Below are 57,671 nucleotides of genomic sequence, written 5' to 3'. Positions count from 1 at the left end.
TCTTTTCGGTGGCCTGTTGGTGCTGAGCCAGGGGTCGGTGGTCGCGCCCTTCATCTACACCCTGTTCTGACATGAGTGCGGACACGCGCGCGCATCTGCGCAAATTCGGCCTGGTGGTCGGCGGGGTCTTCATGCTGCTCGCCACCTGGTCATGGTGGCGTGGCCATACGCTGGCGCCGATGCTGCTGGCCGCCATCGGCGCGCCGCTGATGCTGGGCGGCGCCTTGGCGCCGCAATGGCTGGCGCCGGTGGAGAAGGCATGGATGGCGATGGCCCACGTGCTTGGCCGCATCAACACCACCCTCATCCTGGCGCTACTCTATTACCTCGTCTTCACCCCGATCGGCTGGCTGCGCCGGCTGGGCAGTGATCCCCTGTCGCGCCGCATGGGCGAGGCGACGGACTCCCACTGGGTGCGGCGCGAGTCGCAGGAGCGTTCGGCGGACAGTTACCGACACCAATTCTGATGGCTACCGTACTCGGCATTTCGGCCTACTATCACGACTCGGCCGCCTGCCTGGTGCGTGACGGCGACATCGTCGCGGCCGCCCAGGAAGAGCGCTTCACGCGCAAGAAGCACGACGCGGAGTTTCCGCGCCATGCCATTGACTACGTGCTGGCCGAGGCCGGCATCGGTCTCGCGGCGGTCGACAATGTCGGCTTCTACGACAAGCCGCTGCTCAAGTTCGAGCGCCTGCTCGAGCAATATCTTGGTGTAGCGCCGCGCGGCCTGAAATCCTTCCTCGCGGCGATGCCGGTGTGGCTGAAGGAAAAACTCTTCACGCGCACCATGATCGCGCGCGAGCTGCCGGACTTCGAAGGCGAGATCCTGTTCGCCGAACATCATGAATCCCATGCCGCCAGCGCCTTCTACCCGTCGCCCTTCGCCGAGGCCGCGGTGTTGACGGTCGATGGCGTCGGCGAATGGGCGACCTCGTCCTACGGCGTCGGGCGCGGCGCCGATCTCAAGCTGCTGGCGGAACTCCACTACCCGCATTCGCTCGGCCTTTTGTATTCCGCCTTCACCTATTACACCGGCTTCAAGGTCAATTCCGGCGAATACAAACTCATGGGCCTGGCACCCTACGGCGAGCCGCGTTACGTCGACCGCATTCTTTCCGAATTGGTCGAGTTGAAGGACGACGGCTCGCTCAAGCTCGACATGCGCCACTTCGGCTATCTCGACGGAATGACCATGACCTCGCCGTCCTTCAACGACGTGTTCGGCGGGCCGCCACGCGGCGCCGAGGCGCCGTTGACGCAAAGGGAAATGGACATCGCCGCATCGATCCAGGTCGTCACCGAGGAAGCGGTGCTGCGCATGGCGCGGCACGTGCAGCGCGAGACCGGCATGGAAAACCTGTGCCTGGCCGGTGGCGTGGCGCTCAACTGCGTGGCCAATGGCCGTTTGCTGCGCGAAGGCCCGTTCAAGCGCCTGTGGATCCAGCCGGCGGCGGGCGATGCCGGCGGCGCGCTGGGCGTGGCGCTGACCATCCATCACAAGGTGCTGGGCCAGCCGCGCGTGGCCGACGGCGTGCATGACCGCATGCGCGGTTCCTATCTCGGCCCGTGCAACAGCGATGACGAGATTGCGCGCGCGCTCGACGAAGTGGGCGCGGTCTACCAGCGGCATGTGGATGAACAAAGCTTCATCGACAGTGCCGCGCGCCTGTTGGCGGACGAGAAAGTCGTGGGCTGGCACCAGGGCCGCATGGAATTCGGGCCGCGCGCACTCGGTGGCCGCAGCATCCTCGGCGACCCGCGTTCGCCGCGCATGCAGTCGGTGATGAATCTCAAGATCAAGTATCGCGAGAGCTTCCGGCCGTTCGCGCCGTCGGTGCTGCGCGAACACGTGGCCGAGTGGTTCGAGCTCGACGGCGATTCGCCCTACATGCTGCTGGTGGCCGGCGTGCGCGCCGAGCAACGGATCGCGCCCAGCGCCGAGCAGGCGGCGCTGTTCGGCATCGAGCGTCTCAACGTGCCGCGCTCGACCATTCCGGCGGTGACCCACGTCGATTACTCGGCGCGTATCCAGACCGTTTATGCCGACACCAATCCGCGCTACCACGCCCTGATCAGTCGCTTTCACGCCTTGACCGGCTGCCCGGTGGTGGTCAACACCAGCTTCAACGTGCGCGGCGAACCGGTGGTGTGTTCGCCGCTGGACAGCTGGCGCTGCTTCATGCGCACCGAGATGGATGCGCTGGTGATCGGTTCCTTCGTGCTGCTGAAAGAGCAGCAGACGCCGCTCGTCGACGATGAGGACTGGCGCTCGAAATTCGAGCTCGACTGAGGCGCGCGCGATGTTCAGCAAACGCCTCGCCGATTGCGCGCCGCTGCTGGCCAACGATGGCTGTCGCATCTTCGAGCTGCTGCATCCCGCCCAGGACGAGGTGGACTTGCCCTATTCGTTCGCCATCGCCGAAGTCGAAGTGGGCGAGAGCAGTTACCGCCATCGCCTGCGCCAGACCGAGATCTATTTCATCCTGAACGGTCGCGGCCGCATGCATATCGATGCCGACACGCGCGAACTCGGCGTCGGCGATGCCTGCGTGATCCCGGCCGAGGCCGAGCAGTGGATAGACAACATCGGTGACGAACGCCTGCGTTTCGTGGCGGTCGTCAGCCCACCGTGGCGCGCGGAAGACGACGAGCGCCTGTAGCGGCGCGGGTCTCGACGCGCGTGCTTCATGCGAACATTCCCGAATCATAGAAAAGAGGCCGTGCCATGCGCCGTGCAGCGATAGTGAGTCCCTTGCGTACCGGCGTCGGCGGTTTTGGCGGATCCTTACGACCGCTCACCGCCGACCTGCTGGCCAGCGCGGTGTTGAAAGCCGTGGTCGAGCGCAGCGGCATCGAGCCCGCGCGCATCGACGAAGTCGTGATCGCGCAGTCCTATGCCTCGAGCGAGGCGCCGTGCATCGCGCGCTACGCGGCGCTGGCCGCCGGTCTGCCCATCGAAGTGCCCGGCTATACCGTCGACCGGCGCTGCGGCTCGGGCCTGCAGGCGGTGATCGACGCCGCCATGATCGTCGCCACCGGCGCCGCCGACGTGGTGGTGGCGGCCGGCGTCGAGAGCATGAGCAACATCGAGTACTACACCACCGACCTGCGCTGGGGCTCGCGCGCCGGCTCGGTGACCATGCACGACCGCCTGCAGCGCGGCCGCGAACGCTCGCAGCCCGAGGCGCGTTTCGGTTACATCTCGGGCATGCCCGAGACCGCGGAAAACGTCGGCCGCCAGTACGGCATCACGCGTGAACAGGCCGACGCCTTCGCCGTCGACAGCCATCGCAAGGCCGCCGCGGCGTGGGCCGAGGGACGCTTCGCCGCGGAAGTCATCGCCCTCGAAGTGCCGCAGGCCAAGGGCGCGCCGCTGGTGTTCCAGAAGGACGAAGGCATCCGCGCCGAGACCAGCATGGAGAGCCTCGCCAAGCTGCGCCCGGTGCTGAAGGACGGCACCGTCACCGCCGGCAATTCCAGCCAGCAGAACGATGCCGCCGCCGCCTGCCTGGTGGTGGCGGAAGACAAGCTCGCCGAACTCGGCTTGGAGCCGATGGCCTGGCTGCACAGCTGGGCCTCGAGCGGCTGCGAGCCGGCCTGCATGGGCATCGGCCCGGTGCCGGCGGTCAACAAGCTGTTTGCGCGCAATGGCCTCACATTCGACAAGCTCGACCTGGTCGAACTCAACGAAGCCTTTGCCATGCAGGCGCTGGCGGTGTTGAAGGGCTGGGACTGGCACGACCCGAGCCGCCTGAACGTCAATGGCTCGGGCATTTCGCTCGGCCATCCGATCGGCGCCACCGGCGTGCGCATCCTCACCACGCTCCTGCATGAACTCAAACGCCGCAACGGCCGCTATGGTCTGGAGACCATGTGCGTCGGCGGCGGCCAAGGGCTGGCGGCGGTGTTCGAGCGGGTGTGAGGGCCCATCGGGAATTGCCCTTCATCGTGGGTCCGACTTCCGTCGGACAGCCACTGGCGTACCTCTGCGTATGGTGACGGCACGGTGTCAGACTGAAGTCTGACCCACAGAGCCGGGCAACCGTCGCACCGCCGCTTGTCAGCTTCAGCGCCGCGTACTTGGTGCTATCATCATTTGTAGGATCGAGGGGCGGTCTGCGGCACGTCATGACATGGGTCATGGCCGTCACGCCTGCTCGACGTTCACCGACATGAACTGAATCCGTCGGACGGCGCGGGCGTCGATGGGGTTCGTTGGAGTAAGCATGACCGTTTCTCACTCGGAACGGCAGCAAGCCACGACCCGCGCGCTCGCCGAACACGGTGCCGCGCCAGGCGCCCTGCTGCCGGTATTGCACGCCATCCAGGATGCGCTGGGCTACATCCCCGACGACGCCCTCGACAGCATCGCCGCCCATCTCAACCTGTCCCGTGCCGACGTGCACGGGGTCATCAGTTTCTATCACGACTTCAAGCATGCGCCGCCGGCACGCCGCGTGCTGCGCCTGTGTCGCGCCGAAGCCTGCCAGTCCATGGGCGGCGCGGCGCTGGAAGCGGCCTTGCGCCAGCGCCTCGGCCTCGGCCCCGATGAGAATGTGAGCGGCGACGGCATCGCCCTCGAGGCCGCCTACTGCTTCGGCGCCTGCGCCTGCGCGCCCAATGCCATGCTCGACGGCGAACTTCACGGCCGGCTCGATCTCGAAACACTGGAAGCCCTGGCGCGCGGCGTGGCGGAGGTCGAGCCATGAGTGTCATCACGGTCTATGTGCCCGGCGATGCCGGGGCGTTGGCGGTTGGCGCCGAGGCGGTGGCCAAGGCCATCATCCGCGAGGCGCAGGCGCGCGGCGTCGCCATCAAGCTCGTGCGTAACGGCTCGCGCGGCATGTACTGGCTCGAACCCCTGGTGGAAGTCGAGGTCGCGGGGCGCCGTCATGCCTATGGCCCGGTCAGGGCGCGCGACGTCGCGAGTCTCTTCGAGGCGAATTTCCACAATGCCGCCAAGCATCCCCTGGCGCTCGGAGCAACCGACGCCCTGGACTGGTTGCGCAACCAGGAGCGTCTGACATTCCAGCGGGTTGGCGTGACCGATCCGCTGTCGCTGGACGACTATCTCGCCCACGATGGTTTCGCCGGCCTGCGCGCGGCGCTGGCCATGGCGCCGACCGACATCATCAAGGCCGTCACCGACAGCGGCCTGCGCGGGCGCGGCGGCGCGGCCTTCCCGGCCGGCATCAAGTGGAAGACCGTCGCCGAGGCGGCGGGCACGCACAAGTACATCGTGTGCAATGCCGACGAAGGCGACTCCGGTACCTTCGCCGATCGCATGCTCATGGAAGGTGATCCGCTCATGCTCATCGAAGGCATGAGCATCGCCGCTCTCGCCGTTGGCGCCAGCCACGGCTACGTCTACATTCGCAGTGAATATCCGCACGCCGAGCGTGCCATGCGCACCGCCATCGAGGTCGCCACGGCGGGCGGATACCTCGGCGCCGACATCCTCGGCAGCGGCCGCGCCTTCACGCTCGAAGTGCGACGCGGCGCCGGCGCCTATATCTGTGGCGAAGAAACCTCGCTGCTGGAAAGCATCGAAGGCAAGCGCGGCCAAATTCGCTTCAAGCCGCCGCTGCCGGCGCACAAGGGGCTGTTCGGTCAACCGACCGTGGTCAACAACGTGCTGACGCTCGCTACCGTGCCGGTCATCCTCGCCAAGGGCGCGCAGTTCTACGGTGAATACGGACGCGGCCGTTCGCGCGGCACACAGCCGTTTCAACTGGCCGGCAACGTCAAGCACGGCGGTCTCATCGAGAAAGCCTTCGGCCTGACGCTGGCCGAACTCATCTTCGACTGGGGCGGCGGCAGCGCCAGCGGACGGGCGGTGCGCACCGCGCAGGTCGGCGGGCCGCTGGGCGCTTACCTGCCGCCCGCGCATTTCGACACGCCGCTCGATTACGAATCCTTCACCGCGCGCAAGGCCATGCTCGGCCATGGCGGCGTGGTGGTGTTCGACGACAGTGTCGACATGGCGGTGATGGCGCGCTTCGCGATGGAATTCTGCGCGGTGGAATCCTGCGGCAAGTGCACGCCCTGTCGTATCGGCTCGGTGCGCGGCCGCGAACTCATCGAGCACATCATGGCCGGCCGCGAGGTGGCGCGTAATCTCGCCACGCTGCGTGAACTGTGCGACACCATGATCAGCGCCTCGCTGTGCGCACTGGGCGGCATGGCGCCGTTCCCGGTGTTGTCGGCGCTGGAACATTTTCCCGACGATTTCGTACGCGCCGGCCGCGACGCGGCCTGACGCGAAGACGGAGCAAGCACCATGCGATGCATAGACGAACACGATCTCGGTACCCCGGCGGTGGCATCCGCCGAACTGGTCACCCTCACCATCGACGGCCACAGCGTGACGGTGCCGAAAGGCACGTCGCTGATGCGCGCGGCGGCCATCGCCGGCATCGGCGTGCCCAAGCTGTGCGCGACCGACAGCCTGGAGGCCTTCGGCTCGTGCCGGCTGTGCCTGGTCGAGATCGAAGGCCGGCGCGGCACGCCGGCCTCGTGCACCACGCCGGCCGCGGCGGGCATGAAGGTCACCACCCAGAACGATCGCCTGGGCACCCTCCGGCGCAACGTCATGGAGCTCTACATCTCCGACCATCCGCTCGATTGCCTGACCTGCCCGGCCAATGGCCATTGCGAACTGCAGGACATGGCGGGCGCGGTGGGCCTGCGCGAAGTGCGTTATGGCTACGCCGGCGAGAACCATTGCAGTCTGCCCAAGGACGAGAGCAATCCCTATTTCACTTTCGATGCCAGCAAATGCATCGTGTGCTCGCGCTGCGTGCGCGCCTGCGCCGACGTGCAGGGCACGTTCGCGCTGACCATCGCCGGGCGCGGCTTCGATTCCCATGTCAGTGCCGGCGTCGAGCAGAGCTTCCTGGCCTCGGACTGCGTGTCCTGCGGCGCCTGTGTGCAGGCCTGTCCGACCGCCACCCTCAGCGAGAAATCCATCATCGCGCGTGGCCAGCCCGAGCACAGCGTGGTCACGACCTGCGCCTATTGCGGTGTCGGCTGTTCGTTCCGCGCCGAGATGAAGGGCGCGGAAGTCATTCGCATGGTGCCCAGCCAGGACGGTCAGGCCAACCGCGGCCATTCCTGTGTCAAGGGCCGTTTTGCTTTCGGCTACGCCACTCATCCCGATCGCATCACCTCGCCGATGATCCGCGCTTCCATACACGAGCCATGGCGGGAAGTGTCGTGGGAAGAAGCCATCTCCCACGCCGCCAGCGAGATCAAGCGCATCCAGGCCAAGTACGGCAAGGACGCGGTCGGCGGCATCACCTCTTCACGCTGCACCAACGAAGAAACCTATCTCGTGCAGAAACTGGTGCGCGCGGCCTTCGGCAACAACAACGTCGATACCTGCGCGCGCGTGTGCCATTCGCCGACCGGCTATGGTCTGAAGCAGACCCTGGGTGAATCGGCCGGTACCCAGGCTTTCGATTCGGTCGAGCATGCCGACGTCATCATGGTGATCGGCGCCAATCCCACCGACGGCCACCCGGTGTTCGCTTCGCGCATGATTCAGCGCCTGCGCGAAGGCGCCAAGCTCATCGTCGTCGACCCGCGCAGTATCGACCTGGTGCGCATGCCGCACGTGGCGGCGGCCCATCATTTGAAACTGAAACCCGGCACCAATGTCGCGCTGGTCAACGCCATCGCGCACGTGATCGTGACCGAAAACCTGGTGGATGAAGATTTCGTCGCCAGGCGCTGCGAAGGGCCGGCCTTCGAGAAATGGAAGCGCTTCATCGGCGGCGAAGAACATGCGCCGGAGCAGACCGAATCCATCACCGGCGTAGCGGCGGCCGAATTGCGCGCGGTCGCGCGCCTGTATGCGACGGGCGGCAACGCCGCCATCTATTACGGCCTCGGCGTGACCGAACACAGCCAGGGCTCGACCACCGTGATGGGCATCGCCAACCTCGCGCTCGCCACCGGCAACCTCGGTCGCGAGGGCGTGGGCGTCAATCCGCTGCGCGGTCAGAACAACGTGCAGGGCTCGTGCGACATGGGTTCGTTCCCCCACGAGTTCCCGGGCTACCGGCATGTTGCCGACAGCGCCACGCGCATCCTGTTCGAAGCGGCGTGGGGCGTGCACCTCGATGCCGAGCCGGGCCTGCGCATTCCCAACATGTTCGAAGCGGCGCTGGATGGCAGTTTCCGCGCGCTGTACGTGCAGGGCGAGGACATCGCGCAGTCCGATCCCGACACCCAGCACGTGACGGCGGCGCTGGAAGCGATGGAATGCATCATCGTGCAGGACTTGTTCCTGAATGAAACGGCGAAGTTCGCCCACGTGTTCCTGCCCGGATCGTCCTTCCTCGAGAAGGACGGCACCTTCACCAATGCCGAGCGTCGCATCTCGCGCGTGCGCAAGGTCATGCCGCCGCTGGGAGGCAAGGCCGACTGGGAAGCGACGCTGGCCTTGTCGGCGGCGCTCGGTTACGAGATGCACTACCGGCACCCGTCGGAAATCATGGACGAGATCGCACGCCTGACACCGAGCTTCGCCGGCGTCAGCTTCGCGCGCATCGACGAACTCGGCAGCATCCAGTGGCCGTGCAACGACGAGACGCCGGCCGGCACGCCGACCATGCACGAACAGACGTTCACGCGCGGGCTCGGCCGCTTCATGTTGACGCCCTACGTGCCGACCCACGAGCGCAGCAACGACAAGTACCCCTTGATCCTCACCACCGGCCGCATCCTCTCGCAGTACAACGTCGGCGCGCAGACGCGGCGCACCAGCAATTCCTTGTGGCACCAGGAAGACCGTCTCGAGATCCATCCCCATGATGCCGAGACGCGCGGCGTGGTGGACGGCGATTGGGTCGGCATCAAGAGTCGCGCCGGTGAAACGGTGCTGCGCGCGCGGGTCAGCGAGGCGGTGCAGCCGGGCGTGGTCTACACCACTTTCCATTTCCCGGAATCGGGCGCCAATGTCATCACCACCGAGCATTCCGACTGGGCGACCAACTGCCCGGAATACAAGGTGACGGCGGTGCAGGTGGTGAAAGTCACCCATCCCTCCGCCTGGCAGGAACGCTATCGCCGCTTCAGCGACGAGCAGAAGAAATTCCTCGATGAGCGCGCAACCCTCAGTCGCTGACGCCTTGAGCGCGCCGCTCACGCCCGCGCCCGTCACGCCCATGACGGTCACGCGCTGGCGTGATGGCGCGGCCGCGACCGTGGTCGACCAGCTCGCCGAGGAAACGCCGGTGGCGGTGTTGTGCAATGGCGAGCCGCACGCGGTGATGCTGATGTCACCGGCCGATCTCGACGACTTCGCGCTGGGCTTTGCCTTGACCGAGGGCTTGGTAGCCCAGCCGCGTGAGCTGCTGCTCGTCGAGCAGCGCGCGCTCGATAACGGTATCGAGCTCGACCTGACCATCCCGTCGCGCGTCGACGCCGCAGGTGCGGCGCAGCGCGCCATCGCCGGCCGTTCGGGCTGTGGCCTGTGCGGCAAGCGCATGGTGGAAGACGCGCTGCATACGCCGCCGCCGGTGCACGGCGCCACGCGCGTGACGCGGGCCGCGATCGCGCGCGCCAGCCTGGCCCTGGCCGCACGCCAACCCATGAATCGCGTGACCGGTGCGGTGCATGCCGCGGCCTGGGTCAGCGTCGACGGCGAAGTGCTGGCGGTGCGCGAGGACATCGGCCGCCATAATGCCCTCGACAAGCTCATAGGCGCGCGCATCAAGGGTGGATTCGGGCCGGGCTTCGCGCTCGTCACCTGTCGCGCCAGCTATGAAATCGTCATGAAGGCTGCCGTCGCCGGCATCGATGTGCTGGCCGCCGTGTCGGCGCCGACCGCGCGCGCCGTGCGCCTGGCCGAAGACACGCAACTCACGCTCGCCGCCTTCGTGCGCGGACCCGACCTCGTCATCTACTCCCATGCCGCGCGCATCGTCGACGGCCAAAGCGAATAATCCATGCACATCGAACGCCTGGTTGAAATGCTCAACGACATCGCCGCCAACCAGGTGGCCGATCCCGACAACGCGGTGGACGTCATCACCGCCCATCTCACGCGCTTCTGGGACCCGCGCATGCGTGCGCAGATCATCGCGCACGCCGAGCAGGGCGGAGTGGGATTGGTGCCGGAAGCGAAGGCGGCGGTGGCGAAATTGACGGATACGCTGCACCGTGGGGTGTCGCGGCGCTGACCCACAAGAGGCCGCGTTGCTGGCGGGATGCAGCCTGAGGCGAATTCATTCGCCAGATTTGATCGAGGCGGGCTTCAGCCTGCGCAGCGCGGGGATCCGAATGCGACCCGGCAGGATAAAAATTGTTCTGCCGCGTCCGTCAGGAGCATCCGTGACCCCGAGGTCGTCTTGCCGTCGATTAGGCGATCCGTCGCCCTTCTCCCCCGCCGGGCCCCGCCCCGCGGCGTGCCCTGGGGCGCCCGCCCGCGCGCCCGCCCGCCCGCACCGGCGGGCTACTTGTTCTGCGGAAAGCCCAGGTTGATGCCGCCCTGGCTGGGGTCGGGCCAGCGGCTCGTCACCACCTTGCCACGGGTGAAGAAATGCACACCCTCGGTGCCATGGGCATGGCTGTCGCCGAACAGCGAGGCCTTCCAGCCGCCGAAAGAGTAATAGGCGACCGGCACCGGTATCGGCACGTTGATGCCGACCATGCCGACTTCCACTTCGTGCTGGAAGCGTCGCGCGGCGCCGCCGTCGCGGGTGAAGATGGCGGTGCCGTTGCCGTAGACGTGTTCGTTCACGAGGCGCAGCGCCTCGCTGTAGGACGGCACGCGCGTCACGCCGAGCACCGGCCCGAAGATTTCATCGCGGTAGATGCTCATGTCTTCCGTGACGCAATCGAACAAGGTCGGCCCCAGCCAGTAGCCATCGGCCGCGCCGTCAACGGCGATGCCGCGGCCGTCCACCACCAGGCGTGCACCTTCGCGCACGCCGGCGTCGATATAGCCGGCCACCTTGTCGCGATGCGCACACGTCACCAGCGGCCCCATGTCGACGGCGCGCGTGCCGTCGCCGGTGCGGAGCTTCGCCATGCGTTGCGTGATGGCGGCGACCAGCGCATCGGCCACCGGCTCGACCGCGATCAGTGCCGAGATCGCCATGCAGCGCTCGCCGGCCGAGCCGAAGGCGGCGTTGATGGCGGCATCGGCGGCGAGCTCGAGATCGGCGTCCGGCAATACCACCATGTGGTTCTTGGCGCCGCCGAGCGCCTGCACGCGCTTGCCGTGACGCGCGCCGGTCTCGTAGATGCTCTTGGCAATCGCGGTCGAACCGACGAAGGACAAGGCCTTCACCTTGGGATGTTCCAGCAATCGATCGACCGCCGGCTTGTCGCCATTGACGACATTGAACACGCCGTCCGGCAAGCCCGCTTCCCGCCACAGCTCGGCGATGCGCAGGCTGACGGAAGGATCTTTCTCGCTGGGCTTGACCACCACGGTATTGCCGCAGGCGATGGCGATGGGAAAGAACCACATGGGCACCATCACCGGGAAATTGAACGGCGAGATGATGCCGCACACGCCGAGCGGCTGACGGATGGCATAGACGTCGACGCCCGACGAGGCCGATTCCGAGTAGCCGCCTTTCAACAGGTGGGGAATGCCGCAGGCGAACTCCACCACTTCGAGGCCACGCGTCACTTCGCCGAGCGCATCGGACAACACCTTGCCGTGTTCGCGGGTGATGATGGCCGCGAGTTCCTCGCGATGGGTGTGCACGAGCTGACGGAATGCGAACAGCACCTGGCTGCGCTGCGCGAGCGATGCATGGCGCCAGCTGTCGAAGGCGCGGCTCGCGGCATCGACGGCGGCATCGACCAGCGTGGCGTCGGCGAAATCGACCACCGCGCTCTGCACGCCGGTGGCGGGATTGAATACCGGGCCGCTGCGCGGCGCCTGGCCTTGCCAGCGCTGTCCGTCTATCCAGTGGGTGATGTGTTGCATGGTGAAGATGTCCGTGCCGGTGTGCGTCGCGCAAGTGTACTGAAATCACCCGCGTCCTTGGCTTGGACGCGCGATGGATCGGGGCTCCCCCCGGCCGCCCCCTCCCCCCCCTGTTCTCTTTTCCCCCGGGCCCCCCCGCCCACGGCCCCCCCCCCGGCCCCCCCCCCCCCCCCCCCTAGTCCCGAGCCCTCCCGGGCCCGCCCCCCCGGGGGGCCCCCCGGCCAACCGCCCGGCCCCCCCCCCCAAACCCCCCAGGGCGGCGCCTCCCCCCCCCCCCCAGAAAACCCCCCCCCCCCCCAGCCCCCCCCCCCCCCCCAACCTCTCTCCCCTCCCCCCCCCCCCATCTCCCAGGGGAGGGGCTCGGGCCCCCTTCGCCCCCCCCGCCCCCCCCCGGCGCCCCCCCGGGGGGGGGCCCCCTTTTCGTCCCCCCCCCTCCCCCCTTTTTACTGGCGAAACCCCCCCCCCCCCCCCAAACCCCCTCTCCCCCCTTCCTTCAACTTGAAGAGGAATTTTTCCCCCCCCTCCTCCCCCCTAAATTATCCCCCCCCCCCGGGGCCCCCCCCGGGGGAGGGGGCGGGGGGGGGGCGGCCCCGCCCCGCCCCCCCCTCCCCCCCCCCGCCCCCCCCCCCCCTCCTGGCCCCCCCCCCTCTCGGCCCGCCCCCCCCCCCCCCCCCCCGCCCCCCCCCCCGCGCCCCCGGGCCCCCCCCCCGGGGCCCCCTCCCCTTTTCCCCCCCCCCCCCGCCGGGGGGGCCAACCCCCCCCACCCCCCGGCCTTATTCCCCCTCCCTTCCCCCCCCCCGGGGACCCCCCCCCCCCCGGGAACCGACCCCCCCCCCCCCCCTCCCCCGAATCCCTCAAAAAAAAAAAATAAGCGGGGCGTCAAGCCTAGCTTTCCCGGGGGCCCGGCCCCCCGCCCCCCCCCCCAAGCCCCGGGCCCCCGGCGCCCCCCCCCCCGCCCCCGGCCAAGGCGGGAGCGGGGGCGCCGCCCCCCCCCTTCCCGCCGGGGGACCCCGGCCGGGGGGTCCCCTCCCCCCGGACCCCCCCCCCCCCGGGGGCGCGCCCCCCCGGGCCCGCGGGGGGCCCCCCCCCCCCCTACCCTCCTTCCCCCCCGGGGGGGGCCCCCCGCCCCCCCCGCCCCCTGGCCCCAGGGGAAACCCGCGGGCCCGCACCCCCCCCCCGGGCGCGTCGGCTCAGGCCGCCACGCCGAGGATCACGCTGGAAGCCTTGAACACCGCCATGGCCGGCACCCCGATCGCGAGCTCCAGGGACTCGACGCCTTCGTTGGTGACGATGGCGGCGATGCTGCCGCCGCCGACGAGATCCAGTACCACCTCGCTGTTGACCGCGCCCGGCACCAGGCGGCTGACGGCGCCGGCCAGCTGGTTGCGCGCCGAGAGGCGCGTCCCACCCTCGGGCCGCATGATGATGATGGACGAGGATTTGACCAGCGCGATGGCGCGCGTGCCGACTTCCAGACCTAGGCTGGCGCGACTGTCGCAGGTGATGGTGGCGACGATGCGTTGCTCGCCGATGATCTTCACGATCACTTCGTCGTTGACCGCGCCGTGGCGCACGGTTTCGACGGTGCCGGCGAACTGGTTGCGTGCGCTGGTTTTCATGGCGGCGTTCTCGAGCAGGGCAAAGTCTTCGCGAAAGCCACGCGCGCGCTCGTTCAATCGTTCGAGGAAGCGCGCGTGTTCACGCTGGATGTCGGCGAAATTATCCACCAGGCGCTGGCCGCGCGCGGTCAGCAGCGTCTGACCGCCACCTTTGCCGCCGACGGTGCGCGTCACCAGCGGCTCGCCGGCGAGATTGCTCATCTGTTCGATGGCATCCCACGCGCCCTTGTAGGACAGGCCGGCGGCCTTGGCGGCCTGCGTGATCGAGCCTTCGCGCGCTATCGCCGCGAGCAGCGCCAGGCGTCGCGCACTCGCAATGTTCTGTCCGCCGAGTGACAGCCACAGATCGGCCGCCACTTCGAGACTCGGCGGCGTGCGCCCGCTCATTCGGCCGGCGCCCGCACCACCGCCAGGCGCGGCCCGTGTTGTATCAGCGCCGGCGACGGCGCGTCACTGACCGCGCCATCGCGCAGGTGAATGCTGGCCGCGCCGAACCAGGCGAGATCCTCGGGATCGTGGGTGATCATCACCATCGGGATGCCCACTTCGTTCAGCAGCTGATCCATCTCGTGGCGCATGCGCGCGCGCAGCTCCGGATCGAGCGCCGCGAAAGGTTCGTCCAGCAACAGCGCGCGCGGTTGATTGACCAGCGCGCGCGCGAGCGCGGTGCGTTGACGCTGACCGCCCGACAGCTCATGGGGACGCTGATGGGCGACGGCATCGAGCTCGAAGGTCGTGAGCCAGCGGGAGACCTCGGCGTTGCGGGCCTGGGGCGGCGGATTGCGCCAGCCCTCGCTGAGCGCGAAAGCGACGTTCTGGCGCACGCTCAACTGCGGAAACAGCGCATAGTCCTGGAACAGGTAGCCGAAGCGCCGCGCGCGCGCCGGCACGTCGACGCCTTCGCGGCTGTCGAAGATGCGTTCATCGGCGAAACTCACGCGGCCGTAGTCGGGCGTGATGAGGCCCGCCAGGATCTGCAGCAGCATGGATTTGCCGGCGCCGGATGGCCCGTAGATCACGGTGCGCTGCGCGTGGGTGCTGAAGGCGACCTTGAGCGTGAAGCGGCGCGCCTTGCCACCCACGCTCTTTTCGATGTCGACGCTGAAGCTCATGGCCTTACACCGTGCGCGGCGCGATGCGCCCGGGCGCGAGCCGACTCACCGCCAGCAGCACCGCCATGCAGGCAATGGAAGTGATGGCAACCAGCAGGTTGGCGGTCGCATCCTGGCCGGACTGCACCGCTTCGTAGACCGCCACCGACAAGGTCTGGGTGCGGCCGGGGATGCTGCCCGCTACCATCAGCGTCGCACCGAATTCACCGAGCGCCCGCGCGAAGGTCAGCAACAGGCCGGCGAGGATGCCGCGCCAGGCGAGCGGCAGGGTGACGCGGAAGAACACCGCCCATTCGTTCAAACCCAACACGCGTGCGGCGTTTTCGAACTGCGCCTCGACGCCTTCGAAGGCGGCGCGCGCCGATTTCAGCACCAGCGGGAAAGACACCAGCGTCGAGGCCAGCACCGCGCCCTGCCAGGTGAAGAGCAGTGACACGCCGAAGTGCTGATGCAGCCATGCGCCGACCACGCCGTGCTTGCCGATCACGACCAGGAGGTAATAGCCGAGCACCGTCGGCGGCAGCACCAAGGGCAGGGTCAGCACGGTGTCGAGCAGCTCGCGACCGGCGAAGCGCACGCGCGCCAGCATGAAGCCGACCGCCACGCCCAGCACGCCATTGATAAAAGTCGCCCAACTCGCGACTTTCAGCGACAACAACAGGGCGGGCCAGGCGGCGTCCACGGTTTCAAGGCGCCTTGAAGCCGAAGCGCGCGAGCACGGCCTGGCCTTTTGCTGACATCACGAACGCGATGAAGGCGGCGGCGCTGTCTTTGTTCCGACTGTCGCGGGTCACAGCCAGCGGATAGATGATGGCTTGGTCGGTGGGGGCATCGAGTGCGACCTTGACCTTGTCGGCATGCATGCGCGCGTCGGTGGCGTAGACGAAGCCGGCCTCCACTTCGCCGCGCGCCACGTAGTCGAGCGCCTGCCGTACCGATTGCGCATAGACCGCCTTGCCCGTCGGCAAAGGCCACAAGCCGGCCTGTTGGAGCGCGCCCTGGGCGTAGCGGCCGGCCGGCACCCCGGCCGGATTGCCGAGCGCGATGCGTTTGACCGCCGGCTGCGTGAGATCGGCGAGCGCAGTCAGCCCGAGCGCACTGTCGGCCGGCGTCACCATCACCAAGGTGTTGGCGGCGAAATCGCGGCGCGTGGCCGGTGCGACGAGCTTGCGCTCGACGGCCTTGTCCATGGTCTCGCCGTCGGCGGTGGCCAGCACGTCGATGGGCGCGCCGGCGCCGAGCTGCTGCAAGAGGGCGTCGGACGGCGCGAAGTTGAGCAGCACCTCGACCTCGGCGTGCTCGGCCTGGAAGGCCGACGCCATCTCGCGGAACGCATTACTCAGGCTGGCGGCGGCCGACACGGTGATCTCCTCGGCGCGCAGCGGCGCGGCCCGCAGCGATACCAGGGCCAGCAACAGCACCAGCAGGCAGCCGTGTCGTCGGGGGCGGGCGGTGAGGAGGGCGCGCATGGGGGCGGGTTTCCTGGAACGGACTCGGAATATAGAGCACTACATAGCGAGTGGCCAAGGCCTGCCGCGGCGGCGCCGGCGGCTACCGGCGCTGAGTACCTGGAACGCGAGTATGGCGAGGATGGTCGGCGGCGTGGCGGACAACAGCAGCGCCGTGGGGCTGATGGTCTCGTCGGTGAAGTGCGACTTCAGAATTGCGACGCCGGCCGGATTCGGCGCATTGGCGATGATGGTCAGACCTCCGCCGGTCACGGCGCCCGCCACCACCGCGTATTGATATTCGGGCGACACGCCTTCCACCAGCGAGGCGAGATAGGTGAGGGCGGCGTTGTCGGTGATGGCCGTCAGCGCGGTGGCGAGGTAGTACAGCACCTTGGGCTCGACGCCGGTCAACGCGCTTTGCAGCCACCAGCTCTGCAGGCCGCCCAGCACCACCAGGCCGCCGAGGAAGAACGCCACCAACAGTCCCTCACGCAGGATCAGGCGATCCTGGTATTTGCTGTAGGCCTCGGTGTAGCCGAGGAAGAACAGGAACAGGCCCATGAAGATCTCGGTGTGATGGGCAAACACCACCACCCCCGCCAAGAAAAGCATGTGGATGAAGGCCACGCTCTTGGGCGTATCGATTTGCGAACAGGCGCCGTCGAAACAGCCCTTGCCGAGCAGTTCGCCGCGAAAGCGCCAGGTCACGATGAACGCGGTGGCGAACACCGCCAGCGCGGCCTTCCAGCCGAAGTGAGTGAATACGAAGGCCGAATCCCAGCCCCACTTGTGCGCCACCATCAATACCGGCGGCGCGGCGAAGCTGGTCAGCGTGCCGCCGATGGAGACATTCACGAACAGGCTGCCGAGCGTCGCGTACTTGAGCTCGGTGGACAGCTCGCGGCGGAAATAGCAGTCCTTCAGCATGAGCGCGGCGAGCGTCATCGCGGCCGGTTCGGTGATCAGCGAGCCGAGCAAGGGCACCATCGACATGCACAGGAAGAACACGCTCAACGCGCGGCGCACCGGGATCAACGATGCGATACCGTGCACGCCGGCAATCACGCTGTTCAAGATCGGCTTGCTGGCCGAGATCACCATGATCACGAATACGAACATCGGCTCGGTGAAATTGCGCGCCTCGACGTACTTCACGGTCTCGTGGCGGCCGGTCATCAGCAGCAGCGCCACCACCATCACCAGCGACCAGAAGCCGAACACCACTTCCACTTCGCCGAGCAGATGCCAGAAGCCCGCGTGGTTGGGCTGGCGGGTGGCGAGATGGGCGAAGAACTTGGTGGAGAAGGTATGGATGACCGCGATGCCGAAGATGGCGGCGGCGATGGTTTCGGGGGTGATGTAAGCGGGCAGGGTCATGATCGAGAACCGAATCCTAGAAAGCTTTCAGGCATCAGCCGAGCATTCGCCATGTCCAGGCATGGCACTGGGCGATGGACCTGAAGGCGGGCGTGCCGTTCCGGCAGGCCGGCGACAAAAACACTGAGAACAGGGCGCACGCACCGTTCTCGCCAAGCGAATGAATACCACGACGGAGCGGCCTCGCACCACTAATCGATAGTGGACTTGACGCTGATCATCTCGCTCCGCGCGCCGATGCTGCACTGCGTTCCCGATGCGCGATGGGCGCTCTGTCGACCATCTGCTAGATTCATCTGCCCTGACCAACGCCCAGGAGACCGACCATGAGTGCCGAACCCCGCAGTCTTCACCGTGGCGCCTGTCCCCACGATTGTCCCGATACCTGCGCGATGGTGTTCGAAGTCGAAGCCGGGCGCCTGGTCGGCGTGCGCGGCAACGCCGAACACCCCATGACGCGGGGCGGCCTGTGCGTGAAACTCAAGGACTACGAGAAGCGCCATTACCATCCTGATCGCCTGCTCCATCCGCTGAAGCGCAGCGGGCCGAAAGGCAGCGGCGAATTCACGCGCATCAGCTGGGATGAAGCGCTCACAGAGATCACCGCGCGCTGGCAGGCCATCATCGCCAGCCATGGGCCGCAGGCCATCGCGCCCTACAGCTACCTGGGTCACCAGGGCCTGGTGCACGGCTTGAACGGCGGCGATGCGTTCTTCAACCGCATGGGCGCCACCGTCACCGAGCGCACCTTCTGCGGCGAAGGCTCGGCCACCGCCTGGCTCATGACCTATGGCCCGAGCGGTGGCCTCGATCCGGAATCCTTCCGTTACTCCGACTACATCATCATCTGGGCCTGCAACAGCGTCAGCACCAATCTCCATCACTGGCACATCGTCAAGGATGCGCAGAAGGCCGGCGCCAAGGTGGTGGTGATCGACGCCTACCGCTCGCGCACCGCCAAGGAAGCGGACTGGCATCTCGCGCCGCGGCCGGGCAGCGACGGCGCGCTGGCCATGGCCCTCATCCACGTGCTGATTGAAGAAGACCTCATCGATCACGATTACGTGGAACGCCACACCACGGGCTTCGAGGATCTGGCGGCGCGCGCCAAGGCGCGTACGCCGGAATGGGCGGCCGCCATCACCGGTATCGCGGCCGACGATATTCGACGCCTCGCGCGCGAATACGCGGCGGCGCGCGCCGCCGCGATGCGCATCGGCGTGGCGCTGGAGCGTCACCAGGGCGGCGGCCAGACCATACGCGCGGTGTGCTGCCTGCCGTCATTGGTCGGCGCGTGGCGCGAAGTGGGCGGTGGCATCCTCGCCATGCCGGTGTGGGAACATCCCTATCGCTTCGACCAGATGTGTCGCGCCGACTGGATCCCGCCCGGCACGCGCGTCATCAGCAATCTCAAGATCGGACGCCATCTCACCAATGAGATCCCGATGGACCCGCCCATCTTGTCGATGATGTGCTGGAACACCAATCCCGTCACCCAGGCGCCCGAGTGCGACAAAATCGTCGCCGGCCTCATGCGCGAGGATCTCTACCTGGTGGTGGCCGATCATTTCCTGTCCGACACCGCGCGCTACGCCGATATCGTGCTGCCGGCGGCGATGGGCGCCGAGATGGAGGACATCATCCTGTCCTGGGGCCACAACTATCTCACCTACAACGAGAAGTGCGTGGAGCCGCCGGGCGAGTGCTTGTCCAACGGCGAGATCTTCCGGCAACTGGCCACGCGCATGGGCTACACGGAAGAACGCCTGCACTGGTCCGACGCCGAATGCCTCGAGCATTTCATCGCCTGGGATGCGCCCGCCTGCGCGGGTATCACGCTCGAACGTCTACGACGCGAAGGCTTTGCGCGGCTGGCGCTCGGCGCCGCCGATGAGCGTGCGCCCCATCGTGAAGGCCGGTTCCCGACGCCGTCCGGCAAGTGCGAATTCAAATCCAGCATTGCCGTGCATGGCAATTTCGTCGCGCCGCCGTTTCGCCAGATGTACGAGGCGATGCAGGGCGGCGAAGCGGTCGACGCTGTGCCGGACTACGTGCCGCCACGCGAATCGCGCGAGTCCAATCCCGCGCTTGCGGCGCGCTACCCGCTCAACATCGTGTCGCCCAAGAGCCACGGCTTCCTGAATTCCTGTTACGCCAACATCGAGAACAAGTTGAAAGGTCAGGGCGAACAATTCGTGCTGATCAACGCCGTCGACGCCGCGTCGCGCGCGATAGTCGAGGGCGACGTGGTGCGCGTATTCAACGATCGCGGCGGCTTCGAGGGCCGCGCCCAGGTGTGCGACGACGTCAATCCCGGCGTGGTGGTGGCAACGCTCGGCTACTGGCGGCAATTGAACCGCGGCACGGTGAATATCGTGAGTTCGGCCGAGTTCGCCAACCTCGGCCATGCGCCGAGCTTTTCCGACAACCTGGTGGAAGTCGCCAAGCTCGGCTGACGGGCGCGGCGGATCGGGCCTGGTGGCGGCGCGATGCCGCCGCCGCTTGCCGGCAAAACAGCCCCCGCCCGTGGAATTCTTTTCGACCCCGGGCATCGCTTACCATTGAGTCCAAAGGCCGCGCCCCGCCCGGCGCGTCGGCCGCGCCCATTCTTCATTCCTACCAGGAGTTCCGTCATGGCCAACGCTTACATCATCGACGCCTGCCGCACGCCGCGCGGTATCGGCAAGATCGGCAAGGGCAAGCTTGCCCATCTTCATCCCCAGCACCTGGCCGCCACGGTGCTGAAGGCCTTGGCCGAGCGCAATTCGCTGGATACCGCCGAAGTCGACGACATCATCTGGGGCACCAGCACCCAGGTCGGTGCGCAGGGCGCGGACATGGGCCGCATGGCGGCGCTCGATGCGGGCTTCGACATCCGCGCCTCGGGCATGACGCTGGACCGCTTCTGCGGCTCGGGCATCACCACCGTCAATCTCGCCGCCGCGCAGATCATGTCGGGCATGGAAGACCTGGTCATCGCCGGCGGCACCGAAATGATGAGCTACACCGCTTCCATCGCCGACCCCAAGACCCCGCCGATGATGGACCGCGGCAACCTGCACCTGCGCAAGCTGCATCCGCAGTCCCAGCAGGGTGTGTGCGCCGATTTCGTCGCGGCCATCGAAGGCATCGACCGCCGCGCGGTCGACGAACTCGCGCTGATGTCGCAGCAGCGCGCCGGCGTGGCCATGAAGGAAGGCCGCTTCGCGCGCTCGGTGGTGCCGGTCTACAACCTCGACGGCACGCTGGCTCTCGATCGCGACGAATTCCCACGGCCCGACACCACCATGGAAACGCTGGCCGGTTTGAAGCCGGTGTTCGGCGCATGGGCCGACCTCGTCGTCGACGAAGCCGGCAATACCTACGGCGGTCTCATTCGCCAGAAGTATGCGCAGCTCGGAGACGTCGAATGGATACATCACGCCGGCAATTCGTCGGGCGTGGTGGATGGCGCCGGCGCCCTGCTGCTGGCCTCCGAAGCCTACGTCAAGAAACATAATCTCAAGCCGCGGGCCAAGGTGGTGGCGACCGCCAACATGGGCGATTGCCCGACCCTGATGCTGAACGCACCGGTGCCGGCGGCGAAGAAGGTGTTGCAGAAAGCCGGCCTCGGCATCGCCGACATCGACCTGTTCGAAGTCAACGAAGCGTTCGCGGTCGTCACCGAGAAGTTCATCCGCGATCTGAAAGTCGACCGCGCCAAGGTCAACGTCAACGGCGGCGCCATCGCGCTCGGCCATCCCATCGGCGCGACCGGTTCGATCCTCATCGGCACCTTGCTCGACGAACTCGAACGCCAGGGCAAGAAGCGCGGCCTTACGACCATGTGCGCGGCAGGCGGCATGGCGCCGGCCATCATCATCGAGACCATGTAGGGCGCCGGTGTCCACCGAGCGGGTTGCGCACGACGCAGTGCGCAGCCCATGCCGTTTGCAACGAGGGGAATCGGATGGGAATGCTGACAGGCAAGGTTGCCATCATCACCGGCGCGGCCAGCGGCCAGGGCGCCGCCGAAGCGCGGCTGTTCGCGGCCGAGGGTGCACGGGTCATCGTCGCGGACATCGATGCGCGCGGCCAGGCGGTGGCCGACGAGATCGGCGCAAGCCAGGCGCGCTTCATCCATCTCGATGTCGCCGACGAGGCGAACTGGTCCAAGCTCGTCGCTGATACGCAGCAAGCCTTCGAGCGCATCGACATCCTGGTCAACAACGCCGCCATCTACGGCCGCGCCAGCCTGCAGCACACCGACGCCGAAATGTTCGAACGCGTGATGCGCGTCAACAGCACCGGCGTGTTCCTCGGCATGCAGGCCGTGATCCCCGCCATGCGCGCGGCAGGCGGCGGCTCCATCATCAACATCTCGTCGCTGGCGGGCCTGCGCGGCACCAAGAGCATGTTCGCCTATTCCACCTCGAAGTGGGCGGTGCGCGGCATGAGCAAGAACGCCGCGATGGACCTCGCCGGCTACGGCATCCGCGTCAACTCGGTGCATCCGGGCGTCATCGAAACGCCGATGATGACCGAGGACAATCCGCCGCATGTGATCGAGGCGATGTGCAAGGTGATCCCGATGAAGCGCGTCGGCCAACCGCTCGAAGTCGCGCAGCTGGTGATGTTCCTCGCTTCCGATGCGGCGAGCTATGTGACGGGCAGCGAATTTTCAGTCGATGGCGGCGGGACTTTCTGACCACTCGTAGGTGCGAATTCATTCGCACACCTGACGCCCGCGTCAGGCTGAAGCCTGACCCACGAATAATGCGCCTCGCTTGTGGTCAAGCTTGGCGCCTGACATTGATGCCGGGCCTGAATTGGGTCAGGCTTCAGCCTGACATTGTTTTGAAAGCATGAACGGGCGCCGATGGCGCTCAGGCCTGTCGCGCCATGCCGCTCGTACCAGCCGCGGCTGGTGTTCACTATCTTCACCACCGACAGCATCACCGGCACTTCGATCAGCACGCCGACCACGGTCGCGAGCGCCGCGCCCGATTCGAAACCGAACAGGCTGATGGCCGCCGCCACCGCGAGTTCGAAGAAATTGCTCGCACCGATCAGGGCCGACGGGCCCGCCACGCAGTGCGCGACGCCGAAGCGGCGATTGAGCCAGTAGGCAAGACCAGCGTTGAAATACACCTGGATGGTGATCGGCACCGCCAGCATGGCAATCACCATGGGTTGTTCGAGGATGGCCTTGCCCTGGAAGGCGAACAGCAGCACCAGGGTCATCAACAGCGCGAAAATCGAAAACGGGCCGAGGCGCGCCAAGGTCGCGTCCAGCGCCGCTGCGCCGCGCGCCAGCAGTGCCCGCCGCCATGCTTGCGCCAGCGCCACCGGCACCACGATGTAGAGCGCCACCGACACCAGCAAGGTATCCCACGGCACGATGATCGAGGACAGCCCCAGCAACAGCGCGACGATGGGCGCGAAGGCGAACACCATGATGGTGTCGTTGAGCGCCACCTGCGAGAGCGTGAAGTAGGGCTCGCCGCGCGTCAGCTGACTCCACACGAACACCATGGCCGTGCACGGCGCGGCGGCGAGGAGAATGAGGCCGGCGATGTAGCTGTCGATCTGCGCGGCCGGCAGCCAGGGTGCGAACACCTGGCGAATGAACACGTAGCCGAGCAAGGCCATCGAGAAGGGCTTGACTGCCCAGTTGATGAACAAGGTCACGCCGATGCCGCGCCAGTGCTTCTTCACCTCGTGCAGCGCGCCGAAGTCGATGCGCAGCAGCATCGGGATGATCATCACCCAGATCAGCACACCGACCGGCAGGTTGACCTTGGCGACTTCCATCGCGCCGAGCGCGCGGAACACGCCGGGCATGGCCTGGCCGAGGCCGATGCCGAGCACGATGCACAGGAATACCCACACCGTCAGCCAGCGTTCGAAAAAACCAATCCGTGGGGTGTCGTCGTCGGCGGCAGGCATGCTCATGGGGTGTGCGTTCCGATGTCTTGAAGTTGTCGTTGGAGGGATGCGGCGTCGAGGGTCGCGAAGGGCAGCGCCAGGAAGCGCGCGATACGGCGCTCGAGTTGCGCGAACGCATACGCGAAAGCCTGGCGTTGGTCGGCCTCGCTGCCGCTGACCGCGGCGGGGTCGGCGATGCCCCAATGCGCGCTCGCCGGATGGCCCGGCCAGTGTGGGCAGGCTTCGCCGGCGGCGTTGTCGCAGACCGTGAAAATGAAATCCATGACGGGTGCGCCGGCCAGCGCGAATTCATCCCAGCGCTTGCTGCGCGGCGGTTCGGGCAAGGCGCCCAGGGGCGCGATCGCCTGCAAGGCCAACGGGTGCACCCGTCCGCTCGGAAAGCTGCCGGCCGACCAGGCGCGGAAGCGCCCCGCGCCGTGATGGTTCAACAGCGCCTCGGCCATGATCGAGCGGGCCGAATTGCCGGTGCACAGGAACAACACGTGCTTGATGCCCGGTGGCGCGGGGGCTCTTGTTTCGTTCACCAATCGACCTCAAACGATGCAAGGGGTGGTCCGTCGCGGACGTCGCGCTGCAGGCTACTCGACCGACATGACGAACCGGGGACGGCCGCGATGCCGTGCCGCGATTATGCAAAGCCTGTTTGATCATTTCAACTATCGTTGTATAGTCATTTCATGGAAAAAGAAAACGCCACCAAGATTTTCGAGGCGCTGTCTTCGGGCGTACGCCTTGATGTGTTCCGCCTGCTGGTGCGCATGGCCAACGAGGGAATGGTGGCCGGTGAGATCGCCACCACCCTCGACATCCCGCCCACCAATCTCTCGTTCCATTTGAAAGCGATGACCCAGACCGGTCTGCTCACGGTCGCCCAAGAGGGCCGCTTTCAGCGCTACCGCGCCAACATCCCGGTGATGCTGGACATCATTGCCTATCTCAGCGACGAGTGTTGCCGCGGACGGCCGGAGCAGTGCGCGCCGGCCGGCGCCTTGCAGGCCTGCTGCGAGCCGGCGCCGGCAGCGGTCGCGCCGCGTAAGTCACGTCGCTCGCGCTGAGCATTGCGCAGCGCCCCGATCACGATCGTTCATTGGAAGCCCCTCATGAGAACCATACAAATTTATGACCCGGCCCTGTGCTGCAGCTCCGGCGTGTGCGGTGTGGACGTCGACCAGGCGCTGGTCAGCTTTTCCACCGACTTCGACTGGGCGCGCGCCGAAGGCGCGTTGATCGAGCGCTTCAATCTTGCCCAGCAGCCCATGGCCTTTGCCGAGAACGCCGCGGTGCGCGCGTTCCTCGAGAAGAACGGCGCCGATGGCCTGCCGCTGGTGCTGGTGGATGGCGAGGTCGCGTGCAGTGGACGCTATCCCGCGCGCGGTGAATTGGCGGGGTGGGCCGGCGTGGTCGAAACGCCGCGCGCGGCCGCGCCGGTCGCCGGCAAGAGCTGCTGTTGAACGGCGCCGCGCATCATGAAGCTCGTTGAAGCGCCGCCGCGTTTCGTGTTCTTCACCGGCAAGGGCGGCGTCGGCAAGACGTCCATCGCTTGTGCCACCGCCATCGCGCTCGCCGATGCGGGCAAACGCGTGCTGCTGGTCAGCACCGATCCGGCCTCCAACGTTGGCCAGGTGTTCGACCTCGCCATCGGCAATCACATCACGCCCATTGGCGCGGTGGCGAATTTGTCGGCGCTGGAAATCGATCCCCAGGCCGCCGCCGCGGCCTATCGCGAGCGTATCGTCGGACCGGTGCGCAATCTCCTGCCGGCGGCGGTGGTGAGCGGCATCGAAGAGCAGTTGTCGGGCGCCTGCACCACCGAGGTCGCGGCCTTCGATGAATTCACCGCGCTGCTCACCGATGACACGCTGACCGCCGGATTCGATCACGTGATCTTCGACACCGCGCCTACCGGACACACCATCCGCCTGCTGCAACTGCCGGGCGCCTGGAGCGGTTTTCTCGAAGCGGGCAAGGGCGATGCGTCCTGTCTCGGACCGCTGGCCGGGCTCGACAAGCACAAGACCCAGTACAAGGCTGCGCTGGCGGCGCTGGCCGACACCACGCGCACGCGCCTGGTACTGGTGGCCCGCGCCCAGGCCGGCGCCTTGCGCGAACTCGCGCGTACCCATGGGGAACTGGCGGGGGTCGGCATCAGCGAACAATATCTCGTCATCAACGGCTTGTTGCCAGCCACCGAAGCCAGCAAGGACGCGCTCGCCGAGGCCATCCACGTCCGCGAACAGGCGGCCTTGGCGGCGCTGCCGTCGGTGCTGGCGCGCTTGCCGCGCGACGAACTGCCGCTGCTGCCCTTCGACATGGTCGGCGTCGGCGCGTTGCGCGCCTTGTTCAAGCCGGTCGTGCCAGGCGCTGATGTCGTTGACGCAAGCATCACGGGCGCCGAGGGCGTGTGGCAGGCTTCGCGCCTGTCATCGCTGGTCGATGACATCGCGCGCGACGGTCACGGCCTGGTGATGCTGATGGGCAAGGGCGGCGTCGGCAAGACCACGCTGGCCGCCAGCATCGCGCTGGAACTCGCGCGTCGCGGCTTGCCGGTGCACCTGTCGACTTCCGATCCGGCCGCGCATCTCGAACAAACTCTCGACTCGACGTTACCGCAATTGACCGTGAGCCGTATCGACCCGCAGGTCGAGACCGCGCGTTATCGCGAGCAGGTGATGGCGAGCAAGGGCGCCGAGCTCGACGCCGCCGGGCGCGCCCTGTTGGCGGAAGACCTGCGCTCGCCCTGCACCGAGGAAATCGCGGTGTTCCAGGCCTTTGCGCGCGTCATCGCCGAGGCGCGCACGCGCTTCGTGGTGATGGATACCGCGCCTACCGGCCACACCTTGCTGCTGCTCGACGCGACCGGCGCCTACCACCGCGAAATCGCACGTCAGCAGCGTGACGGCGCGGCGCTCGCGCTCACTCCCATGAGCCAGCTGCGCGATCCGGCGCAGACCAAGGTCCTGCTGGTGACCCTGGCCGAAACCACGCCGGTGCTGGAAGCGGCGCACCTGCAGGACGATCTGCGGCGCGCCGGCATCGAGCCGTGGGCGTGGATCGTCAACAACAGCATCGCCGCCAGTCAGCCTGCATCGCCACTGCTGAAGCGTCGCGCCGCCAACGAGATGGCGGTCATCGAGCGTGTTGCCAGCACGCATGCGCGACGCCTGGCCGTGGTGCCGGTACTGCGCGACGAGCCGGTCGGCGCCGAGCGTCTGCACGCGCTGGCCAGCGCGGCGTGAGGTCGCGGCCCGCGGAATTTCCTGATCACTGTAATCGTCAACGAGGAACATGATGATGGCACCCAAGCTTGCCCTTTCACTGCGCGCCGCGGTCGGCGCCGACTGGCCCGCCATCGAAGCGCTGCTCATCGACAACGGCCTGCCCACCGCCGGCGCGCGCCAGCACTTGCATACCTTTCTGGTCGCCATGCACGAGGGCAAGGTGGTCGGCGTGGCCGGCGCCGAGATCTACGGCCAGGATGCCTTGCTGCGCTCGGTGGCGGTGGCGCCGGCGCTGCACGGCCAGGGCATAGGCGAGCGCATCCTTACGCAGCTGTTGCTGGAAGCCGCGCGTCGCGACATTGCGCATCTCTTCCTGCTGACCGAAACCGCCGCCGATTACTTCACGCGTTTCGGCTTTCACATCACGCCGCGCGAGCAGGCACCGCCGGCCTTGCAGGCCTCGGCGGAATTCCAAGGTGCGTGTCCGGCCTCGGCCACGCTCATGGTGTTGACCCTGCGCGCGGCGCGCGCCGTCGATAGCGATCTGCCGGTAGCCGTGATCGGCGCCGGGCCGGTGGGCCTGGCGGCCGTCGCACGCCTCGTCGAGCGCGGCATGGCGGTGTTGCTGTTCGAGGCCGGCAGCCGCGTCGGCGCCAATCTCGTCGACTATGGCCACGTGAAACTGTTCTCGCCGTGGCGTTACAACGTCGAACCGACCATGGCGGCGATGCTGGAGGCACACGGCTGGCAGGCGCCGCCGCCCGATGAGCTGCCGGCGGCTGGCGAAGTGGTGACGCGCGTGCTGGAGCCGTTCGCGGCGCTGCCCGCGGTGGCCAGCACCCTGCATCTCGACAGCAAGGTCGTCGCCATCACGCGCGAAGGCCATGACAAGTTGAAGAGCGCCGGCCGCGACGGCGCGCCCTTCATCCTGCGCGTGGTCGAAGGCGGCGTGGAAAGGGAATACCGCGCACGGGCGGTGATCGACGCCAGCGGCACCTGGAGCACGCCCAATCCGCTGGGCGCGAATGGCCTGCCCGCCCTTGGCGAACGCGATCATGGCGACGCGATTGTCTACGGCATACCCGATGTGCTGGGCAGTGCGCGCGAGCGCTATGCCGGCAAACGCACGCTGGTGGTGGGCGCCGGTCATTCCGCCGCCAACAGCCTGCTGGCGCTGGCGGAACTCGCGCGCCATGCGCCCGGTACCGAACTCGTGTGGGCGGTGCGTAACGACAACCTCGCGCGCGTGTTCGGCGGCGGTGACGCCGATGGTCTCGCCGCGCGCGGACAACTCGGCGCAGCGCTGAAGTCGCTGCGCGATTCCGGCCGGCTTGAATTCGTCGGCGGCTTGCGCATCACTGCCATCACGCGCGAAGGCGAGCAGCTGTTGGTGTCGGGCCTCGGCGAACACGGCAGCCCCATCGATATGGCGGGCATCGATCAGATCATCTGCGCCACCGGTCAGCGTCCGGCCCTGGCCATGACCAGTGAACTGCGTCTCGCGCTCGACCCGGCGCTGGAATCGACCGCCGCGCTCGGCGAACTGGTCGACCCGAACCTGCACAGTTGTGGCAGCGTGCGGCCCCCTGGTCACCGTGAACTGTCGCACCCCGAGAAGGATTTCTACACCGTCGGTGTGAAGAGCTACGGCCGCGCGCCGACCTTCCTCATGATGACGGGCTATGAGCAGGCGCGTTCGGTGGTGGCGGCGCTGGCTGGCGATTGGGCGGCGGCCGACGCGCTGCAACTCGAGCTGCCGGAAACCGGCGTGTGCAGCGTCACGCTGTCCGAGTCGAGCGCTGCTGACGGTGGCTGCTGTGCGCCGAGCACCGCTGCGCCCGCCGCGAGCAATGCCTGCCGTGCTCCCGGCCTTGCCCCTGTATCGTTTTCGAATTCGCTTACGTCCAAGACAGACACAGGGTGCGATTCGCGAGCCGAGTCCGCCCGCGTCAAACACACACATCAAGAGGACATCATCATGACCACACTCAGCCATCGCGATCGCGAACTGGTGGCGCTCGGCGCCGCGCTCGCTTCCAACTGCGTGCCCTGCATCGAATACCACGTACCGGAAGCGCGCAAGGCCGGCCTCACCGACGCCGAGATAGGCGAAGCCATCGCGCTCGCCGACAAGATTCGCCAGGTGCCGGCCAACAAGGTCTTGGCGTCGGCCAGCGCTGTTCTCGGCGCCGCTGCGCAGGGTGCAACGGGTGCGGCCTGCTGCACGCCGGACAAGGTCGAGGCCACGGCCCAGGCCACCGGTTGCTGCACGCCCGACAAAGCGCAGGACATGGCGCAGTCCATGGCCAATGCTTCCGGCTGTTGCACGCCGGCCGTTGCCGAGAAAGCCGCCAAGTCCTGCTGCTGACCGACGCGTGAGCATGGGGTGTGCCGTCACCGGCACCCCTTTGCCTGGAGCCTCATACAATGCATGTCGTCCCTTCGATCCCGAGTTTCTCCGCGGTGAGTCGTGAACTCCGCGCGCCGTTGTTGCGTTACCTCACGCGCCAGGTGGGCGATGCGGCGGTGGCCGAGGACCTGTGCCAGGAAACCTTCATCAGGATCGAGCGCGGACTCGCCGACTTCGAAGGCCGCGCCAGCCTCAAGACCTGGGCCTTCGCGATTGCCAACCGCGTGGTGGTCGATTACCTGCGGCGTGGTGCGCAGGGCGTGAAGTTCGTCGCTATCGATGAAGCGGCGGACATGGCCGACACCACGGCGAGTGTCGACGAGCAGATGGCCATCGACGAGATGAATTCCTGCGTGCGCGAGTTCATCGACACCTTGCCGCCGGACTACCGCAGCGCGCTGATCCTGCACGACCTGGAAGGCATGAGCGTGGCCGAGACCGCCGACATCACCCAGTGTTCGCTGGCGACCGCCAAGATTCGCATCCATCGCGCGCGTCGGCGCCTGAAGGCGGTGCTGGACCAGGCCTGCGATGTCTATCGCGACAGCGACAGCGTGTTTCGCTGCGCGCGCTGCTGAGTTCGCTCGTCTGCGCTAGTCGAGCAGCGCGCGCAAGGCTTGCACGCCCACCGGTGGCGTGCCCTGCCAGGGCAGCAGGTAGATCCTTTGCGCAAGCTCGGCGCGCACCCTTTCGACCTGCGCCGCTTCTCCCGCCATGCGCGCGACCAGCAGTGGATCGTGGGTGCCGGAGCCCAGCAGCGCGCGATTGATCACCCAGGCATAGGGCTCGATACGGGCACGACGCAGATCCTCCTGCAGCGCCGCCGCCTCCGACACCGGTGTCACTTCCGGCAGCGTCACCAGGATGATCCTGGTGAACGCGCTGTCCTGCAGTCGCATCAGCGGCGTCACGACGCGCGCGGCATTGTGCTCGGCGAAGCTGTGCATCATCTGTCGATGATAGGCGCCCGTGGCATCGAGCAGCAGCAGGCTGTGGCCGGTGGGCGCGGTGTCGAGCACCACCACCGCGTTGCGCGCCTGCGCCACGGTATGGGCGAAGGCGTGGAACACCGCCACTTCCTCGGTGCAGGGCGAGCGCAGGTCTTCCAGCAACAGCGCACGGCTTTGCTCATCGAGGAATTTGCCGCGCGTGGCCAGGACCCTCGCTATGTATTTCTCAGTCTCGACGCGCGGGTCGATGCGCTCCACGGTGAGATTCGCCATGTCGCCCGCCAAGGCATCGCTGAGATGGGCGGCGGGATCGGTGGTGCTCAGGTGCACGGCGATGCCGCGCGCCGCGAGGCCCACCGCCACCGCCGCGGCGATGGTGGTCTTGCCCACACCACCCTTGCCCATGACCATGATGAGGCCATGGTCGCTGCTGGCGAGTTCGTCCACCAGCCGGCCGAGTAACGGCAGGTCGTGCGGCCCTTGCCGCGCGGTCGCGGCCACCGCCGCTTCATGCGGGTCGGGCGCACGCAACACCGCGCGCAATGCCGCCAAGCCCACCATGTCGAAGCTGCGTAATGGCAGCCGCTCCTGGGGCAGGTCACGCAGCGACGTCGGCATGTGCGCGAGCACCTTGGCGCCGAGTTCGGCGAAGCGTTGCGCAACGTCGTCGTTGCGGTCCGTCGCCGTGAACACACCATTGATGACCAGCCGTTGATTGACGAGTCCGAGCGCGCGCAATTCATCGCTGGTGCGCGCCGCTTCGCGTAGTGCGCTCGCCTCCGGCCGCGTGACCAGCACGAAGGTGGTGTGCGCGGCGTCGGCCAGTGCCGCCAGCGCGGCGCGAAAGTTCGCCTCCTGCATCTTGAGGCCGGAATGCGGGCCGAGGCAGGAAGCGCCGCGATCGTTGTCGGCCAGGAAGCCGCTCCAGGCGCGCGGCAGGCTCAGCAGTCGCAGCGTATGTCCACTCGGCGCCGTGTCGAAGATCACGTGGTCGTATTGACGGGTCGCGCCGGTCAGCAGCGCCACGAACTCATCGAAGGCCGCGATCTCCGTGGTGCAGGCGCCGGACAGTTGTTCGCGCACCAGCGCCTGCTGCTCGGCATCGTCGGCAAGCGCGGCCAGCACGCGCTGGCGATAGGCGTCGGCGGCCTGCTCGGGATCGATGTTGAGCGCCGTGAGATTCGCCACGCCCTGCACCGCGCACGCGCCGCCGGCGAGGGGCGTGGCTAGCATCTCGTCGAGATTGGATGCCGGATCGGTGCTGACCAACAGCACCGAGCGGCCGAGGTCGGCGAGCGCAATCGCGACCGCGCAGGCCAGCGTGGTCTTGCCGACCCCGCCCTTGCCGGTGAAGAACAGCACACGACTGGCCTGCGCCACCAGCGCCGGCATGTCGATGCTTTTTGCATCGGTCGCCATCAGGGTTCGAAGTCCTTGAACGCCTGCTGGTAATCGGCGTGCCAGCGCGACAGTGGCGGACGATCCTCGGCCATGTCGTAGGCGGCCCACACCATGCGCTTGGCATCGTCGGCGCGCGACACCTCGTTGTCGGGGCAGATGATGTAGAAGCTGCCGCGTGCGATGGCCTCGAGCAGGGTGTCCACCACCTGTTCCGGCAGCCACGCGCCCGCCGGTTTGCTGCTCATACGTTGGCGCGTGAGGCCGGTATAGGTATAGCCCGGCACCAACAGATGGGCGCTCACCTGCGCGCCGGGAGTATTGCGCAGCTCGTGCTGCAGGCTTTCGGTCAGCGCTTTGACGCCGGCCTTGCTGACGTTGTAGGCCGGGTTGCCGGGCGGATTGGTGATGCCCTGCTTGGAGCCGGTGTTGATGATGACGGCCGGGCTGTGCTGGGCGAGCATGGCGGCGGTAAAGGCCTGCACGCCATGCACGATGCCCCACAGGTTGACGTCGATGATGTTGCGCCATGCGTCCAGCGCCGTCCATGCGCCACTCGCCTGGCTGGCGCCGGCGTTGTTCATCAACACGTCGACGCGCCCGAAGTTCCGGTAGGCCTCGTCCTTGAGCGCCGCCACGTCCTCGTAGCGGCTGACGTCGAGCGCTCGGCATGTCACCCGCGCGCCATGGCCGGCGGCGACCGGTTGCAGGGCGGCGGCTTCGATGGCGAGCTTGGGCTCGTTGCGGTCGGCCATCAGCACATGCATGCCGAGGGCGACGAAGCGTTGCGCGGCGGCGAGTCCGATGCCATCGGCCGCGCCGGTGATCACGGCGACGGCGCCGGCGGCGAATGCGGGATGCAGTGACATGGGCGTGCTCCTCGGAGGTGAGCGTCGATGGTAACGAAACTCGGCGCGCAGAGCGCGGCTTGCGGTCGCCGAGCGATGCCTATTCAATGGCAAGCGACCCAGATGGACCGCAATTCGCATGAAAGTCGTGTTTCTCGATCGCTTCGCCATTCGCGCCGCGCTGCGGCCGCTGCGCTTTGCCCATGAATGGACGGAATACCCGACCACCACGCCCGAGCAGGTCATCAAGCGGCTGGCGGGCGCCGACATCGCCATCACCAACCGCGTGCGTTTCGACGCCGACATCATCGCGCGCCTGCCGGCCCTGAAGCTGATCGCGGTGTCGGCCACCGGTTACGAATGTATAGACGTGGCCGCCTGCCGGCGCGCCGGCATCACCGTCACCAATGTGCGCGACTGGTCGACGCCGGCCGTCGCCGAGCATGCCTTCGCCATGATGCTCACCATTCGTCGGCAGCTGCTGGTGTACCGCCAGGCGCTCGCCGACGGCGCCTGGCAGCGCTCGCATTTCTACGGCGTGCTGAACGAGACGCTGCCGCAGGACCTGTTCGGCTGCACGCTGGCCATCATCGGCCACGGCGCGCTCGGCAAGCGCCTGGCGCGTCTCGCCGAGGCCTTCGACATGCAGGTCATCATCGCCGAGCGCAAGGACGCGGCGCCGCGGCCGGGACGGGTGTCCTTCGACGAAGCCTTGCGGCGTGCCGATGTGCTGTGCATCGCCTGTCCGATCAACGACGACACGCGCAATCTCATCGACCACGCCGAACTCGCGCGCATGAAGCCGGGCGCCACGCTCATCAACACCGCGCGCGGCGGTATCGTCAACGAGCAGGCGCTGGCCGATGCGCTGCGCAGCGGACATCTCGGCGGCGCCGGCATCGATTCGCTGGCGGTCGAGCCGCCGCGCGACGGCAATCCCTTGCTCGATCTCGAGCTGCCCAATCTCGTCATGACGCCGCACATGGCGTTCGCCAGCGACAGCACCCTGGCGCGCCTCGCCGAGCAGTTGCTCGCCACCGTCGAGGCCTTCGTCGCCGGCACGCCGCGCAATGTCGTCACTTAAGGTCGCGGCCGCGCCGCGCCCGCGTTACGCTGTGGCGCAGGCCGCCGCGGTCGGCCGACTGGCCGCCATGCGCTGAAATCTTGATACGCGTAGAGTAGGGGAGCGCCGTCATGCCGAGAGTCGATGAAGTGGCCTTGTGCTATCCCGAGGGGATCGCGGATCTGAACGATCTCGACCTTTTCGCCGCCGGCCAGCCCCACGCCGCGTTCCGCGCCCTGCGCGAACGCGCGCCGGTGTTCTGGAACCCGGAAGCCGACGGGCCCGGCTTCTGGGTGATCACGCGTTACGACGACATCGTCGAGATCTCCAAGCAGCCGAACCTCTATTCCAACGCGGCCGGCGGTCATTACATCTCCTACGAATCCATGGGCATCCACGACGCGGAAGCGCAGAACGCCTTCCTGCACATGCTGCTGGCCATGGATCCGCCCGAGCACAACCTGCATCGGCGACTGATCGCGCCGGCCTTCAATCCCGCCATCGTGCGCCGCTTCGAGGACGGCGTGCGGCGCAAGATGCGCGAACTGTTGGACGCGGTGGCGGCGCGCGGCGAGTGCGATTTCGTCACCGACATCGCAACGCCGCTGCCGCTGTGGACCTTGTCGGAATTGCTGGGCGTGCCGGAGGCGGACCGCGCCGACATCATTCGCTGGTCCAACGAAGCGCTGGCACTGCTCGACCCGGATTACTTCGCCAGCCCCGACGCCGGCCAGCACGTGTTCGTGAAGCTCTTCGAGTACGGCAAGAAGATGATGGCGCTGCGTCGCGCGCAGCCGGCCGACGATCTCTTGAGCGTGATGGCCAACACGCGCATCGACGGCGAAGGCCTGCCACAGGCCACGCTCGACGGCTTCTTCGTGCTGATGGTGCTGGCCGGCAACGAAACCACGCGCAACACCATCGCCGGCGGCCTGCGAGCTTTCACCGAGTTCCCCGAGCAGTGGCGCAAGCTCAAGGCCGAGCCGTCGCTGGTCCCCAACGCGGTCGAGGAGATGCTGCGCTACGTGAGCGCCATCATCTACATGCGCCGCACCGCCACCGCCGACACCGAGCTGCGTGGCCAGGCGATCAGGAAGGGCGACAAGGTCGTGATGTGGTATGGCGGCGCCAATTTCGACGACAGCGTGTTCGCCGATCCCTACGCATTCGACGTCACGCGCAAGAACGCGCGCGACCACCTGGCCTTCGGCATCGGCCAGCATTTCTGTATCGGCTCACAGCTTGCGCGCATGCAGATCCGGGTCGCCTATGAAGAGATCCTGGCGCGCCTGCCGGACATCCGCGCCACCGGCCACTACAGCTACCTGCGTTCCAATCACCTGTCGGGCTTGAAGTCCATGCCGGTGGTGTTCACGCCGGCCTAGCGCCGCGCCGAGACTTCAGTCGGTGCGCATTCGTTCGCACCGACGCAGCGGGCCGTGTCGCTCGGCTTGTCACGCATTCTTCATCGAGGTGTCACAAAGCCACCGTAGAAGTGTCACGCAGTCAATCACGCTGCGCCCATCCCACGGAAATGTCGGTCAACATCCTGATCGTCGAGGACGAGCCCGCCATTCGGCAGGTCCTCGGCATGACCCTGCGCGGCGACGGCTACCATTTCCTCGAAGCGGGTGACGTGCACCAGGCGCAGCACGCCATGGGCACCATCATTCCCGATCTGATCCTGCTCGACTGGATGCTGCCCGGCGTCAGCGGCCTGGAGTTCGCCCGGCGTTTGAAGCGCGATCCGCGCACCAGCGCGATTCCCATCATCATGCTGACGGCGCGCGTCAGCGAGGACGACAAGGTCCAGGGTCTCGATCTCGGCATCGACGACTACATCACCAAGCCCTTTTCAGGCCGTGAACTGCTGGCGCGCGTGCGCGCCATCATGCGCCGCACGCAGCCGGTGGCCGGCCAGGACGTGGTTGAACTGGGCGCCATCCGTCTCGACCGCATCACCCATCGCGTACTCGTCAACGGACGGCCGGTGGCCTTGAGCCCGACCGCCTTTCGCCTCATGCAGTTCTTCATCACCCACCCTGAGCGCGTGTATTCGCGCGCCCAGCTGCTGGATGGCGTATGGGGCGACAAGTGCGATATCGACGAGCGCACGGTCGATGTGATCGTGCGACGCCTGCGTCGCCAGCTCGAGCCTTTCGGCTGCGGGGATTACATCCAGACCGTGCGCAGCATCGGCTACCGATGCTCTGCGCTCATGCGCTGAACCTGACACACAAGCGACTTCTTTTTGTCATCGAATCGACGCATTGCCGCGCGACATGCCAGGTGACGCGATTGTGACAACCCGCGTCATCGGAATGTCATCGAGGCTCGCGATACTCGCGTCACGAAAAGTTCATCAAACCGAACACGGCTCGACATTTTCGCAATGCAGATTGCACGGCGGCACGAAGCGACGCCCCGCGTCGCACTCAATGGGCCGTGCAGGGAAGAGAAAACAAAGCGGACGCACACGGCCGGTCTCGGCGCTCTTGAGACGAATGCTACTTATCTATTTATGGAGTTCGAAATGCAGATGAAAACCCAACTGAAAGCGCTCGCCGCGGCAGTCAGCATGACCCTCGGCCTCGGCGCGCAAGCCGCGCTCATCAGCAATGACAACATTGCCAACGTCGGCCTCGGCACCGGTGCCGGCAGCCTGGTGCTGGCGATGGTCGACCTGACGGCCAACAAGTCATTGGTGTTCAACACCGGTCTTTCCGCCGATTCCTTCAACGGCCAGGCCGGCAGCAGTTTCAACGTCGCCATCCAGGCGGGCGATCTCGCCAAGCTGAACGCCTTCCTAGGCGGCGCGGCGGACCCTGCCAAGGTCAAATGGAATATCTCCGCGATCGACAACCGCGTCGACTTCACCGACGGCGGCGACGTGCTGTGGAGCCCCAATGGTTTCCAGATCACGGCAGCGGTCGGTACCACGGCGGCGCAGGTGCTGGCCAACGGCCCGACTACCGGCGACGCGATCAACACCGGCGTCATGACCAACATGGCCAACGACTACTTCAACCTGCAGAACGCGCTGACCGGCGCCAACTCGCTGGTGGGCGCGAACAACGTGACGGTGGTCGCGGCGGACGGCCCGCAGGGCTTCACCACCCGTAACTGGGGCAGCCTGGATCTCGGCGTGCGCTTCGACACCCTCGGTGTGCTGGGTGGCTCGCTGGATTACTTCTTCGTGCATGGCACCGGCGTCAATGACGACACGGGCCTCGGCAAGGTCGGCGTCGACAAATACGCCGGCAAGTGGTCGCTCAACTTCGGCGCGCAAGGCACCTCGCTGGCCTACACCGTGCCGGCCGCCGTGCCGGTGCCGCCGGCCCTGCTGCTGATGGGCTCTGCCGTCGCCGGCCTCGGCGCGCTGCGTCGTCGCAAGAGCGCCTGATCGGCCCAACCTAACGAACCCAATTCAAGGAACCTCACAATGATTCGCAACAACTTCATGCAAGCGGCCATCGCGGCTGCGCTGGCGGCCTCGGCCGGTAGCGCGTTCGCCTACCTGCCGACCAGCAATGCCGATGCCGACAAGGTCATCTACTGGGCTGGCGCCAGCGCCTCGACCCAGAGCGCGCAGGACGCCATCATCGACTTCGTGTGCGATGCCGGCGCCGGCCCGATCAACGTCATGTCCCGCTCCAGCAATTGGGCAGTGGCATGTAAGGCCACCGCCGCCAAGACGCCGGCCCTCGGCACCGGGCGCGTGATGGTCATCAAGCGTGACAGCGGCGGCTCAGCGGTCGGCGTCGGTCCCCTGCAGCAGGGCGTGTCGCTCAACTTCATGCTGGTCAGCACCGGCGCGGGCGGCACCTGTCTCGGCGCCGACGTCGCCAAGCAGAGCTCCAATGGCACGCCCTATTCCGAGCGTAGCTGCACTTCCGGCAACTTCGCCCATGTGCCGGACATCGGCAGTTCCGACATCGAACCGGCGATGTTCACCGGCGCCAACGCACCGGTACTGAACACCTCCGATGGTCCGGGCGTGCCGGCCAACGGCACGCCTTTCCCGTTCGATCCGAACGGCGCCGCGTTCGCCAAGACCGCGACGCTCGGCGATCTCGTGTTCAACACGCCGGTCACCACCGAGCTGTACAAGGCCCTGCAGGCCGCGCAGTTCGCCGCCAACAGCCCCTGCTATCCGAGCGCCGGCAATGGCGCCTACAGCGCCGTCGTGCAGGTCAACCAGGACGACCCGGCGACTGCCGTCAACGAAGCCATCTCGGCGCCGCGCGGTGACACCGAGCAGTGCATGCCGTCGCTGTCACGCGAGGAGATCGCTTCGATCTTCACCGGCCAGGTCAAGAACTGGGAAGAGTTCAAGGTGTTGAACACCGCGACCAATACCACCATCGATCTGCGCACCGCCGCCAACAATGCCGGCCTGGTGCTGCCGCCGCTGCGTGGCAGTGCGACGCCGGTGCAAGTGTGCCGTCGCGTGAACGGTTCCGGCACCCAGGCGCAGTTCAATGCCGAGCATCTCGGTGTCAACTGCGCTTCCGGTGTGGTCGGTCCCAAGGGCGCGACCACGCTGACCTTGCCGTTCGTCGCTGAAAACTCTTCCGCGACCAATGTCGAACAGTGCCTGGATGATTTCAACAACGGCACCAACGTCAGCACCAAGAATGCCGGCCTGGTGAAGCGCTGGGCTATTGGCATCCGCAGCACGGAAGCGTCGGCCTCGCCGTCCACCACTTCGCCGTTCTGGAACTTCGGCTACCGCTACATCAAGATTGATGGCGTGGCGCCGACCATCGAGAACGTGCATCGCGGTGACTACTGGAACTTCGCCACCCAGAACCTGCAGGCCGCGCCGACCGCCAATGCCGACACCCTCGCGGTGTTCGACATCATCGCCAACAACGCCTTCACGGTCGCTGGTTTGAAGAACCTCAACAACGACTGCAAGCATGGCTTCGGTCGCGGTTGCTGGCTGGGCTCGCCGAAGAGCGCCGGCGCTTCGCCGCAGGTGTTCGATGTCGACCTGTTCGCTGCCGCGCCGGTCAACAACTTCACCCGCGCGCCGAACGGCAAGCCGCTGAACACCTGCCAGCCGGCGGTGCGTTCAGAGTTCTCGACTCACTTCATCGGTGCACCGGCCCCGGTGTTCCCGTAAGCGGGCTTGAGACGAGTCGCGCTGGCGGGGCTTTTCCCGCCAGCGTGCTTCGAACGCCAGCCGCGCGCGCCGCGGCTGGCGTTTTCAATTCTCCAACCTATGTATCGATAGCGTTCTTCATGATCCCTGCCGCGTTCCGGGTGCCGACTCTCGAGCTTTGCAATGCGCTGCGCGACCTTGCGCGGCGGCTGGCACGACGACTGCGCGTGGTGGGCGTGATGGCGCTCGGCGCTTCGCCCTGTGCGCTGGCGGCCGGGCCCTTGCCGGTGCCCTGCACCACCTGCGGCGTGCCGTTCGCGGCGCCGGGCGTGGCGAGCGTCATGACCCGTGGCAACACGCTCACCGTCACGCAGAATCCCGCGCGTGCAGTGCTCAACTGGCAGAGCTTCGATATTGCCAAGGGCAAGGCGGTGCGTTTCGCACAGCCCTCCTCGAGCGCCATCGCGCTCAATCGCATTCATAACGACAGCCCGAGCGAAATCTTCGGCAAGCTGTCCGCCAACGGCCAGATCTATCTCATCAACCACAACGGCATCTTGTTCGGTCGCAGCGCCGAGGTCGACACCAACGCGCTGGTCGCATCGAGCCTCGACATGGACGATGCGGTGTTCAACAAGCTCGGCATTACCGGCGCCATCAACGATGCGGCCGGCGCCAAGCCGGCCTTTGCCGGCAGCGCCGATGCGGGAGCAGTGACAGTCGCGCGGGGCGCCGAACTCAAGTCCGCCGAAGGCGGCCGCATCCTGTTGCTGGCGCCGGAGGTGAACAATGCCGGCAACATCACCACGCCCGGCGGCCAGGTGATTGCCGCTGCCGCCAAGGACAAGGTCTATCTCGCCGCCGCCGACGGCGATCCGAACCTGCGCGGCCTGGTGGTCGAAGTGGAAACCGGCGGCACGGTCACCAATACCGGCACCGTCAGCGCGCCGCGCGGCAATGTCACGCTGCTGGGTTACGCGGTCAATCAACAGGGCCTGGCGAGCGCCACCACCAGCGTCAGCGTCAACGGTTCGGTGCGCCTGCTGGCGCGTGACCGCGTGCAGGTGGTGCACAACGACGTGAAGGGCACCAACACGCCGACCGCGCTGCACGGCGGCGTGCTGACCATCGGCGCTGCTTCGCGCACGGAAATCACGCCCGTCGCGGCATCGACCGAGACCGACGCGGCCAAGGCGCGCAAGGCCGACGCCAGCCTGCGCGAGGCGGTCGATTCGCAGCCGCAGGCGCGCTCGAAGATCGAACTGTTCGGCAACAAGCTGCGCGCCGACGGTGGCGCACGCATCACCGCGCGCGGCGGCGACATCAACATCAAGGCACAACGCAATAGCGTCGCGGCGCCTGGTGAAACAGCGGACGCCGCGCTGGCCATCGCCACGGACGTGCGCATCGATGCTTCGGGCACACGCGACGCCGAGGTGTCCCTGACGCGCAATCTCGTCAGCGTCGAACTGCGCGGCAACGAGTTGCGCGACGCGCCGCTGCAGAAGAACGGCGCGCTGCGCGGCATGCGCGTCACGTTCGATGTGCGCAAGGGCACGCCGCTGGCCGATGTCAGCGGCGCGGTGGCGGGCCTACGCCGATCCCTGGATGAACGCCTGGCGCCGGGCGGCTCCATCACCCTCGATTCCGACAATCGCCTGGACGTCGCGCCGGGCGCGACCCTCGACGTGTCGGGCGGTGTGGTCACCTACAGCGGCGGCGTGCTGGACACCACCAAGCTCATCTCCGGCGGGCGCCTGTTCGACATCAGCCAGGCCGATCCCGGCCGCGTCTACGACGGCATCTTCGGTGCCGCGCAGACCGTGCATCGCAAGTGGAATGTCACGGAAAACTACCGCTTGTTCAGCGATGCGCGCGCGAATTTCGAGGCCGGTTACCGCGAAGGCAAGGACGCCGGCACGCTGACCCTGGCCGCGCCCGTGGTCAACATGCGCGGTGCAGCCAAGGGCGGCATCACCATCGATGCCTTCCAGCGCAACAAGCCTGGCGGCCTCGCCGGCTTTCAACGCGCCTACGATCAGCAGCCGCTCGCCGGTCGCCTGACGCTTGGGCGCGGCAGCATCGAGTTCGACGCAGGCGTCGCCCAGGATTACCTGCTCGACGACGTGCGGCTCGACACGCGCGCGCTGGCGGGCGCCACCACCGTGGCCAATGGCAATGGCCACCTGCTGACGCTGTCGCCGCAGCTGTTCGAGGCGGGCGGTTTCACGCGCGTCGGCCTGTTCGCCAACGGCGGCGTGCAGGTGACGGCCGACGTGGATTTCGATCTCGGCGCCTATGGCGAAATCGACATCGGCGCGGGTGAGGTAGACATCAGCGGCAAGTTGCGCGCCGCCGACGGTCGCATCGCCGTCAATGCGCTGCCCACCGTCAGCACCGGTAACGACGCCACCGCGCTCAGCTTGAACGCGGGCGCTGTACTCGACACCCAGGGTCGCTGGGTCAACGACAGCGCGGCGCGCGCGCGGGACAGCGGCGTGGGCGAGGGGCCCTTGGCCATCGACGGCGGCGCGGTCGCGCTCACCGCCATCGGCTCGCTGGATCTTGCGCGCGGCAGCCTCATCGACGTCGGCGGCGGTGCACATAAGAACAGCAAGGGCAGTCTCGTCGCCGGCCAGGGCGGCAGCATCACGCTCAGCAGCGACGACGTGCTACCGACGCGCCTCGCTGTCGACGGCGAACTACGCGGCCTGGCGCTTGCCAAGGGCGGCAAGTTGAGTTTGAGCGGCGGCGGTTTCGCCATCCAGTCCGAAGACACGGCGGCAGGCAATCTCACCGTGCTGCGTCCGGCCTTGTTCAGCGCCGAGGGCTTTGCCGACATCAGCCTCAACGCCAATCGCGACGGCATCCTGATTGCGCCGGGCACTTTGCTAGACCTGCGCCAGCGCAATCGCGTGCTCGATACGCGCACGGTCGGCGCCGCCACCGGCACCGATATCGACAGCCTCGGCGCCGCCACCTATCTCGACGCTGCCGAGCGCGCACCGACCCGACTCGCGATGGCGTTCAAACGCCGCGCCAATCAACCGCTCGCGAGCGCCGAAGTACGCATGGGCAGCGGCGCGCGTATCGACGCCGATGCGCAATCGAGTGTCAGCCTCAGCAGCGATACGCGCCTTGTCGTCGACGGCGTGATCTCGGCGCCGGCCGGCAACATCACGCTCGCCATCGTCAATCCGCGTGACGGCAACGATCGCGGCTACGACGCCACGCAGGCCGTGACCCTGGGCGCGCATGGCGCGCTGCTGGCGCCGGCCGCGCTGCGTAAAGAGGCCAACGCGCTCGGTGTGCGGCTCGGCGAGGTCTTGAACGGCGGCCAGGTGAAGCTCTCCGCGCAGCGCGGCTACGTGCTCACCGAGCGCGGCTCGCGTATCGACGTATCGGGGACCGGCGCGGTGTTCGATTTGCCGAATCCGCGCGATGCCTCGCATCGCATCGCGACCCGCGTCAATGGCGTCGGCGGTGATATCACGCTCTCCGCCGCCGAAGGCATGCGCTTGAACGGCGCCTTGTTCGGGCGCCAGGGTGGCCGCCTCGATATCGCCATCAATCCGCTCGAGCGGGAAACCGCCGCCGATCTGACCGGTCTGCCGGCCTTTCCCGATGCACCGCGCGCCATCGTGATCGGCGGCGTTGCAGAGCCCGATGTACCGCGCGGCGCGCCGCTGCCGGCCGCCGATCACGGCGAGCTGCGACTGTCGCCGTCGATGCTGCGCAAAGGCGGCTTCGCGGCGCTGCGTCTCGCCACGCGGCCGGTGTTGACCGGCACCGATATCGACGCCGTGCGCTTCGTCGGTGACCAGGAGCTGTCGCTGACACAGTCCTTGATACTCGACACGTCGTCGCTGGTGAGCGACGGCGGTGCGCTGCGTCTCGCCGCGCCCTACGTGCAGCTCGGCAGCAGCAACGAGCTGTTTCGCCGCCCCGCCAGCGCCACGCGCGGCAGCGGCAGCCTGACGGTCGACGCGCAACTCATCGACTTGACCGGTGACTTTGCCGTGCAAGGCGTTGGCGATGCGCTGCGCCTGCACAGCGACGGTGACTTGCGCCTGATCGGCACGCGCGTGCCGATCACCAGCAGCAGTCAATTGCGCGGCAGCTTCGAGGCCAGCGGCGATGTCGACATCGATGCCGCGCGTGTCTACCCGTCCACCCTCAGCGCCTACACGCTCGCCAGCAGCGGCGACGATGCCACCATCACGCTGCGCGCCTCGGCCCGTCATGCCGCGCTGCCGCTGTCGGCCGGCGGCAGCCTCAGCCTCGAGGCGGACAACATCGAGCATGACGGCCGCCTGTTCGCGCCTTTCGGACAATTGACGCTCGATGCCGATGCGCGCCTGGTGCTGGCGCCGGGCAGTGTGACGTCGGTATCCGGCGCGGACTTGCTGGTGCCTTTCGGTCAAACCCAGTTCGGTCGTGAATGGACCTTTCCGCTCGACGTCGTCACGCGCCTCGTCGAGACCCTGCCCGACAAGCGCGTGAGCCTGGCGGGCGCCGATGTAAACGTGGCGCGCGGCGCGGTGGTGGATCTCAGCGGCGGCGGCGACCTGTTGGCCAGCGAACACCTGCCCGGACCGGGCGGTTCGAGTGACATCCTCGACGGGCGCGACCAGGCCTTCGCCATCGTGCCGCAGCTGGATTCGCCGTTCGCTCACTACGATCCGCTGGCGTCGCCGAACTTCGCCTATGCCCCCGACGCCAGTATCGAACTGGCCGACAGCGATGTCGCGCCGGCCGGTCGCTACGCGGTGCTGCCGGCCCGCTACGCGCTGTTGCCCGGCGCGCTGCTGCTGACACCGGACGACGGCGCCACGACCATCGTGCCGGGTCTGCGCGGCCAGACCCGCGACACCTTGCCGCTGGTGGCCGGCCGCCTGGGCAGCGCGGGCGGAGACATCGCCGACCGCGCCTGGCAGGGCTATCGCGTCGAGACTGGCAAGGATTGGCGCCAGCGCGCGGAATACCGCGAGACCCGTGCCAGCGATTTCTTCGCGGCCAGCGAGGCGGGCGCTTTGCTGCCCGGCGACGCCGGCGCGCTGTCCCTGGCGGCGAGCCGCTCGCTGGCGCTGTCGGGGCGCCTGCTCGCCACCACCGCGGCCGGCGGTCGCGGCGCTGAAATGGACATCGCCGCGCAGCACCTCGCGGTCGTGAACGACCTCGGCGGACAAGGCGGTCGCGTCGAGATCCGCGCCGCCGATCTGAACGCCTTCGGTGCGCAAAGCCTGCTGCTCGGCGGCCGCCGTCGTCATGTCGACGGTAACGTGGTCTTGGACACCGTGGCCAGCGACGTGACATTCGAAGCCGACACGCAGCTGCAACTGCCCGAGCTGTTGGCGCTGGCCAGCAACGAGGTGGTGCTGGACCGCGGCGCGCGCATCAGTGCGCGCGGCCGCGCCGTCGCGCACCGTGGCGCCTTCGAAGTGGAGGGCGACAACGCGCTGCTGCTCGCCACCACTGGCACGCAGCCGCGGGTGGTGCACAGCGCTGAAAGCGGCGCGCGCGGCACGGTGACGGTGCATGAAGGCGCGTCCCTGTTCGGCAGCGGCGCACTGGCCCTCGACGGCAGTCGCGGCACGCGCGTGGCCGGCACGCTCGCCACCGATCAAGGCTCGCTGCGTCTCGCGAGTTCACGCGTGAGCCTCGGCGCGGTCAGCGGCGTCAATGACGGCCTGGCACTGAGCAACGCCGAACTGCGCGCGCTGGCGGCGCGCGAGCTGATCCTCGACAGTCGCAGCTCGCTCGATGTTTACGGTTCGCTGGACGCCAACTTCGACACGCTCGTGATCAACGCCGCCGGCATCATCGGCCACACGCAGGGCGGCGACAGCGTGGCCTTGCGCGCCGACAGCATCGTGCTCGGCAATGCCGGCGGACGCAGTGACGCGAGCGCGCAAGCCGTCAGCGCCGCGCCCGGCTCGGTGCTGCGCATGAGCGCGCGCGAGATCAGCATCGGTCGCGGGCAGTTCGACGTGAACGGCTTCGACACGCTGGCGCTCAGCGCTGGCGACAGCCTGACCGGTATCGGCCAGGCCGGTCTCACGACCGCCGGTGATCTGAGCCTGAGCGCCGGACGCCTCACCACCCGCAGCGGCGCACGCCTCGTGATCGGCGCCGAGCACGCCGCGTTCCGCGCGCCGGCCAAGCCGAGCTTGCCGGCCTCGGACTCCCTGGGCGGCGCCTTGCAGGTCGACGCCGACAGCATAGACTTCGCCGGCCGCATTGAACTGCCGGCCGGTCGCGTCGCCTTGAATGCGAGCGGCGTGGACGGCCTGCGTGTGCGCGAGGGGGCGAGCATCGATGTCGCCGCCCGCCGCGAAGTGTTCGGCGACAAGACCGTGGCGGTGCCCGGCGGTCGCATCGCCTTGCAGGCGGCGCAGGGCGGCATCGCCATCGACGCCGGCGCGCGGCTCGATGTCTCGGCGAGCGGCGGCGGTCGCGCCGGCAGCATCCTCGCCAGCGCGGCGGCGGGCGCCGTCAGCATCGACCGTGATGCGCAATTGCTCGCCACCGGCGCACCAGGCAGCGGCAGCCTGTTCGTCGATGCCGACAGCCTGGCGCCCGATACTTCCTTGTCGGCGCTCAACGCACGGCTGAACGATGCCGGCTTTGGCGACGCGCGCGCGTTTCGCGTGCGCGAGGGCGATCTCACGCTCGCGCGTGGCGCGCTGATCCGCGCGCATGACGTGACGCTCACCGCCGACCATGGCGCCATCACCATCGCCGGCACCATAGACGCGCGCGGCCGCGACGCCGGTCGCATTGCGCTCAATGCCCATGACGACGTGACACTCACCGGCAGCGCGCGCCTCGATGCCAGCGCGCGCGGCGCGAGCCAAGCCGGTGGCCTGGTGTCGATCGGGACCAGCGCCGGCAGCCTGCATCTCGCCGCCAGCGACGACAACACGCGCGGTATCGACGTCGCCGGCACCGTGACTGGCGGCAGCGCGCGCGAAGACAGCGGCAAGCTGGTGCTGCGCGCGCCGCGCATCGCCAACAGCGAGGTCGCGGTCGATGATGTCGACACGCGTGTGGCCGGCGCGTCGCGCATCACGCTGGAAGCCTTGCAGCGCTACAGCGGCACCAATGTCGGCACCACCTTCACTACCGCGCGCAACGACGCGGCGGCCTTCATGGACCATGCGCCGGACATCGCGGCGCGACTCGGTCGCGACGGTGATGCCCGCTTCCATGTCACGCCCGGCATCGAGATCACCAGCACCGGCAATCTCACGCTGTCGTCCAATCTCGATCTGTTGAACCAGCGTTTCGGCGACGAGGTCGGCACGCTGACGCTGCGCGCGCAGGGCGATATCCTCATCAACGGTTCGCTCAGCGACGGCGTGGCTTTTCAGACCTACGTCGATGCCGGCTCCGGCGAGGAGATCGCGGAACTCGGCGCACGTGACCGCGTGCAGAGCGGGCCGTCGTGGTCTTATCGCCTGAGTGCGGGCGCCGATCTCGACAGCGCCGATCTCGCCGCCACGCGCGCCGGCGGCGGCGACCTGGTGATCGCCGCCAACCGTCGCGTGCGCACCGGCACGGGCTCGATCGACATCGCCACCGGCGGCGAATTGCGCCTGGCGGGCGCCGGCGCGTCCATCACCACGCTCGGCGAACAACGCGGCACCGGCAGCTACGATCCCTTGTTCACCGAAGGCCTGCTGCGCGGCGACTATCTCGCGCGCGGCGGCAATATCCGCATCGATGCCCACGGTGGCGTACGCGGCGTCGCGAGTCCGGCGCTGCCCGACTGGATGGCGCGCATGGGCGGCAGCAACATCCAGGTCGGCGAGGTCGTGCCAACGGCGTGGGCCATCAACGTCGGCGCCTTCCCACAGGGCATCGCCACCCTCGGCGGCGGCGCGGTCTCGATCCGCGGCGAGGGCTCGCTCACCGACCTCAACGTCGCCTTGCCGACCAATGGCCAGCCCACCGGCGCCGGTGGCAGCGCCGGCGTGGGCATCGCCGGCGGCGGCAATCTCGACATCGATGTCGGCGGCGACATTTCAGGCGGCGTGTTCCTGCTCGGACGCGGCGATGCGCGACTGACGGCCGGCGGCAACATCGGCAAGGCCAACGCGACGTCGATGGCGCCGGTGCTGGAACTCGGCGACGGCCGCATCGACCTGGTGGCGGGCGGCAAGCTCAACCTGGAATCAATCTTCAACCCGACCCTGACGCCGGTCTCGCCCAGCCAGAGCGTCGACAGCTTCGGCAGCGCCTCGGCGGTGTATTTCTCCACCTACGGCGACCACAGCCGGGTGTCGCTCACCGCGCTGGCGGGCGACGTGGTGATGGAGAACCGCGACGGCCTGCTGCGCGCCGCCTACGGCGACCGCAATTTCGGCGCCGGTGACATCATGGCCTTGACGCTGGCGCCCGCCACGCTGCAGGCGGCAAGCCTGCGCCGCAATCTCGTGCTCAACAATTCGCTGATCCTTGCGCCCGCCGCGCGCGGCCAACTCGACCTGCTGGCGGCCGGCAGTCTCGTGACGACCAATGTGCAGACGCGCATCCCTCTCATCGATACCGACCCGGCGCAGATCCCCTCGGCGGCGCAGCCGAGTCAAGGCCTCGCGGGCCTGTCGACCGCGCTGTTGTCCGACCTGCCCGGTCTCGGCCACGGCGCCGTGCCCCTGCATGTCGGTGACAACGAGCCCGCACGCATCGTCGCGCGCGGCGGCGACATCGGTGCCGGCGATGGCAAGCGTCTCGACATCACCTTGTCCAAGCAGGCCTTGATCGAAGCCGGCCGCGACATCGTCAACCTGTCCTACAGCGGCCAACACCTTGCGGCCACCGATCGCAGCGTGGTGCACGCCGGCCGCGACCTGCGCTTCTCGACCTTGCGTAATTCGCTCGGCACGCTGCTGATCAACCAGGCGCGCTACGAGTTCAACGGTCCCGGGCAGTTCGATGTGCTGGCGGGGCGCGATGTCGATCTCGGCACCTCGGACGGCCTGCTCGGCAGCGGGCGCCTGCGCAATCCCGCGCTGGCGGCGGGCCTCGGTTCGCTGACCGTGATGGCGGGCCTCGCCAACCCACCTGACCATGCGGCCTTCATCCTGCGTTACCTCGACAAGGGCCGCGACTACGACGCGCCCCTGGCTGCATTCGTCGCCAGCCACGGCGGCAGCGCGCAGGGCAGCGCGCTCGATCAGTTCGAGGCCTTGGGCCGCGACGTGCAACGCGAGTTCATCACCACGGTGTTCTTCAACGAGATCAAAGAGTCCGGAATCGCGGCCTCCAAGGCCGGCGACACCGCCGACGACTACAGCCGCGGCTTCGCTGCCATCGACACCCTGTTTGCAAAGCGCGGCGGCAGCGGCGACATCATTTCGCTGTTGAGCCGCATCCAGACCCTGGACGGCGGCGACATCAACCTGCTCGCGCCCCATGGCGCGGTGAATGCCGGCGCGGCGGCGCTGACCGGCCTCGCCAAGACGCCCGACGAACTCGGCATCGTCGTGCAACGCAGTGGCAATCTCAACGCGTTCACGGCCGGCGATTTCCTCGTCAACAGTTCACGCGTGTTCGCGCTCGACGGCGGCAGCATTCTCATGTGGTCTTCGCGCGGCAACATCGACGCCGGCCGTGGCGCCAAGTCGGCGCTGTCGATCCCGCCGCCGGTGGTGAGCTTCGACGCGCTCGGCAACGTCATTACCGAGTTCCCGCCGGCGGTGGCGGGCAGCGGCATCCAGGCGGCGGTCAGCAGCGCCGGCCGCGCGCCGGGTGACGTGTTCCTGTTCGCGCCGGGCGGCATCGTCGATGCGGGCGACGCCGGCATCGCCTCGGCGGGCAACCTGACGATTGCCGCGACCGCGGTGCTGGGCGCCGACAACATCAGCGTCGGCGGCGTGGCCAGCGGCGTACCGAGCGCGGCGGTCAGCGTGCCGGTGGGCCTGGCCGGCGCCAGTGCCGCGGCCGGCAGCGCGAGCAATGCGGCGGCCAATGCCGCCGCCGATTCGTTCAATGACAAGGACCAGAACACGCAGAACCTCGGCAAGGCGCTGGTCTCGATGATCTCGGTCGAATTCCTGGGGTTTGGTGAATGAAGATTGTGTGCGCCTTGTTGTTGACCGCGCTCACGCTGTGGAGCGTCACGAGCGGCGTGGCACTGGCCGCGGTGGCGGAGCAGCCCGCCGAGGCGGTCGAGACCTTCGACATCTGGGAATACCAGGTGGAAGGCAACACCATGCTGCCGCAGGAGGACGTCGAACGCGCGGTGTACGGTCATCTCGGTGAAGGCAAGTCCATCGCCGACGTCAACGACGCCCAGAAGCAGCTCGAGACCCTGTACCACGAACGCGGCTTCGGCAGCGTGCTGGTGGACGTGCCCGAGCAGGATGTACAGAACGGCGTGGTGAAACTCAAGGTCACCGAAGGCCGTGTGGGCCGCATGCAGGTCACCGGCTCGCGCTACTTCTCGCTCGGGCGCATCAAGAGCAAGCTGCCGTCGCTGGCGAGCGGCGAAGTGCCGAACCTTTCGCAGGTGCAAAAGGAGCTCGCGACGCTCGCCCAGATGTCGCGCGACAGGACCATCACGCCGGTGCTCAAGCCGAGCCGCACGCCGGGCAAGCTCGACGTCGAACTCAAGGTCAAGGATACGCTGCCGCTGCACGGCAGTCTGGAACTCAACGACCGCTACAGCGCTGATACCACTCACCTGCGCCTCAACGCGGCGCTGCATTACGACAACCTGTGGCAGCGCGAGCACAGCATCGGCATCGCTTACCAGGTGTCGCCCGAGGCCAGCGACGAAGTGGAGGTGTACTCGGCCAATTACCTGTGGCGCTTCGAGGACTCCGATCACCTGCTGGCGCTGTACGGCGTGAAATCCAATACCAACGTCGCGACCATCGGCACCTTGGGCGTGATCGGTTCAGGCGTGATCGGCGGCGCGCGTTACATCGTGCCGTTGACGGCTTTCGATGGCGTGTACCACAGCCTGTCGCTGGGCGCCGACTACAAGGATTTCGACGAGCAGATAGGCTTCGACCAGGGCGGCACGGTGGTCACGCCCATTTCCTACCTCAAGTTCTCGGCGGCCTACAGCGGCACCTACGCCTGGCACCAGCAGCTGAGTCATGTCGAAGCGGTGTTCAATCTCGGGCCCGATGGGCTCGGCAACACGCACAAGGAATTCGAGCGCAAGCGCTTCAAGGCCAAACCCAGCTTCGCCTACCTGCAGGTCACGGCCGACAATCTCACGCCCTTGCCGGCCGGCGCCGCGCTGTTCGCGCGCGTGAGCGGGCAGGTGTCGGGAGATCCGCTCATCACCAACGAGCAGTTCTCGGTCGGCGGCGTCGACGACGTGCGCGGTTATCTCGAAGCCGAGCGTCTCGGTGACAATGCCGTGGCCAGCACGCTGGAACTGCGTTCGATGAACCTTGCCCGTCATTACCCGAAGCAACTGCGCAACCTAGAGCTCGTGGCCTTCACCGACGCCGCCGCCTTGCGCACGCTGTCGCCGCTGCCCGGCAGCAAGAAGAGCGCGATGCTGTGGAGCACCGGCCTCGGTGTGCGCGTCGAGGCGGCCAAGCACCTTGAGGCCGCGTTGATGTGGGCCTATCCATTGCGCGCGGGCGATCGCACACCAAGTGGCGATCAGCGCGTGCATTTCAATCTCGGCGTCGAGTTCTGACTCCTCATTGATGCGCTGACACGGGGGTGTCATCGAAACGCCCCTCGCCTGTCATTCGACAGTCACATGCCCGCCATAGACTCGCTGCCCAACAACCCCGGCCGCAAGCCGACAATCTGGACGACGAACCCGTGTCGATACGCACCGCATTACTTGCCTTGAGCGTCATGTGCTCGAGCACCTCCGTCATGGCGTGGTGGAACCCGGATTGGATCTCGCGCAAGGCGCTGACCGTCAACACCACCAGCGCAGGCGTCGATGTCGCGACGGATCTGAACGACGTGCCGGTGCTGGTGCGCCTGCACGGCGGCAACTTCCCGCAGTTCCTGAACGTGAAAGATGGCGGCGCGGATTTCCGCTTCGTCGCCGGCGATGACCAGACGCCGCTCAAGTACCACGTCGAAAAATTCGACGCCGCCGCGCAGATCGCACTGGTGTGGGTGAAGCTGCCGGTGCTGAAGGCGCACAGCGCCGACAACAAGTTCTATCTCTATTTCGGCAACCAGGCCGCCAACAAGGCCGATGACGCCGGTGGCACCTACGAGGTCGACACCGCCGCGGTATTCCACTTCGCCGACGCGGCCGGCGCCGTCGAAGACAGCAGCGCCTATGGGACGGCGACCACCAGTGCGCTGGCGTCGACGCCGACCGCCGGCGCCGTGACGCCCACGCCCTTGTCGCTGCTGGGCATGGGCGGCGTGCTGAGCGGCAACGAAGGCGTGGTGGTGAGCGATGCCCCGCAACTCGCGCTGACACCGGACAAGGGCTGGGCAGTGAGCCTGTGGATCAAGCTCGACGCGCTGCCGGCCACCACCGGCACGCTGCTGGAGCGTGGTGAGGGCGCGCAGCGCCTGGCGCTGACCTTGAGCGGTGGGCAACTCAACGCGAGCTATGGCGGCGTATCGTTAGCCGCCAGCAGTGCGCTGGTGGCCGGGCAATGGCAGCACGTCGCGCTGAATATCGAGGCCGGCAAGCTGCAGTTGTTCGTCAATGGCGCGCCGGCCGGCGAGGCGGCTGCCGCGGTCGCGCCGATGAGCGGTGCTACCTCGATCGGCGCGGCACGCGATGGCAAGGCCGCGCTCGCCATGCAGATAGACGAATTGAAGTTCTACGGCCGTGCGCGCGGCGCCGACTTCTTTGCCGCCCAGGCCGCCATCGAAGGTGAGCGCAACGATCGCGTGGTCGGCTACGGCGCCGACGAAAGCCAGGACAGCGCCGGCGCCGAGGGCGAGGCCCACACCACCAGCCAGTTCGGCGTCATCATCGACTACGTGTTCGGGCGCGAGGAAGCCATCGTCGAGCAGGCCGTGATCGGCGTATGCATATTGATGGCGGCCATCGCGGTGATGGTGATGTTCCTGAAAGCGGTGTATCTCGGCCGCGCGCGCCGCGCCACCAACCGTTTCCTGTCCGCCTATCGCACTCAGACGGCGGGCGCCGGCGCAGCGCTGGACGCGCTGGTGTCGGGCAGCCGCAGTTACGGTGATTCGCCGCTGTTTTCCATCTATCGACAGGGCATCGAACAGGTGCGCGGTCGCCTCGAAGGCAGCGGCGCGAGCGGCCTCAGCGACAAGAGCCTGGGTGCGATCCGCGCCACGCTCGACGCCACCGCGGTGCGCGAACAACAGCGACTCAATTCACTGCTGGTGCTGCTCACCATCGCCATTTCCGGCGGGCCCTTCATTGGTCTGCTCGGCACCGTGGTGGGCGTGATGGTGACGTTCGCCACCATCGCCAAGACCGGCGACATCAACATCGCCGCCATCGCGCCCGGCATGGCCGCCGCGTTGCTGGCGACGGTGGCCGGACTCGGCGTCGCGATACCGGCATTGTTTGGCTACAACTACCTCGGTTCGCGGGCCAAGGAGCTCGGCGCCGACATGCAGGTGTTTGGCGACGAATTCATCGCCAAGGTCAACGAAGTGCACGGCGTGTAAGCGCGGTCGACGGGAGCAGCGAACATGGCCGCGGAAGTCAAAGGCGATTCCGAACCTTACGACACCATCAACATCACGCCGATGGTCGATCTGACCTTCGTACTGCTGCTGATCTTCATCATCATGACCACCGCCTCGGTGCAGGGCGTGAAGGTCAACCTGCCACAAGCGAGCAGCGCGGCCTCGCTGGCCGCGCCCAAAACCAAGGCCGTCACCATCACCGCCGACGGCAACGTGTTTCTCGATACCTATCCGGTCACCCTGCCGGAACTCGAGAGCCGGCTCGCGTCGCTGTATGCCGCGGATCCCGAGTTGCCGGTCGTGATCAAGGGCGATTCGACGGTGCAATACCAGTTGGTGATGGACGTGCTCGATCTGACCGGGCGTGTCGGCATCACGCAAATCGGCCTCGTCACGCAGAAGCTCGTCAAGTAGCACGCGGCGCGCATCATGGAGCCGGCACAGGATCAGGAACGGGAATCGGCGGCGCACCGCTACGGACCGTTACTCGGTGGCGTGGCGATGCTGGCGGTGTTCGCCATCGCCGGGTATTTCGTGGTGGGCGGCATGCACGGCGCGAAGGCGCCCGAGCCGCCCAAGATCCAGGAGATCTCGCTGGTGCAACCGCCACCGCCGCCGCCGCCGCCGCCCAAGGTCGAGGAACCGCCGCCGCCGGAACAGGTGATGGAGGAACCGAAGCCCGAGCCGGAACCGGTGGCCGACGATGCGCCCGCCGACGAAGCCGCGCCCGGCGATGAGCTCGGTCTCGACGCCGACGGCACGGCCGGCAGCGACGGCTTCGGTCTGCGCGGCAAGAAGGGCGGCCGTGGGCTCATCGGCGGCGGCGATCGCAACCGCTGGTACGCGGGTCAACTGCAGCGCGAGTTGCAGACTCTGCTGTCGAACAACGCCGAGGCGCGCGGCGACAAGTACGCGGTGGTGATCAAGCTGTGGATGAGCGAAGACGGTCGCGTCGACCGTTTCGAACTGCTCGATTCCACCGGCAACGACGACAGCGACGCCGCGCTGCGCAAGACGCTGACCCGTCTGCATCTCAAGGACGCCCCGCCGGCCGACATGCCGCAGCCGCTCAAGCTGCGCATCGTCGCGCGCTGATCCGAATTAAAAGCTCCATCAACGAGAACCGTCTTGAACAGATTCACCGTCAAGGGCCTCGCCGGCCCGCTGTTGCTGCTCGCCGCCGCATCGACCCACGCCGCCCCGGCGGCCGACGAAAAGCAGCAGCTGCTGGAATTGAAGAATACGGTGGTGAATCTCGTCGACGCGCTGGTCAAGCAAGGCGTGCTGCAGCCAGAGCTCGCCGCCAGCCTGGTCAAGAAAGCCGAGACCGACGCCGCCACCCAGGCCGCGCAACAGGTGGCGATGGCGGCGGACGAGGCCGCGCCCGTCGCCGAAGCGGGTGCCAGTGCCGCTCCTGGCAAAGTGGTGCGCGTGCCCTACGTGCCGGAGTTCGTGAAAAAGGAGATCCGCGAGCAGGTGCGCGCGGAACTGCGCGAGGACGTCTTGAGTGATGTCTCGCAGAAGGCCAAGCAGGAACGCTGGGGCACGCCCGATGCGTTGCCGGCGTGGGTCAACAACATCAAGATCTCGGGCGATGCGCGCGTGCGCAACGAGTACAACAAGTACGGCAAGGACAATGCCGACACCCTGTCGGCGCAGAATCTCTATCTCGACATTCCGCGCGTCAACGCCGCCGGCGGCATCAGCCAGGCCGGTGCGCGCGCGTTTCTCAATACCTCGGACGACAACAACCGCTGGCGCGAACGCGTGCGCCTCAACCTGCGTGCTGCCATCACGGACCACTGGACGTTCGATACGCGGGTCGCGACCGGCAACCAGACCAACCCGGTGTCGACCAACCAGACCCTCGGCAGCGGCGGCCAGCGCTTCAGCATCCAGCTCGACCGCGCCGCGCTGCTTTACGAGCTGCCGGCCGAGCAGGGCTTCGGCTGGTTGAACAGTACGCTCAATTTCGCCGCGGGCCGCATCGCCAACCCGTGGATCTCGACCGACCTCGTGTGGGACGAGGATCTCAACTTCGATGGCGCGGCGCTGAGTCTCAAGCGCGTCATCGGCCAGGAGGAGGGCATCAGTGGTCTCGGCCCGAGCGGGCGCCACGTGTTCGCGACGGTCGGCCTGTTCCCGTTGCAGCAGGTGGAATTCTCGTCGCAGGACAAGTGGCTGGCGGCCGGCCAGCTCGGCGCGTCTTGGGAGTTCGAGAACCAGAACAAGCTCACCTTCGCGAGCGCCTATTACCGTTACATCCACATCACCGGCAAGAAGAATGCGCTGGGCAGCACGCAGAACAACAGCACCCAGCCGACTTTCCTGCAGAAGGGCAACCTGCTCTACAACATTGCCAACGATCCGAATCTCAACGGCGGCGCCGACGACGCCCTGTTCGCGCTGGCGGCGGACTACCACCTGCTCGATCTGAACCTGTCACTGGATCTCGCGACCTTCGCGCCCTACCACGTGATCTTCAAGGGGGACGTGGTCAAGAACCTCGGCTACGACCGCGACGAGGTGGCGCGGCGCACTGGTGGGGTCACTTATCTCTATTCCAACGGCGAGCGCAGCCTCGGCTGGCTGTTCGAAATGGTGGCGGGCTGGCCGCAAGTCACGAAGTTCCGTGACTGGCAGGTGTCGGCCAGCTACCGCTACCTGCAGCGCGACGCGGTGCTCGATGCCTTCACCGATTCCGACTTCCATCTCGGCGGCACGGATACCAAGGGCTGGGTGCTGGGCGGCAAGTACGGCCTGGCGCGTAACACCTGGCTGCAGCTGCGCTACCTGTCGAGCGCTGCCATCGACGGTCCGCCGCTGGATATCGATACCTTGCAGGTGGATCTCAATGCGAAATTCTAGCCGTGTTGCGCGTGGCTTCGCGCTGCTGCTGAGTCTCGGCGTGGGCGCAGCCCTCGCCGAGCCACCCAATGCCCAGGCGGCGCTGGCACGCGCCCAGGGCATGCTGAAACAGTTGAACGACGCTCGCCAGCAGCTCGAAATGGACAACGCGAAGCTCAAGGCCAGCAACGCGTCGCTGGAACAGCAGCTCAAGATTGCCCGGCTCGATGTCGGCGCCCGCGAGGCGGACATTGCCGCGCGCGGCCAGGAACTCGGCAGCGCCCGCGACAAGCTCACGCGCCTCGAAGCGCGCAAGCAAAAGCTTGGCGAGCGCCTCGAAGCACTGGTCGGCAAGTACAAGGCTTTGAAGGCCGAACACCAGGCGACACAGGCCGCCAAGGCGGAACTCGAGCGCAATCTCGACGCCACGCGCGCCGAACTCGCCGATGCGCAACAGAAGAACCGCGCGCTGTACGCCACCAGCCAAGAGATCCTCGAGCGTTACCAGCACAAGTCGCGCTGGACGGCGCTGCTGCAGAAAGAGCCCTTCACCGGCATCAAGCAGGTGGAAGTCGAAAGCCGCGCGCAGGCCTGGGAGGACGCGATGCACGAACAGTTGCTCGACGGCGAACCGGGCGCTGAATAGCGGACCGTAGGTGCGAATTCATTCGCACACAGTAGTGTCCCAACGTTAATCGAACAATATCAATTGGTTGTGCACTTTCGGCTGGTCGAGTGGCGACGGTTGGATCGTGTCCCTGGACGTGGTGTAAGAGCGCGAGCCTGGGCAGGTGCTCACCTGCGTTAGTTGATCACGGCGGAGAGCCGTGCAGCGGGATTGTCGATCAGGGACTGCAAGCCCTCAAGCTGCATGTAGCGCCGCTGCAGGGCCCACTCGTCGTTCTGCTCGAGCAGTATCGCGCCGACGAGCCTGGTCACCGCCGCGTCGTTCGGGAAGATGCCGACCACGTCGGTGCGTCGTTTGACCTCGGCGTTGAGTCGCTCAAGCGGGTTGGTCGAGTGGATCTGGGTTCGATGGGCCTTGGGGAAGGCGAGGTAGCTCAGCACCTCGGTCTCTGCCTCGTCCATCAACGCGCCGAGCTTGGGGAACTTGACGCGTAACTGGTCAGCGACGATGCGCCATTGCGCGACCGCCGCCTCGTGTGTCTCCTGGGCGAAGGCGGTGTTGATGGCGGCCAGCACCATCTGCCGTTGGCCCTTGCCGGCGTGAGCGAGCGCGTTGCGCAGGAAGTGCACCTTGCAGCGCTGCCAGGTCGCGCTCAACGCCTTCGACGCCGCCGTCTTCAAGCCTTGATGGGCGTCGGAGATCACGAGCTTCACGCCGCGTAATCCGCGCCGTGTCAGGCTGCGCAGGAAGTCCGTCCAGAACGGCTCGGCCTCGCTTGGCCCAACCGCCATGCCGAGCACTTCGCGCATGCCGTCGGTATTGACCGCCACGGCGATTATTACCGCCTTGGACACGATCCGGCCGGCCTCCCGCGCTTTGACGTAGGTGGCGTCGATCCACAGGTACGGCCAGTCGCCTTCCAGCGGCCGGTCCAGGAACGCCCCGACCCGCTCGTCTATTTCGGCGCACAGTCGCGACACCTGGCTCTTGGAGATCCCGCTCATACCCATCGCCTTGACCAACTCGTCCACTGAACGGGTCGAGACGCCTTGTACGTAGGCTTCCTGGATGACCGCCGCCAGGGCCTTCTCCGCCGTGCGGCGCGGCTCGAGGAACGGCGGGAAGTAGCTCCCACTGCGCAGCTTCGGGATCTTGAGCGGGATGCTGCCGGCGCGCGTCTCCCACAGGCGCTCGCGGTAGCCGTTGCGGCTGTTCTGCCGCTCGCCGCTGCGCTCGCCGTAGGCCGCGCCGCACAGATTGTCGACGTCCATCGCCATCAGGCTCTCGACGACGTGGGTGACCAGGTCGCGAAGGAAATCTTGGTCGGCCCCCTTCTCGACCAGCTCGGTCAGTGCAATGCTTGTCTTGGTCATCGTGGTGTTCTCCAGGTCATGGTTTAGCTTGGTAACTCAACCTTAACCCAGACCCACGATGGCCGCCGATCCCGGCCCAGCCCGCCCCGCGGGGCGGGCTGGGCTAACCGGACTAGCCACCTTCAGTTCTTACACCACTCCTTGGGACGCTACCGACGGTTGCTGGTCAAGTAGCTGATTTATTGGGGTTCTCTCGAATAGCGTGAGACTCAAGACCTGTAGGATTTCGTACAGAGAAGCGGAGAGCTTGAGTCTCTTTTTCAGGATCGCGACCAAGACATAGCTGGAGACAGCAATCCAGATCTGGGTCTTCACCGCATTCTCAGAGGTACCGAAGAATGCCTTGATGCGTAGATGCTGCTTGATCCATTTGAAGAACAATTCGATTTGCCACCGACATCGATACAGTTGCGCAATAGTGGTCGCAGGAAGTTCGAAGCTGTTAGTCAAGAAAACGAGGAATTTGCCGTCGTCGTCTCGGATGCGGATCCGTCGTACAGACGCGGGATAGTCTCTATTGGCGCGAAAGTAGGCAAAGGTCCCAAGCTGGTCGGAGACGATGTTGCTGTGAGCGTCAACGGTCTGCGAATAGCGACGCTTGAAGCGCAAGTTGGACTTGGCGCGAATGACAAAAAAGCTTGCAGCTTGATGCAGCTTGTATAACTGCTCGTAGTCGACATATCCACGGTCCATGACATAGAAAGCACCGGCCTCAGGCACGAGGATATCGAGGACGTTGACGTCGTGCCATTTGCCGTCGCTGATG

At 67.1% G+C, this 57,671-nt stretch carries 41 protein-coding genes and 1 pseudogene (1 of these 42 running past the window's edge); 30 read left to right on the top strand and 12 right to left on the bottom strand.

From position 1 onward, the window contains the following. The 10 genes from IPM80_11085 to IPM80_11040 all read left to right on the top strand — a co-directional run. A protein-coding gene (locus tag IPM80_11085) for a hypothetical protein (protein MBK8958953.1) crosses the window boundary here: on the top strand, nt 1–70 show its 3' end. The gene continues 122 nt to the left of window position 1, outside the view; the window shows 70 of its 192 coding nt (coding positions 123–192); the start codon falls outside the window, past its left edge; it ends in the stop codon at nt 68–70. A 1-nt stretch (nt 71) separates the two neighbouring features. Continuing rightward, nucleotides 72–467 (top strand): hypothetical protein, encoded by a 396-nt coding sequence (locus tag IPM80_11080; GenBank protein ID MBK8958952.1) that lies wholly within the window; start codon nt 72–74, stop codon nt 465–467. Further along, nucleotides 467–2,293, top strand: a complete 1,827-nt coding sequence (locus tag IPM80_11075) for a carbamoyltransferase (protein ID MBK8958951.1) — start codon at nt 467–469, stop codon at nt 2,291–2,293. The genes IPM80_11080 and IPM80_11075 overlap by 1 nt, the downstream gene beginning before the upstream one ends. A gap of 10 nt (nt 2,294–2,303) precedes the next feature. Beyond that, on the top strand, nt 2,304–2,663 hold the full coding sequence (locus IPM80_11070) for a cupin domain-containing protein (GenBank protein MBK8958950.1): 360 nt from the start codon (nt 2,304–2,306) through the stop codon (nt 2,661–2,663). Nucleotides 2,664–2,728: 65 nt separating this feature from the next. Beyond that, nucleotides 2,729–3,925 (top strand): acetyl-CoA C-acetyltransferase, encoded by a 1,197-nt coding sequence (locus tag IPM80_11065; GenBank protein MBK8958949.1) that lies wholly within the window; start codon nt 2,729–2,731, stop codon nt 3,923–3,925. A gap of 304 nt (nt 3,926–4,229) precedes the next feature. Then, complete coding sequence (locus tag IPM80_11060) at nt 4,230–4,712, top strand: formate dehydrogenase subunit gamma (protein MBK8958948.1); 483 nt, start codon at nt 4,230–4,232, stop codon at nt 4,710–4,712. After that, nucleotides 4,709–6,262 carry an NADH-quinone oxidoreductase subunit NuoF gene (locus IPM80_11055; protein ID MBK8958947.1) on the top strand — a complete coding sequence of 518 codons (1,554 nt, stop codon included), beginning with the start codon at nt 4,709–4,711 and terminating at the stop codon, nt 6,260–6,262. The genes IPM80_11060 and IPM80_11055 overlap by 4 nt, the downstream gene beginning before the upstream one ends. A 21-nt stretch (nt 6,263–6,283) precedes the next feature. Then, nucleotides 6,284–9,133, top strand: a complete 2,850-nt coding sequence (gene fdhF, locus IPM80_11050) for a formate dehydrogenase subunit alpha (protein ID MBK8958946.1) — start codon at nt 6,284–6,286, stop codon at nt 9,131–9,133. Nucleotides 9,134–9,173: 40 nt separating this feature from the next. Continuing rightward, on the top strand, nt 9,174–9,953 hold the full coding sequence (gene fdhD / locus IPM80_11045) for a formate dehydrogenase accessory sulfurtransferase FdhD (protein MBK8958945.1): 780 nt from the start codon (nt 9,174–9,176) through the stop codon (nt 9,951–9,953). A 3-nt stretch (nt 9,954–9,956) separates the two neighbouring features. After that, on the top strand, nt 9,957–10,190 hold the full coding sequence (locus IPM80_11040) for a formate dehydrogenase subunit delta (protein MBK8958944.1): 234 nt from the start codon (nt 9,957–9,959) through the stop codon (nt 10,188–10,190). Between the two features lie 272 nt (nt 10,191–10,462). Here the strand turns inward: IPM80_11040 and IPM80_11035 are convergent, their stop codons facing one another. From IPM80_11035 to IPM80_11010, 6 genes are all read right to left on the bottom strand, one after another. Next, nucleotides 10,463–11,953 (bottom strand): CoA-acylating methylmalonate-semialdehyde dehydrogenase, encoded by a 1,491-nt coding sequence (locus IPM80_11035; GenBank protein ID MBK8958943.1) that lies wholly within the window; start codon nt 11,951–11,953, stop codon nt 10,463–10,465. Between the two features lie 1,190 nt (nt 11,954–13,143). Then, nucleotides 13,144–13,959: a TOBE domain-containing protein gene (locus IPM80_11030; GenBank protein MBK8958942.1), complete on the bottom strand. Its 816-nt coding sequence runs from the start codon at nt 13,957–13,959 to the stop codon at nt 13,144–13,146. Continuing rightward, on the bottom strand, nt 13,956–14,684 hold the full coding sequence (locus IPM80_11025; GenBank protein MBK8958941.1) for an ATP-binding cassette domain-containing protein: 729 nt from the start codon (nt 14,682–14,684) through the stop codon (nt 13,956–13,958). Before IPM80_11025 ends, IPM80_11030 begins: the two co-directional genes overlap by 4 nt. Nucleotides 14,685–14,688: 4 nt before the next feature. Continuing rightward, nucleotides 14,689–15,366, bottom strand: a complete 678-nt coding sequence (gene modB, locus IPM80_11020) for a molybdate ABC transporter permease subunit (GenBank protein MBK8958940.1) — start codon at nt 15,364–15,366, stop codon at nt 14,689–14,691. Between the two features lie 4 nt (nt 15,367–15,370). Beyond that, nucleotides 15,371–16,153, bottom strand: coding sequence for a molybdate ABC transporter substrate-binding protein (gene modA / locus IPM80_11015; protein ID MBK8958939.1), 783 nt, complete (start codon nt 16,151–16,153; stop codon nt 15,371–15,373). 39 nt (nt 16,154–16,192) lie between these two features. Next, nucleotides 16,193–17,512, bottom strand: coding sequence for a putative Na+/H+ antiporter (locus tag IPM80_11010; protein MBK8958938.1), 1,320 nt, complete (start codon nt 17,510–17,512; stop codon nt 16,193–16,195). A gap of 326 nt (nt 17,513–17,838) precedes the next feature. Between IPM80_11010 and IPM80_11005 the strand changes: the two genes are divergently transcribed. From IPM80_11005 to IPM80_10995, 3 genes are all read left to right on the top strand, one after another. Further along, nucleotides 17,839–19,968, top strand: coding sequence for a molybdopterin oxidoreductase family protein (locus tag IPM80_11005; GenBank protein MBK8958937.1), 2,130 nt, complete (start codon nt 17,839–17,841; stop codon nt 19,966–19,968). Between the two features lie 177 nt (nt 19,969–20,145). Continuing rightward, a complete protein-coding gene (locus IPM80_11000) occupies nt 20,146–21,387 on the top strand; it encodes an acetyl-CoA C-acetyltransferase (protein MBK8958936.1) in 1,242 nt (413 codons plus the stop codon). A gap of 74 nt (nt 21,388–21,461) precedes the next feature. Continuing rightward, nucleotides 21,462–22,199 carry a glucose 1-dehydrogenase gene (locus tag IPM80_10995; protein MBK8958935.1) on the top strand — a complete coding sequence of 246 codons (738 nt, stop codon included), beginning with the start codon at nt 21,462–21,464 and terminating at the stop codon, nt 22,197–22,199. Between the two features lie 197 nt (nt 22,200–22,396). Here the strand turns inward: IPM80_10995 and arsB are convergent. Next, a pseudogene (gene arsB / locus IPM80_10990) lies at nt 22,397–23,440 on the bottom strand (ACR3 family arsenite efflux transporter). Nucleotides 23,441–23,442: 2 nt separating this feature from the next. Continuing rightward, nucleotides 23,443–23,883, bottom strand: a complete 441-nt coding sequence (locus IPM80_10985; GenBank protein ID MBK8958934.1) for an arsenate reductase ArsC — start codon at nt 23,881–23,883, stop codon at nt 23,443–23,445. A gap of 234 nt (nt 23,884–24,117) precedes the next feature. On the opposite strand from IPM80_10985, the gene IPM80_10980 reads away from it, so the two are divergent. From IPM80_10980 to IPM80_10960, 5 genes are read left to right on the top strand one after another with little or no spacing between them, the layout of a single operon-like run. Further along, nucleotides 24,118–24,495, top strand: coding sequence for a helix-turn-helix transcriptional regulator (locus IPM80_10980; GenBank protein MBK8958933.1), 378 nt, complete (start codon nt 24,118–24,120; stop codon nt 24,493–24,495). A gap of 45 nt (nt 24,496–24,540) precedes the next feature. Beyond that, on the top strand, nt 24,541–24,891 hold the full coding sequence (gene arsD, locus IPM80_10975) for an arsenite efflux transporter metallochaperone ArsD (GenBank protein ID MBK8958932.1): 351 nt from the start codon (nt 24,541–24,543) through the stop codon (nt 24,889–24,891). Nucleotides 24,892–24,906: 15 nt separating this feature from the next. Further along, nucleotides 24,907–26,676: an arsenical pump-driving ATPase gene (gene arsA, locus IPM80_10970; GenBank protein ID MBK8958931.1), complete on the top strand. Its 1,770-nt coding sequence runs from the start codon at nt 24,907–24,909 to the stop codon at nt 26,674–26,676. A 49-nt stretch (nt 26,677–26,725) separates the two neighbouring features. After that, the gene (locus tag IPM80_10965; GenBank protein ID MBK8958930.1) at nt 26,726–29,026 is read left to right on the top strand and encodes a GNAT family N-acetyltransferase; all 2,301 of its coding nucleotides are present in this window, start codon (nt 26,726–26,728) and stop codon (nt 29,024–29,026) included. A 59-nt stretch (nt 29,027–29,085) separates the two neighbouring features. Further along, entirely contained in the window at nt 29,086–29,646 is a 561-nt protein-coding gene (locus IPM80_10960; GenBank protein MBK8958929.1) for an RNA polymerase sigma factor, read from the top strand. A 15-nt stretch (nt 29,647–29,661) separates the two neighbouring features. Here the strand turns inward: IPM80_10960 and arsA (IPM80_10955) are convergent, their stop codons facing one another. Further along, a complete protein-coding gene (arsA, locus tag IPM80_10955; GenBank protein ID MBK8958928.1) occupies nt 29,662–31,410 on the bottom strand; it encodes an arsenical pump-driving ATPase in 1,749 nt (582 codons plus the stop codon). Nucleotides 31,411–31,436: 26 nt separating this feature from the next. Further along, on the bottom strand, nt 31,437–32,285 hold the full coding sequence (locus tag IPM80_10950; GenBank protein ID MBK8958927.1) for an SDR family NAD(P)-dependent oxidoreductase: 849 nt from the start codon (nt 32,283–32,285) through the stop codon (nt 31,437–31,439). 118 nt (nt 32,286–32,403) lie between these two features. On the opposite strand from IPM80_10950, the gene IPM80_10945 reads away from it, so the two are divergent. The 12 genes from IPM80_10945 to IPM80_10890 all read left to right on the top strand — a co-directional run bounded on the left by IPM80_10945 (nt 32,404) and on the right by IPM80_10890 (nt 55,550). Then, on the top strand, nt 32,404–33,348 hold the full coding sequence (locus tag IPM80_10945) for a D-2-hydroxyacid dehydrogenase (protein ID MBK8958926.1): 945 nt from the start codon (nt 32,404–32,406) through the stop codon (nt 33,346–33,348). A 110-nt stretch (nt 33,349–33,458) separates the two neighbouring features. Next, nucleotides 33,459–34,712 (top strand): cytochrome P450, encoded by a 1,254-nt coding sequence (locus IPM80_10940; GenBank protein MBK8958925.1) that lies wholly within the window; start codon nt 33,459–33,461, stop codon nt 34,710–34,712. 149 nt (nt 34,713–34,861) lie between these two features. Then, complete coding sequence (gene phoB / locus IPM80_10935; protein MBK8958924.1) at nt 34,862–35,554, top strand: phosphate regulon transcriptional regulator PhoB; 693 nt, start codon at nt 34,862–34,864, stop codon at nt 35,552–35,554. A 306-nt stretch (nt 35,555–35,860) separates the two neighbouring features. Next, on the top strand, nt 35,861–36,730 hold the full coding sequence (locus IPM80_10930) for a hypothetical protein (GenBank protein MBK8958923.1): 870 nt from the start codon (nt 35,861–35,863) through the stop codon (nt 36,728–36,730). A gap of 39 nt (nt 36,731–36,769) precedes the next feature. Beyond that, nucleotides 36,770–38,455: a hypothetical protein gene (locus tag IPM80_10925; protein ID MBK8958922.1), complete on the top strand. Its 1,686-nt coding sequence runs from the start codon at nt 36,770–36,772 to the stop codon at nt 38,453–38,455. Between the two features lie 119 nt (nt 38,456–38,574). Then, nucleotides 38,575–48,510 carry a filamentous hemagglutinin family protein gene (locus IPM80_10920; protein ID MBK8958921.1) on the top strand — a complete coding sequence of 3,312 codons (9,936 nt, stop codon included), beginning with the start codon at nt 38,575–38,577 and terminating at the stop codon, nt 48,508–48,510. Then, a complete protein-coding gene (locus IPM80_10915; GenBank protein ID MBK8958920.1) occupies nt 48,507–50,099 on the top strand; it encodes a ShlB/FhaC/HecB family hemolysin secretion/activation protein in 1,593 nt (530 codons plus the stop codon). Before IPM80_10920 ends, IPM80_10915 begins: the two co-directional genes overlap by 4 nt. Nucleotides 50,100–50,230: 131 nt before the next feature. Further along, a complete protein-coding gene (locus IPM80_10910; protein MBK8958919.1) occupies nt 50,231–52,036 on the top strand; it encodes a DUF2341 domain-containing protein in 1,806 nt (601 codons plus the stop codon). A gap of 24 nt (nt 52,037–52,060) precedes the next feature. Further along, on the top strand, nt 52,061–52,471 hold the full coding sequence (locus tag IPM80_10905) for a biopolymer transporter ExbD (GenBank protein MBK8958918.1): 411 nt from the start codon (nt 52,061–52,063) through the stop codon (nt 52,469–52,471). Between the two features lie 15 nt (nt 52,472–52,486). Then, on the top strand, nt 52,487–53,152 hold the full coding sequence (locus tag IPM80_10900) for an energy transducer TonB (protein MBK8958917.1): 666 nt from the start codon (nt 52,487–52,489) through the stop codon (nt 53,150–53,152). A gap of 33 nt (nt 53,153–53,185) precedes the next feature. Further along, nucleotides 53,186–54,925: a putative porin gene (locus IPM80_10895; protein MBK8958916.1), complete on the top strand. Its 1,740-nt coding sequence runs from the start codon at nt 53,186–53,188 to the stop codon at nt 54,923–54,925. Next, nucleotides 54,912–55,550: a hypothetical protein gene (locus tag IPM80_10890; GenBank protein MBK8958915.1), complete on the top strand. Its 639-nt coding sequence runs from the start codon at nt 54,912–54,914 to the stop codon at nt 55,548–55,550. Before IPM80_10895 ends, IPM80_10890 begins: the two co-directional genes overlap by 14 nt. Before the next feature lie 158 nt (nt 55,551–55,708). Here IPM80_10890 and IPM80_10885 read toward each other — a convergent pair whose 3' ends face one another. Continuing rightward, nucleotides 55,709–56,905, bottom strand: a complete 1,197-nt coding sequence (locus IPM80_10885) for an IS256 family transposase (protein MBK8958914.1) — start codon at nt 56,903–56,905, stop codon at nt 55,709–55,711. A 129-nt stretch (nt 56,906–57,034) separates the two neighbouring features. Beyond that, a partial coding sequence (locus IPM80_10880; GenBank protein ID MBK8958913.1) for an IS4 family transposase occupies nt 57,035–57,671 on the bottom strand: 637 nt, incomplete at its 5' end.

Source organism: Pseudomonadota bacterium, assembly GCA_016719885.1.
Taxonomy (GTDB): domain Bacteria; phylum Pseudomonadota; class Gammaproteobacteria.
The sequence above is the reverse complement of the archived record's forward strand: the minus strand, read 5'-3'. Positions and strand labels throughout refer to the sequence as shown.

Coding starts and splice junctions, on each gene's coding strand:
- modA (MBK8958939.1), bottom strand. CDS start 16,153: ATGCGCGCCCTCCTCACCGCCCGCCCCCGACGACACGGCTGCCTGCTG.
- fdhF (MBK8958946.1), top strand. CDS start 6,284: ATGCGATGCATAGACGAACACGATCTCGGTACCCCGGCGGTGGCATCC.
- IPM80_11055 (MBK8958947.1), top strand. CDS start 4,709: ATGAGTGTCATCACGGTCTATGTGCCCGGCGATGCCGGGGCGTTGGCG.
- phoB (MBK8958924.1), top strand. CDS start 34,862: ATGTCGGTCAACATCCTGATCGTCGAGGACGAGCCCGCCATTCGGCAG.
- IPM80_10960 (MBK8958929.1), top strand. CDS start 29,086: ATGCATGTCGTCCCTTCGATCCCGAGTTTCTCCGCGGTGAGTCGTGAA.
- IPM80_10995 (MBK8958935.1), top strand. CDS start 21,462: ATGGGAATGCTGACAGGCAAGGTTGCCATCATCACCGGCGCGGCCAGC.
- IPM80_11035 (MBK8958943.1), bottom strand. CDS start 11,953: ATGCAACACATCACCCACTGGATAGACGGACAGCGCTGGCAAGGCCAG.
- IPM80_10915 (MBK8958920.1), top strand. CDS start 48,507: ATGAAGATTGTGTGCGCCTTGTTGTTGACCGCGCTCACGCTGTGGAGC.
- IPM80_11070 (MBK8958950.1), top strand. CDS start 2,304: ATGTTCAGCAAACGCCTCGCCGATTGCGCGCCGCTGCTGGCCAACGAT.
- IPM80_10950 (MBK8958927.1), bottom strand. CDS start 32,285: ATGTCACTGCATCCCGCATTCGCCGCCGGCGCCGTCGCCGTGATCACC.
- fdhD (MBK8958945.1), top strand. CDS start 9,174: ATGACGGTCACGCGCTGGCGTGATGGCGCGGCCGCGACCGTGGTCGAC.
- IPM80_11025 (MBK8958941.1), bottom strand. CDS start 14,684: ATGAGCTTCAGCGTCGACATCGAAAAGAGCGTGGGTGGCAAGGCGCGC.
- IPM80_11030 (MBK8958942.1), bottom strand. CDS start 13,959: ATGAGCGGGCGCACGCCGCCGAGTCTCGAAGTGGCGGCCGATCTGTGG.
- IPM80_10965 (MBK8958930.1), top strand. CDS start 26,726: ATGATGATGGCACCCAAGCTTGCCCTTTCACTGCGCGCCGCGGTCGGC.
- IPM80_11005 (MBK8958937.1), top strand. CDS start 17,839: ATGAGTGCCGAACCCCGCAGTCTTCACCGTGGCGCCTGTCCCCACGAT.
- IPM80_11065 (MBK8958949.1), top strand. CDS start 2,729: ATGCGCCGTGCAGCGATAGTGAGTCCCTTGCGTACCGGCGTCGGCGGT.
- IPM80_10905 (MBK8958918.1), top strand. CDS start 52,061: ATGGCCGCGGAAGTCAAAGGCGATTCCGAACCTTACGACACCATCAAC.
- IPM80_11060 (MBK8958948.1), top strand. CDS start 4,230: ATGACCGTTTCTCACTCGGAACGGCAGCAAGCCACGACCCGCGCGCTC.
- IPM80_11010 (MBK8958938.1), bottom strand. CDS start 17,512: ATGACCCTGCCCGCTTACATCACCCCCGAAACCATCGCCGCCGCCATC.
- IPM80_10920 (MBK8958921.1), top strand. CDS start 38,575: ATGATCCCTGCCGCGTTCCGGGTGCCGACTCTCGAGCTTTGCAATGCG.
- IPM80_11080 (MBK8958952.1), top strand. CDS start 72: ATGAGTGCGGACACGCGCGCGCATCTGCGCAAATTCGGCCTGGTGGTC.
- IPM80_10930 (MBK8958923.1), top strand. CDS start 35,861: ATGCAGATGAAAACCCAACTGAAAGCGCTCGCCGCGGCAGTCAGCATG.
- arsA (MBK8958928.1), bottom strand. CDS start 31,410: ATGCCGGCGCTGGTGGCGCAGGCCAGTCGTGTGCTGTTCTTCACCGGC.
- IPM80_10985 (MBK8958934.1), bottom strand. CDS start 23,883: ATGGCCGAGGCGCTGTTGAACCATCACGGCGCGGGGCGCTTCCGCGCC.
- IPM80_10925 (MBK8958922.1), top strand. CDS start 36,770: ATGATTCGCAACAACTTCATGCAAGCGGCCATCGCGGCTGCGCTGGCG.
- IPM80_11040 (MBK8958944.1), top strand. CDS start 9,957: ATGCACATCGAACGCCTGGTTGAAATGCTCAACGACATCGCCGCCAAC.
- arsA (MBK8958931.1), top strand. CDS start 24,907: ATGAAGCTCGTTGAAGCGCCGCCGCGTTTCGTGTTCTTCACCGGCAAG.
- IPM80_11075 (MBK8958951.1), top strand. CDS start 467: ATGGCTACCGTACTCGGCATTTCGGCCTACTATCACGACTCGGCCGCC.
- IPM80_10900 (MBK8958917.1), top strand. CDS start 52,487: ATGGAGCCGGCACAGGATCAGGAACGGGAATCGGCGGCGCACCGCTAC.
- IPM80_10940 (MBK8958925.1), top strand. CDS start 33,459: ATGCCGAGAGTCGATGAAGTGGCCTTGTGCTATCCCGAGGGGATCGCG.
- arsD (MBK8958932.1), top strand. CDS start 24,541: ATGAGAACCATACAAATTTATGACCCGGCCCTGTGCTGCAGCTCCGGC.
- IPM80_10885 (MBK8958914.1), bottom strand. CDS start 56,905: ATGACCAAGACAAGCATTGCACTGACCGAGCTGGTCGAGAAGGGGGCC.
- IPM80_10980 (MBK8958933.1), top strand. CDS start 24,118: ATGGAAAAAGAAAACGCCACCAAGATTTTCGAGGCGCTGTCTTCGGGC.
- IPM80_11000 (MBK8958936.1), top strand. CDS start 20,146: ATGGCCAACGCTTACATCATCGACGCCTGCCGCACGCCGCGCGGTATC.
- IPM80_10890 (MBK8958915.1), top strand. CDS start 54,912: ATGCGAAATTCTAGCCGTGTTGCGCGTGGCTTCGCGCTGCTGCTGAGT.
- IPM80_10945 (MBK8958926.1), top strand. CDS start 32,404: ATGAAAGTCGTGTTTCTCGATCGCTTCGCCATTCGCGCCGCGCTGCGG.